We start from the raw sequence: 57,671 nt of genomic DNA, 5'->3' as shown, positions 1-57,671 counted from the left end.
CGGCGCACATTCCTCGGCACCCTGCAGGCGACGTCGACCCGGCGTGCGCTGCTGCTGACGGCGCTCGGAGGCCTGCTGATCGCCGGTGTGATCACCGCGTTGCCGGTCAGCATGAGCAACCGCCTGACCGGCTACGCCGGCGGCGATCCGTTCGTCGGCTCCAAGGGCACCGCCGCTTTCGCCAACGCCAAGGCCGGCAGCTGCCTGACCTGGCCGGACAAGAATCCCGACGCCGCGACCATCGTCGACTGCAAGGACGACCACCGCTTCGAGGTGGCCGAGTCCGTCGACATGCGGACCTTCCCCGGCTCCGAGTACGGCCCCGATGCCGCACCACCGTCCCCGGCCCGCATCCAGCAGATCAGCCTGGAACAGTGCCAGCCGGCAGTCGAGCGCTACATGGGCGCCAAGTACGACCCCAACAGCCGGTTCACCATCAGCATGCTGTGGTCCGGTGACAAGGCCTGGAAGCAGAGCGGGGAGCGCCGCATGCTGTGCGGTCTGCAGCTGCCCGGCGCCGACAACCAGCAGATCGCGTTCAAGGGCAAGGTCGCCGACCTCGACCAGTCCAAGGTCTGGCCCGCGGGCACCTGCCTGGGCATCGACCCGTCGACCAACCAGCCCACCGACATCCCGGTGGACTGCGGCGCCCCGCACGCGATGGAAGTGACCGGCTCGGTGAACCTGGCCGAGAAGTTCCCCGGCGGCCTGCCGTCCGACACCGACCAGGACGCGTTCATCAAGGACGCCTGCACCCGCATGACGGACGCCTACCTGGCCCCGCTGCAGCTGCGCACCACGACGCTGACCCTGATCTACAGCACCATCTCGCTGCCGAGCTGGAGTGCGGGCAGCCATCAGGTGTCGTGCAGCATCGGTGCCACGCTCGGTAACGGCGGCTGGGCCACCCTGATCAACCCGGCCAAGGGTCCACTGCTGATCAACGGAATGCCGCCGGTGCCGCCGCCGGACATCCCGGAGGAGCGGCTCAACATGCCGCCGATCCCGCTGGTGCCCGAGACGCCGTCGACCACCTACTCGCCGTCGTACACCGACAACTCGCAGTCCAGCAGCAGCAGCAGTCAGCAACAGCAGCAGCAGCAGCCGACCCAGCACCTGCCGCAGCAGTCGACCGCGCCGACCACCCAGGCGCCGGCGCCGACGTCGACCGCCGCCCCCAGCTCACCTGCTGCTCCCCCGCCGGCCGGCAACGTCATCAACGGCGAACCGGCACCGCCGGTGGCACCGCCGAACGAGGCACCGCCCATGGAGGGCGACGCACCCGCGCCACCGCCTGCGGGAGCCCCACCGGGCCAGGCTGAGCCCGTCGTCGTACCACCGGCGGCTTAGTGCCGGTCCAGATGAGCCCGCAGCGGTTCGAGGAACTGGTTTCCGACGCGCTGGATCTGATCCCGCCCGAGCTCGCCGCCGCCATCGACAACGTGGTGGTGCTCGTCGAGGCCCGCCATCCCGAGGAACCCGAACTACTCGGGCTCTACGAGGGCATCGCGCTGACCGAGCGTGACTCGACCTACGCCGGCGCACTGCCCGACACCATCACGATCTACCGCGACAGCCTGCTGGAGATCTGTGACACCGACGAGGACGTGGTGGAGGAGGTGGCGATCACGGTGATCCACGAGATCGCCCACCACTTCGGCATCGATGACGACCGGCTGCACGAACTGGGCTGGGCCTGAACGATTTTCCCCGTCGGATCAGCGGGGTGGGTCACCTTTCCAGGTGAAGCTGTTTACGTACTTGCCCATGTCCTGGGCGATCTGGAGGTTGACCCCTGACGGCAGACCGGGCCCGAAGTCCGGCCCGAAGGCGTGGTACGGGCCGACCGCACCGGCCACCAGCGCCAGATCGTTCTTCACCGCCACCAGAAGCACGGTGCGAATCCTGATGTAGCTGTTGGACGTTCCCTGCGGCCAGCTGTCGGCGACCTCGCCGTAGCCGGGCTGATAGCCGACCATCGCGTTGGGAATCTCGTAGGCGATCTTGGCGTCCGGGAACTTCTGCTTCAACAGGTCCAGGGCGATCTGACGGGGTTCGCGGCCGCGGGCCGGCTCGGAGAACAGTTGCAGCACACCGGTATCGCCGGCGGTGAACTTGGCGGTGATGCCGCGCTGGTCCTGCGACACCTCGTAGGCCGCTTCCGGTGCGGGGTACGACACCGAGAACGAGCCGTCCGGGGCGGTGTAGCGGGGCAGTGCGGCCACCGGGGTGCCGGTGGGTGGCCGGCCGCAATCCGGTGGGCACATGAACCGCGGGGCCTTCTTGGTGACCATCAGCGACACCCCGACCAACGCCGCGGCCACCACCACGATCCCGGCCGTCCACACGCCGACGGTGCGACTGACCTTGGTGCGCTTGATCTCCGGGGCCACATAGGTGCCGGCGGGCACCGCATAGCCCTGGAAGCTGTCCTCTTTGGTGGCCGTCGCGCCCTTGTCTGTCACGCGCCCTCCGCCGCGACCTGCCGCACCGGCCGCGCCTCCCGACGGTCGTGCCGCGACGACCGCGACGACGCCCGGGTGGCCACCCCGCAGGCGGGGCAGAACGCCATATCAGGAACGACGTGCTCGCAGTACACGCACAGCAGCGGTTCGTCCTCCTGGATCGGATCCTTGGCTTCGCGTAACAGCGCCATCTGCAACGCGATTCGCAGCAGGACCAGAACGGCGATGGTCATGACGATGTGGATCACCAGCATCTGCAACTGCGGCATTCCGATGATGTCGGTGATGGCCACACCGGTGTGGATGAGCACCACCAGGATCGCCAGCAGCCACAGCGCCGCGCGGGTGCGCGCGGGGTGCTCGTGCGGGTTCTCGGTCTGACCGCGGAACCATAGCGCGATACCCACCATGCCGCCGGCGACCGCGGCGGTCAGCGGGATCGTCACCCCGCAGATGCCGGCCTCGACCAAAAGGCTCTTGATCGGGCGCGCGTGGGCCAACAGGCCGGTGGCGAACTGCGGGGCCAGCCGGGTCAGGGTGGCACCGGCGGTGAACATCAGCGCCGCCAGCGCACCGATCACGAAGCCGTCCAACGATTCTCGTGACCGGCGGTCGATGAGCCGCACCAGCAGGGTCGGCACCAGCATCAGAACCATACCGCCGGCCGGGATCAGCACACCTTCGCGCACCAGGTGGTGGATGGCCAGACCGGCCGCCATCGGCACGCCATAGGCGCGGGCCACCATCTCACCGGTCAGCAGCACCCAGCCGACCCCCAGGGCGGCACCGAGCACACCGGCGATGGCCAGCGAGGCCACCGACAGCTCGCGGTACACCTGCGACTCACTGATGTAGAGCAGGAACAGCAGCGGAAGGCCCAGGGCCGAGACAGTGATCAGGGCGGCAGGCAGTTTGAGCACGGAGAAACCCACCAGACCGACCAGCACCAGGACCAGTCCGATCCGGAACGGAGTGCGGGACCGATTCGGCAGGTGCGGGAACAACGAGCTGGCGATCGACGGTCGCAACACACTCTCGTTGGGAGCCGCCCCGAAGGTGTCCTGCCGCAACCACTTCGGGCCGCGCCGGGGCTTCGGGGTCAGGTGCCCACCGCACAGGCCGCAGAAGGCACCGGCAGGCACGTCGACCTCACACACAGCGCATTCGACCCGGGGCACCTCGTCCGGGCCGGTGTCGGTGTCGCTACTCATGCGCAACTCCCCTTGGTCAATCGATCACCTTCTGCGCCACCAGAATGTTCTGCGCCAGGTTGTCGATATCAGGTGTACCCAGACCGGTCACCAGGTCATACCCCGGACCGGCGATCGCCACCGCGTTGCCGCCGAGGGTGATGTCCCGGAACGCGGGGAACGGCGCGCCTTCGGCGATGTGGTAGAGCAGCGGGTTCAGGTCGCCGATGAGCCGGCCGTTGCGGCTGATCAGGAATTGGTTCATCAGCGCGGTCAGCCCGGCCCAGATCGGCGCCGACAGCGACGTGCCGCCGCCGACGATCACCTGTTGGTTGAAGACGATCTTGACGCCGGTGAACGGATCGGCCACCGCGGCGATATCCGGTGTCAGGCGCCGGCCCTCGCCGGTGCCGACATCGAGGCTCTCCTGCCAGTCGGGCCGTTCGAATAACGTCGACACCCCGCCGCCGGTGCCCTGTGACAGGGGCGCATCGAACCAGGCCTGCTCGGCCAGCCAGCCGCCCTGGTCGTCGGTCGACAGGGTGGTGCCGCCCACGTCGGTCATCTCCGGCATCGAGGCCACGGCGTCCAACCCGACGTCGCTGTCACTGGGCGGTGAGGACCATTCCTGGCCGCCCTTACATTCCAGCCCGGCCAGGTCGCCGCTGGCGTTGAAGGCCGTCGTACCCGACTTGTGCGCCTTGGCCAGCGCGGCGCGCACCGGCACCAGGTCGGCCGCGGTGATCAGCTTGTCGCAACCCCAGCCGATCGAGAAGCTCCACACCGCACCGGGATACCGGCGCTCGGTGTCCTCCATCATCGTGGCGATCTTCTCGTAGGAGCCGTCGCCCTCGACGGTGTTGCGCGCGTTGACCAGAACCTTCTTGGCGTCCGGGGCGATCGCGTGGATGGCCTCGAGGTCCATGGTCGCCTCACCGCGCCGCGATTCGGGCTGCCCACCGACCACCTCCGGGGTGAACTTCGGCAGGTTGAACGTGGTGGCGAACATGTCCAGGTCAGCCTGGTCGAAACCGTCGAAGGCGAACACCACCACGGTCTGACCCTTGCCGCTGAAACCCTTGTCGCGCAACGGAGTTGCGTTGTAGGTACGGAGGATTCCGCCCGGCGTCAGGCCCTGATCGGGCACCTCGAGCGGCAGTACCGGGGTGGACTCGTGGTGCGGCGTGTAGCCCAGGATGCGGCCGAACTCGGCGACCTCCACCCGCAGCGCGGCCGGGACGGCCGGTTGCTGCGGGGAGGCGTAGAAGACCTGCCCGCGCTTGCCGCGGTAATCGTGAACATCGACATCGAAGGCTCCCGCGACCGCGGCGGGCTCGCCTTCGACGATGGCCCAGGTGTCACCCGGGCGCCAGCGCACCGAAAGGCCCTGCTGCTGCGCCCACCCGATCAGAAGATCGGGTCGGTCGCCAGCACGCAGGGCCGCGGTGATCTGGACGTGGTCAGTTCGAGCCGGACCGAGATCCGTCGAACTGGCCAACAGCGAGGCGTACGGGCCGCTGATCGCACCGGCCACGACCGGGGTCGTGGGATGGCGCAGATCAGCGACCAGTGCCGCGCCAACGGCCAGCACCGTCAGCAGTCCCACGACGGACAGCGTTCGAGAACGGTGTCTCCTGGTCACTGTCGGTCAGCGGGAGCTGCGGACGGATGCCGGCCGGTGCGGCTCAGTTGCCGCCGGTGATGACGTTGCCGGGCAGCGCGGTCGGAGCCGGCGGAGCCTTGACAGTGGGCGTGAAGGAGTTGGCGCCACCAGGCGACACGGCCTTCTCGGTGGGCGACGGCGCAGGAGCGGACGTGCTGGTGGGCGACGTGGTCTCCGGGGCCTTCTCCTTGTCCTTGGAGCAGGCGGTCAGCGAGCCCATACCGACGATCGCGACACCGCCAGCAAAGAGGGCGATCTGGCGCGTCAGACGACGTGACATCATGGTCAGTCCTTACTTTTCTAAGCCGGGTACATTACGACAGCTGGCTGGCCCGGCAGTTAACCAGCCCACCCCCGAAGGGCCGAGAGCACTAAAGATAACGTACCTGGTCAGCAATTGCATCCTGCTTTCGCCTCCGGCTTAAACCACACGTAACTACTCCCGCGCGGCAACGAGGTGTTGTCACACCGGGATGCTATGAACGAACAGTGGGGATGAACTGCCGAGATTGTGCCGCTGGGCTGGCACATTGCCACGGCACGCTGATAAGTCATTCGCGTTGTCGCGCGGAATGCACGGAAGACGGCTGCGAGAGCCCGGAGCTAATTCTGCACGGCCTGGTCATTGACTGCGAAACGGTCGGCTGCGATTGCGCCCAGCAAACCCCGGTGCGGATCGCGGGCTGACCGCCGGTCTCAACCCATCGGGTCGGCGGACTCCAGCGCGTCCTCGACGGGATGGACATCCGGTTCGGGGTAGAACGGCGGCTTCTTCGTCCCCCACTGCACGCAGCTCCAGCGGCCGTCGGTGATCGGCGCGAGCACCACCGACTCGGTGTTGGCCAGGTGGTTGTCGAGCACGAAGCTGCCCTCGACGCCCGCCAGCGTCGCCGCGGTGAGCCGGATCGCGGCGCCGTGGCTGACCACCACGATGTCCTCGTGCCAGTCATGGTCGTCGAGGTAGCGCAGCCGCAGGTCGGTGAGCACCGGCAGGTAGCGATCCAAGACGTCGCGGGCGCTTTCCCCGCCGGGCATCGCGACCTCGAGGTCGCCCTCATGCCAGCGCTGGTAGATCGCGTTGAATTCGGCGATCGCGTCCTCGTCGTTGCGGTTCTCCAGATCGCCGGCCTGGACTTCGTGGATGCCTTCGAACTCGGCCGGCTCGACCCGTAATTCGGAGCCGATCTCGGCGGCGGTCTGAGCGGCCCGGCGGGCGATCGAATGGATCAGCAGACCGGGCGCATGCTGCCGTTCCCGGGCGAACAGGCGGGCCTGCTCGCGGCCCAGATCGGTGAGATCCGCACCGGGTGGCCGGGTATCGAGGCGCCGCTCGACATTGCCGTGGGACTGGCCGTGGCGGACCAGGATCAGCCGTCCGCTCATGACGGATCACCCTCCCGCAGCCGGGCCAGCCAGCGGTCGGCCTCGTCGAGTTGGGGCGGGACCGCGCCGGTGGCCGAGCCTGTCGGCCACGAGCCGAGGAAGCGGACGTCGGCGCAGCGGCGGTGCAGCGCCTTGAGGGCTTCGGCCACCGCGTTGTCGTCGATGTGGCCGACACAATCCAGGAAGAAGATGTAGGTCCCCAATTCGGTGCGGGTGGGGCGGGATTCGATGCGAGTCAGGTCGATATCGCGGATCCCGAACTCACTCATCGCGGAAACCAGGGCACCCGGGGTGTTGTCGATCCGCAACACCACCGATGTCCGGTCCGCCCCGGTCCGCGCCGGTGGCGGGCCGGGTGCACCGACCAGGACGAAGCGGGTGCGGGCATTGGGTTCGTCGACGACGCCCTCGGCCAGCGTCGCCAACCCGTATCGGGTGGCGGCCAGCGCGGTACTCACCCCGGCGTCTGCCCGCCCGGCCGCGACATCCTGCGCGGCGGCCGCATTGGAGTTGGCCGGGACCACCTCGGCGGCGGGCAGATGCTCGGCCAGCCAGCGCCGCACCTGGGCGGCGGCCACCGGGAACGCGGCCACCGTCTTCACGGTGTCGGCGGTCAGGCCGTCGCGGGTGACGATGCTGAACGCGACGTCCAGGGTCAGCTCGGCGTAGATCTGCAGGGGCGCACCGGTGGCCAGGCTGTCGAGCGTCGGCAGCACGCTGCCCTCGATCGAGTTCTCGATCGGCACGCAGGCGAAGTCGGCGGCACCGGAGCGGACCGCGGCCAAGGCCGCCGGTGTGCTTTCCGTGGGCTGCGGTTGCACGTCTGGCCCGCCGGGGACGGCGCCCGTGGCGATCATCGTGCGCAGCGCCGCTTCGGTGAACGTGCCCTCGGGTCCGAGGTAGGCGATGCGGGCCACGCCCCAACCCTATCCGGTCACCGCACGGGTAACCCTTGCGTCGCCCACGCGTCAAAGTTAACTTAGGCTTACCTCATTAACGGAAGGTGCGTGATGACCTCAGCGACGCTCTCGACGCCGACCACCGCCGAACGGGTGCGCAGTGCCTGCGTGCGCGCCGGCGGAGCGATCCTGGCCGCCGACTCGGTGCCACCGGCCCCCGCGCCGATCCATCACCTCATGCCTGACGGGTCCTTCGCCCTCACCGTGCCCAGCGACTCGGCCATGGCCCGCACGGCGGCGGACGCGGGGACCGAGGGGGTGGCCGCCGTCCTGGAGCTCACCGACTACGCGCCCCTGCCGCTGCGGGAGCCGGTCCGCTCCCTGGTGTGGGTGCGCGGTCAGGTGCACCCGGTGCCGGCCCACGCGATCCGGGAGATGGTCGATCTGATCGCCGCCGACCATCCCGACCCGGCGCTACTGGACATCGGGGCCGGGCAGAGCCTGCTGCTGCTCGGGGCGGATTCGGTGGTGGTCGCCGACGCCACCGGCGCCGAACCGGTCGCGGTGTCCGACCTGCTGGCCGCTCACCCGGACCCGTTCTGCGAGTTCGAGGCGGCCTGGTTGCAGCACCTCGACAGTGACCATCCCGAAGTGGTGGCCCGGCTGGCCGGCAAGCTGCCCGCCCCGCTGCGGCACGGCCACGTCCGTCCCCTGGGGCTGGACCGCTACGGGGTGCGGCTGCGGGTGGAGAGCCCGGACGGTGACCACGACGTCCGGCTGCCCTTCCGCACCCCGGTCGCCGACGTCGGTGCGCTGGGCCGCGCGATCCGCGTACTGATGGGCTGCCCGTTCGTCAACGGGCTGAGGGCACGCCGGATCTGAGGCCGCTACCGTGACGGGGTGAGCGCGCCCCACGACCCGTCGGACGACACGCGGCGGGGCCTGCGCATCGAGGTCGGCGTCATGCTGGCGGTCAGCTTCGGGGTGAGCGCGGCCATCGCCATCCTTCAGCTCATCGACGCCGTCCTGTCCGGGCTGGCTGGTCGCCGGGTGCGCCTCAACGAGAACCTGTCCCGCTACGACCTGATCAACCTGGGACTCAACCTCGCCACGATCGCCCAACTCGTCGCCTGGGGAGCGCTGGCGCTGTACCTGCTGTGGCGCGGGGGGATCAGCCCCGCCCGGCTCGGGCTGGGCCGGGTCCGCTGGCGCGCCGACGTCCTGGGCGGGATCGGGCTCGCCGCTCTCATCGGGATTCCGGGGCTGCTGTTCTATCTGGCGGCCCGCTGGCTGGGCATGAACGCCGAGGTGGAGCCGTCGGCGCTGCACAACAGCTGGTGGCGCATCCCGGTCCTGATCCTGGCCGCTTTCGCCAACGGGTTCGCCGAGGAAGTCGTGGTCGTCGGCTATCTGATCACCCGCCTCAAGCAGCTGGGCCTGAGCCAGAACCGGGCCATCCTGGCCTCCAGCGTGCTGCGCGGGACCTACCACCTCTATCAGGGCTTCGGGGCCGGGGTCGGCAACCTCGTGATGGGCCTGGTGTTCGGCTACGCCTGGACCCGCACCGGCCGGCTGTGGCCACTGGTGATCGCACACGGCCTGATCGACACCGTCGCGTTCGTCGGTTACGCGCTGCTGGCCGGCCATCTTGGCTGGTTGAAATGGCCCGGACACGTAAATTGAACCGGTGAGCGACGACTGGCCGAACCGGCGCGTGCCGGATCAGCCCACCACTCCGATCGCCCGGCCGGCACCCCCGCCGCCGCCGTCGCTCGAACCGCGTCGCGAGCCCCCGCAGGTGATCCGGCGCGATCCGGCCTACCGGGGACCCCGCCACCGGTGACCCGCCGGCCGCCACCACCGATGGCACCACCCGCGCCGCCGGCACCACCGAAACCCGCCCGGCCGAAGAAGAAAAAGCATTGGGGGCGAAGGATTTTCGCCACCCTGTTCGCGCTCGTCCTGATCGCGGTCATCGCGCTCGTCGGTGGGGCGGTGTGGTTCGACTCGACCCTGCGACGCATCCCGGTGTTCGCTGCTGCCACCGACCGGCCGGCCCCGGGAGCCGGCACCACCTGGCTACTCGTCGGCTCCGACAGCCGCTCGGATCTGACCCCCGAGCAGCAGGCCGAGTTGACCACCGGTGGCGATCTGGGCAACGGCCGCACCGACACGATCCTGGTGGTGCACATCCCAGGATGGGGCTCCAGCGCGCCCACGACGATGGTGTCCATCCCGCGCGACTCCTACGTGGAGATCCCCGGCTACGGCCAGGACAAGATCAACGCGGCCTTCGCCCAGGGCGGCGCGCCCCTGCTGGCCCAGACCGTCGAGCAGGCCACCGGGCTGCACCTTGACCACTACGCCGAGGTGGGCTTCGGCGGGTTCGCCGGCCTGGTCGACGCACTCGGCGGCGTCGAGGTGTGCCCCGCCGACCCGATCAACGATCCGCTCGCGGGTATCGACCTGCCCGCGGGTTGCCAGACCCTCGACGGCCGCAACGCGCTGGGTTACGTCCGCAGCCGGGCGACGCCGCGCGCCGATCTGGACCGGATGATCCACCAGCGCGAGTTCATGTCGGCGCTGCTGCACAAGGCCAGCAGTCCGGCGGTCTGGCTCAACCCCTGGCGGTGGTACGCGGTGCCGCACGCGGCGGCGGCCTCACTGACCGTCGACGACGGTGACCACGTGTGGGATCTGGCCCGGCTGGGGTGGGCCCTGCACGGGTCCACCACCGCGATCACCGTGCCGATCGGCGAGTTCACCGGCAACGACTCCGGGTCGGTGGTGGTGTGGGATTCCGATGCCGCCGCGCAGTTGTTCGAGGCACTGCGCACCGACGCACCGATCCCGCAGCAAGTCCTCGACGCCCAGCCCTAGTCGGGGCCGGTGACGGTCAACCCGTTCTGCAGCCAGGCCTTGGTGCGGCCGGGATGGTTGGTCGCGATCCAGCCCACACCCAGGTCGCGGCAGTAGCCGACATCCTCGTAGTGGTCGACGGTCCAGCAGTACATCGCCCGGCCCTGCGCGGCGGCGCGGTCGACGAGTTCGGGGTGCTCGCGCAGGGTGGCGATCGACGGGCCGACTGCGGTGGCACCGACGGTGGTCGCGGCACTGCCGCCGAGATAGCGGGAAGTCTCGCCGAGCAGCACGGTCGGCAACAGCGGAGCGGCCCGGCGGATCCGCCAGACCGCGGCGGCCGAGAACGACATCACCACGGCCCGGGACAGATCGGCCGACGGCGGGGCGGCGATGCCGTAGCGATGCAGCAGGGCCAGCACCTTGCTCTCGACCAGCGCGCCGTAGCGCACTGGATGCTTGGTCTCGATGAACAGCTTGACCGGGCGATTCCAGTCGAGCACCAGCCGCACCAGGTCATCCAGGGTCAGCAGGCCGGTGTCCCCGAGCGTGCCGTCAGCCCGCCAACTGCTGTGCCAGGCACCCCAATCCAGCCGTTTGAGCTCGGCCAGCGTCATCTCGCTGACCAGACCACTGCCGGTCGAGGTGCGGTCGATCCGACGGTCGTGCACACACACCAGATGGCCGTCGCGGGTCAGCCGGACATCGCACTCAACGCCGTCGGCGCCCTCCTGCAGGGCCAGCTCGTAGGCGGCCAGGGTGTGCTCGGGGCGGTCGGCCGACGCGCCACGGTGGGCCACCACAAAGGGGTGCCCGCCGAACGCTCCGTCGGCCGTCGTCATAGGCCTATGCTGCCGGTTCCTGTCGCTCCGCCTCAACCGCTGGAGGAGATTCGGGCTCAGCGGCCGCCGGCTCGTCCTCGGCGACGATCACCCAGCGGTGCAGCGGCCGCTCCACCGGCTTGCGGACGAAACCGTCGAACGGCTCGTCCTCGGCGACGATCACCCAGCGGTGCAGCGGCCGCTCCACCGGCTTGCGGACGAAACCGTCGAACACCCGCCATAACAGCAGGATCGTGGCCAGCCCGACCAGGTAGGCGATGATCACCGTGACGGTGTTGTCGGCGATCCCCTGTGGCTCGGTGGTGAAGCTGGTCGCGATGCCGAAGATCGAGATGCCGGTGGAGAACACCCAGGCGATCCACCAGGCCGTGATCGGAGGCCGCAACCGGGCTTGCGAGTCCTCCGCGTGGGCCAGTTCGATGACGTACACCGGCGCCCAGACGAGGTTGACCACCGGCACCAGGCAACCGGCCCACAAGGTCCAGGCCGGCCGCGGGTCCTCCTGTCCGCGGAACTGGTACACCGCCGCCCGGCGGGCGATCAGCCATGACGTGATCACGATCGCCGCCAGGATCACCGCCACGATCGCGGCCAGGCTGACCAGCACACCGAGCCACAGCGCCGCACCGGCGACCAGCGGCGGCAGCAGCGTGGTGCGGTTGATGAGCAACAGCACGTACCGAACGATGTGGATGACCGCAGCGAGACCGAAGATGGTGGCCGCCGACAACAGCGCCGCCCGCACCGTCGTCGGGTCGGGACCCCTCTTGACGGTGGTCTGCTCCGCGGCGGGCAGCGGAGCCGGGTGATCGACGAGGCCCCAGCGCGGAATGGTGAAGTAGCGCGGCGTCGGGCCCAGGGGCCGACGACGACGGCGCGGGGGCGGCGGAGGGCCGGGCCGCACGGCGATCCAGCGGAATCCGGACGGCAGCCGAGGCGCGTTGGCCGGAGGCGCCGGCGGGTGCGTCGGCGGATGCATCGGGGGGTGTGTCGTCGCGCGTGGGCTCCACTGCGGGTCGGGCGGATTGACCGGTGCCATCAGCGCGCCGTTGCAGCGCGGGCACCAGGCGCGCTGTCGATCGCGCACGTTCCACCGCGTCCCGCACTGGGAACACACCTGAATCACCGCACCAGCCTAGCGAGCACCGCCGGATTGGGTGACTACGAATTCCGCAGGTGCGTGGGGGCGGATTCTGGCACGCAGTGCCTCTTAGACCGTGGCGTCGCCCCAGCAATGTCCTGGCTATCCACAGTTTCCACAGCCTTATCCACAAGCCTTCCCAGGGGTAAAGGGCCACTTAGCGCACTATGCGCGCGTGTCACGGCCATCGACTTGTGGATAACCGGGGGCCATCTGGGCAGACCGATCAACAGGTTGATCATGGTCGAGCGAAATTCGTAGGCGCCCTCACCGCCGGAGCCCCGGCCACGACGCGCCGCGCGACACGCCGAGCACCCCGAGGGTCTCGGCCACGTTCGGGGGTACCCCACTGATCGGCAGCTCAATCACAGAAGTTTTCGGCCACCGAATCGGCAGCGGCGCTGCGTTCAGGCGGAAGATTTTCCTCCCGCTACAAGAGGGGTTATGATCGCGCTCACACGTGATGCTGTGACACATTTCACGGGGTGCGGTAGTTGAACACACAGGTCAGGACGGTTTGATGGCGTCGCAATCATTCGGACACAAGTCCGCGTCGCAGTCCTCGCAGTGGTACGTGCCCTCGTCGACATGCAACCGCTCCTACCTAATGGCCGCGATGCGCGCCGGCGTCATCGCACTGGTTCTGCTCGGCATCCTCGCGCTGATCGTTCTGTTCTGACACCGGCCGTTCGTCGGCCGTTAGCACTCGTGTCCTCTTGCGTGCCAACCGCACGGTGCCTCATCCTGATCCGAACCGACCCGCTGTCGTGTCGCACGAAGACGAACTGAGTGTCGCGGAGGCGAGATGGAGAACGGACCCGGGCGCGCGGTTGAAGTCGCCCCCTTTCATTCTCGTGGCGCCCTGAAGGGCTTCGTTGTTTCGGGCCGATGGCCCAACTCCACCAAGGAATGGGCGCAATTGTTGATGGTCGCGGTCCGGGTGGCGTCGCTTCCCGGATTGCTCTCCACGACAACCATTTTCGGTGTCCGCGAGGAACTGCCCGACAAGCCGCAACCGGGAACGGTCGGACTGGTGCTCGCCGAAGGCACGGTGGTCGGCGAATCCGCCGTCCCGCCTGGACATTTCGCCGACCGTCAGCCGCCCGCGCTGCTGATGCTGCACCCGCCGTCGGAGACCATGCCGTCGCTGCCGGAATGCTCGGGGGCCGCCTCGGGATGCGTGTTGCTGCCCGGACTCCCGCACCTGGGCCTCGAACACCGGGCCGCCTGGGTCGAGGCCGAATCGGACGGGACGATCACCAGCATGGTCAGCCGGGTGGGCGTCGATCCGATCAGTCACCCCGATACCGCAATCCTCGCGATGTTGCTTGCGGCATAGCGGGATTCGACCACGCTGAGTTCGGCGGCCAGTGACGACGAATTACGGGTAGCCGAACTTCGCTCTCCGGCTGGCGATCCCGTGGCACGGCCATTAGCGTTGGTCGCGTCAGCGAAGGGGAGTAGCCCCCAATCGTCGTGTCGACATACTGGCGAAAGCCCGGCCGGCGAACCGGACCACTGGTTCGGTGGGTGAGACCTTCGACCGATGTCCGGCACCCGCGTACGCGGGCGCGGGGCGACGTGTCGAAAGGTCGGTAGAGATGCTCACCGCGATCCTGGTCAGCCTCGGCGTGGTGTTCCTCGCCGAACTCGGCGATAAGTCCCAGCTGATCACCATGACCTACGCGCTGCGCCACCGCTGGTGGGTGGTGCTCACCGGGGTGGGAATCGCCGCGTTCCTGGTGCATGGGTTGTCGGTGACGATCGGGCACTTCCTCGGGCTGACCCTGCCCGAGCGCCCGATCGCCTTCGCCGCCGCGATCGCCTTCCTGGCCTTCGCGGTGTGGACCTGGCGGGAGAAGTCCGACGACGAGGATCCCGACGTCGCACAACCGCCCGCCGAGCCCCGTTTCGTGGTGTTCGCGGTCGTCTCATCGTTCGTCCTGGCCGAGCTCGGTGACAAGACGATGCTGGCCACCGTGGCGCTGGCCAGCGACTACAACTGGGCCGGGGTCTGGATCGGGGCCACCGCGGGCATGGTGCTGGCCGACGGTGTAGCCATCGCGGCGGGCCGGCTGCTGCACCGCCGGCTGCCCGAGCGTTTCCTGCACGTCATGGCCAGCCTGCTGTTCCTTCTGTTCGGGCTGTGGATTTTGTTCGACGCCGGCCTGGGCTGGCGGACCGTGGCGATCGTCGTGACCGGCGCCGTGGCGCTGGCCGCCACGCTGGCAGGGGTGCTGCGGTACTGGCGTGGTCGGCGATCATCGGCCCGCCCGGCGCCGTCACCGCGCCTCGACAGCTGACGGGGACAGCTGTGCAGCAAAGCGAATCTCGGCAGACTCAGATTCGGGCGATAGTTGCCCGGCGGTACCGGCGGTATCTTGTGCTGGCGCACAGCCCGGAATGCTGGGCCGCACCGCCCGCGACCACCGCATTCTTTGCCTAGAAGCACTCCGGCCGCCGTCAGGAGAGGTCTCAGCCGACTCTCAGATTTGTTTGCCAGATAGCAAAAATGACCGCAGGCGTCAATTATGCGATAGTTTGCACTTGGTTGTCGGGGCATGTGTCGCTACGATGATCAGCAAATAAGCCTACGGAAACGACCGCTCTTCCAGCATGTGGAGGTCAATAGAATGAGCACGACGTTCGCCGCGCGACTAAATCGCCTGTTCGACACGGTGTATCCGCCCGGCCGCGGCCCTCATACCTCCGCCGAAGTGATCGCTGCACTGAAGGCTGAAGGCGTCACGATGTCGGCTCCGTACTTGTCTCAGCTGCGCTCAGGCAACCGGACCAACCCGTCGTCGACCACCATGACGGCACTTGCCAACTTCTTCCGGATCAAGCCGGCGTACTTCACCGACGATGAGTACTACGAGAAGCTCGACAAGGAGCTGACGTGGCTCGCCAACATGCGTGACGAGGGTGTGCGGCGGATTGCCGCACGCACGGTCGGACTGTCCCCCGAGGCCCAGCAGGACATCGTGTCCAAGGTTGACGAGCTGCGCCGCCGGGAACAGCTCGACGATTAGCCCACGCCCGGGCTCTCGAGCGTCACGGCAACATCGAACCGCTGTTCAGGCTGGCTTCTTCGTCGCCAGTGCCTGGTATTGGCGGGCGATCTCCAGAATCCATTCCCGATCGGAGTAGGCCTCCGGCTGCCGTAGCCACTCCAGCCCGGGGAAATCGCCCTGTGCCGCCGGCGTGGCCACCCGCGGCATGTTGCGTCCGGCGTTGATCCACGCCGCAATCGCGGCCGCCTGTTCGGTGGGGCTGACGGCGGGCCGATGGTCGTCGGTCAACAGATCCAGCGTGCTTTCGGTACGGCCGGCGTGAACGTGATGGGCTGCGGTGGCCTCCAGATAGAGCGCATCGGAGATCAGTGACAGCCGTTCGGCAACCCGGAACACCAGCGGCCCGCGGGGCCGCTCCCCGATCCCGACGTCGGGCTGTCGGCGTTCCAGTTCCTGCAGCAGGGGATCGATCAGCTTGAGCTCGCGCCGCCCCCCGAACCAGTCCTCGATGGCGGGCAGCAGTGAGCCCGCCGCGACGATCGCCATGGCCGCACCCAGCAGCGTGGCCGCGGTCCCCACGCCGACCAGGTGAGTGCTGCCCGCGGCGCGGATCAGGAAGAACGCGCTGGCGGCCACGATCAGTGCGATGCCGAGGGTGAAGACGAACAGCGCGCGGCCGCGCCGGGTCCGATTGGAGTGCCGCATGCCCGCCCACAGCACCAGCGTCAGCGCGAGCAGCACGTAGAGCAGCGGCAGCAGCCACGGCAGCGAGGTGTTCGACGAGCCGAGGTTGCGCTGCAGGTACTCCTGCGGTGCCATTTCCGGCTGCTGCCCGCCGGCGAAGAACAGTACGAGGGTGATGACCGCGATCACCCCGGCGACGACGTACTGGAAGACCGCGACGCGACGCGTGGCCGCAGGGCTACGGTTCGAGGCGACGGTGGTGATCATGACGCAGCTGCCGGCCGCACAGCTGATCAGCGCCACCTGGCTCAGGCCGATGGAGACGTTGGGCCAGCGCAGCGTGGTGTCGATCAGCAGCGTCAACGGCGGCCAGTTCAGGGCGGCCACCAGTGCCAGGCTGCCGAGCGCCACGATCATCGCGGTGCTGACCACCGACTGCTTGTTCACCAGGGCCCAGCCGATACGCAGGCCGGTGGCCAGCCCCAGAAGACCGGCGATCACCCAGACGATCAACCAAACGCCTCTCCGAGGCGGACTTGGACGATCGAGGAGCGGTCCGATGGGAGCCTGCCCAGCCGGTAGAGCAGCAGCGCGGCGAAGTCCTCGGCCTCCTGCTCGGCGTCCTCGCCACTGGGACCCATGCACCCCGTGCGCTGGTTGAGCATGTAGCCGATGAGGTCGTCGCTGGCGACTTCGGCGACATCACGGGCGGCCTCGGTGACCGGGATGCCGTAATGACCGAGAACCAGGTGGCCGAGTTCGTGCGCCAAGGTGCGGTCCCAGGTCGGCAGACCGTGCTGGATCAGGAAGACGTCGTGGTCGGCGTACTGACGCCACTGACCGCAGACCCCTGGCGGCAGGTCGGCCATCGTGATCTCGATCGGTCTGCCCTGGTGTTCGCTCACGGCCGCGACCAGCCTTGTCAACGACACTTCACCCCGCCGGGGAGCCAGGTCCAGGACATCGTTGACCGCTTTGGTCACCTGGCGGCTGGCCGGCATCTCAACCCCTTCCCCGGTTGGCTGTGTGGTCCGGTAGGGCTTGCCACGGTCACCGCAGGAACCGTGCGGTCCCTGCAGCCCGCACTCCGTGGCCGGCCCTTGCTTGGCGATACCCGACGACACCACCGAGCGCCGTGAGAGCGAGGAGACCGGCGAATCCGGGCAGGGCCAGCGCAGCGATCTCACCAACTTTGGCGTCCCGGAGGTACTCGGGATAGCCCACCCTAAACGACGGCGGGGGTTCTGTACCGGTGCCGGCGCTGGCGGGTATCCGCTCGGCTTTGGAGTTCGGTTCCCGGGCCGGATTCCCGCGGGCACCGAGTCCGGATTCGGCAGGTCCGGCCCCGCTCGGCGTCCCGACCGGGCGCAGCGGCGCCTCGAACACCGGGGGCAGGCCGATCACCGGCGGCATCTCGAGGGTGGCCGGCTCACCGGTGGCTGCCGGCGGCGCGGCGCCGCCCTCGACGCTGACCGGAGTCGGCTCGCTCGGCACACCGGGTACCGACGGGACGGTGACGGGCGGGAAACCGATCCCGCCGCCGCTGCCACCGCCGGAACTTTCCGGCGGCCGGACGCCTCCGACACCGGGGGCCGGCGATCCGACGCTGCCACCGCCGTCGCCCGGGTCCTCGTCGCACGGCGGCCAGGGCCAGGGCCAGTTCTCGGGCCAGTCCCCCGGCTCGTGGCCAGGCCAGTTACCCGGCCAATCGTGGGGCCAGTGTCCCGGCCAGCTCGGAAACTCGGGGTCGCCGGGACTCTCCGGGTAGCCCGGCGTCTCGTCACCCGGTTCGGTCGGGTGTTCGGTGTCGCCGTCACCCGGTTCGTCATCGCCGGGTGCACTCGGCGGACCCGGGTAGTGCGCGGCCCGGGGCAGCCGGTGGCTACCCGGGCGGCCCGTGCCCGGGGCTGCGGTGGTGTCGTCACCGGGGCGGCTGCCCTGTCCACGTTGCCGGTGACCACCGGTCCGCGGGGTGTTGCTGGGTGCGTCCCCTGCGGTGTCCGCGCCGTCCGGCCCGTTATGAACCGTGTCGGGCGCCGCAGCCGCCGGCGCCGCCGCGAGCGTGCCCGCACCGCCGTAGAACAAGCCGCACGCAACGATCCAGCTAATCGCAGCGGCCCGCACAGACGACCGGTTCACAGGGTTCCTCGAGTTAGCGGCGCTGACGGCGCGCCGGGTCAGAAGCTCTCCGAGCATTGTCGCATATGCGCAGGTCGTGATCTGCCGCCTTGGCTCGGGCGATAGGGTGGGCACACCTGGTCGCGAGCCCACCTCGCCGATCGCCGACGACCTACCCGGGAGGCAGCAGGGATGGGCCTGTTCACCAAGCGCAAAAGCCGTGCGACGCGTCGGGCGGAGGCCCGCGCGATCAAGGCCCGCGCCAAGCTGGAGGCCCGGTTGGCGGCCAAGAACGAGGCCAAGCGGATCAAGGCCACCGAGCGTGCCGAGAACAAGGCGATCAAGGCCCAACTCAGGGCCGCCCGCGATGCCGATCGGGCGGCGGTGAAAGTTGCCGAGGCCGAGCTGAAGGCGGTGCGGGAGGGCAAACTCCTGTCCCCCACCCGGATCCGCCGGGCGCTGACGGTCTCCCGGCTGCTCGCCCCCGTCGTCGTGCCGATCGCCTACCGTGCCGCAATCGCCGCCCGCGGTGTGATCGACGAACGCCGGGCCGACCGGCTCGGCGTTCCGCTGAGCCAGCTCGGCCAGTTCTCCGGCCAGGGTGGGCAGCTGTCCGCGCGGATCGCCGGTGCCGAGACCTCGCTGCGTGCGGTCGCCGAGAAGAAGCCGAAGGACGCCGAAACCAAGCAGTTCGTCGCCGCGATGACCGAGCGGCTGTCCTCGCTGTCGGCGGCGGTGACAGCCGCCGAGAACATGCCCGGCCCGCGGCGCCGGGCCGCCCATACCGCGATCGCCGAACAGCTCGACGGGATCGACGCAGACCTGATGGCCCGGCTCGGCGTGCTCTGACCAGATGCTGATCCGCTCCCGGTCGCGGCTGCTGACGCTGTCCGCGGTGCTGTCCACGCTCGTGCTGGGATCCTGGGTCGGTATGGCCACCGCGGCCGCGCACATCCACGTCTCCTCGGATCATGCGGTGCGCGGCGATGACGCACTGGTGACGTTCCAGGTCCCGAACGAATCCGAAAAGGGTTCGCCGACAACGCAAGTCATGATCACGCTGCCGAATGTCGCCTCGGCAAGCACCGATGTACTGGCAGGCTGGACGGCCACCCTGGACCGCAATGCCGACGGTGCGTACCGCGCGGTCACGTTCACCGCGACACCCAACGCCGGGATCGGCGCCCAGCAGTTCGAGCTGTTTCCCATCTCGATTGCGCTGCCGGACGCCGACTCGGTGACGTTCCCGGTGGTCCAGACCTACGCCGACGGCACCACCGTGCACTGGGATCAGCCGCTGCTGGCCAATGGCGAGGAGCCGGAGTTCCCGGCGCCGACCCTGAAGCTGACCGCCGGCCCGCACGAGGCCGAAGAGCATCACACGAGCCCGACCACGCCGCCGGCGCCGTCGGTGGCGGCTGCGCCCACCAGCGCAGCGCAGCCCGAGGAATCCCCGGACAACACCGCGCGCGCCCTGGCCGGCGGAGCGCTACTCGTCGGCGCCATCGGCGTCGGCGTCGCACTGACCAGGAGGCGGACATGAAACGACTCGTTGCGGTGATCCTGGCGATCGCCGCCCTGATGACCGGCAGCACCGCAGTGGCCTGGGCGCATGCGTTCCTGGTCTCCGCCGATCCCGCCCAGGACTCGACGGTGGCAGCCATCCCGGCCCGGGTGACCGCCACCTTCAACGAACAGATGCAGTCCGAGTTCGCGGCCATGACGGTCGTAGGCCCCGAAGGCGCCCTGTGGTCGGACGGCGCACCGCAGGTGCAGGGAGTCGCCGTCAGCGTCGGGGTGCGCTCTTCGGGCCCGGCCGGCCGCTACACGGTGAACTACCGGGTGACCTCAGCCGACGGCCACGTCGTGACCGGGTCATGGGCCTTCACGCTGGCCACCGCCGGCACCACCGCACCAGCTCCGTCGACCACCCCCGCCGCCGCCCCGGCGGCGGCACCGGCCAGCACCCCCGAGAAGGCACTGCCGGTATGGCCCTTCGTCGTGGCGGCGGTTCTGCTGATCGCAGCGGGCGCGGCCCTGGCGCTGCGCCGCCGGTCCTGACCGAGGTCAGCTCGCCGGTACCGGCACCCCCGCTGGCATGATGGGTACCGCCGGCGTAGGTGAGAAGACACTGCAAAGGAGCAGCCCGATGGCAGAAGCGCAGGACCAGCCCGAGCAGGGTGGTGCCACGCCGCCGGAGCCGCAACCGCCCCAGAAGGCCGCTGCGAAGAAGGTCCCGGCCAAGAAAGCCCCGGTGAAGAAGGCGCCCGCCAAGAAGGCACCCGCCAAGAAAGCACCGGCCAAGGCCGCCGATGCCGTGAAGAAGGCACCGGTGAAGAAGGCCCCGGCCAAGAAGGTGCCACCGCCCGCGCTCGAGGCCGCAGTGGCGCCGCCCGCACTCGAGCCGCCGGCCCCGCACGCCGCGCTGGTGGCCGGAAACGGCACCCCGCCGCTGGCCGAGGCCGCCCGGGAAGCCGCGGCCAACGCGAAGTCCTCCGTCGAGCAGGCGGCCAGCCCGTTGTCCACACCGGCCGTGCCCGCCCCGGTCGAGGACAGCCGCTCTCCGCTGCCCTTCGCGGTGGGTTTCGCCGTCGCTGTCCTGATCGCACTGCTTATCCGGCGGCGTCGCCACCGCGAGGAGGACTGAGCCGGGTGAGCGTCACCTTCCGCCCGACCGCCGACCTCGTCGACGACATCGGGCCCGAGGTCCGCAGCTGCGATGTGCAGTTCCGCCAGTTCGGCGGCCGCACCGAATTCGCCGGACCGATCAGCACCGTGCGCTGTTTCCAGGACAACGCCCTGCTGAAGTCGGTGCTGTCCGAACCGGGCGACGGCCGGGTGCTGGTCATCGACGGCGACGCCTCGGTTCATGCCGCCCTCGTCGGTGACGTCATCGCCGAGCTGGCCCGTTCCAACGGCTGGGCCGGCCTGATCGTGCACGGCGCGGTGCGCGACGCCGCGACGCTGCGCACCCTCGACATCGGCATCAAGGCGCTTGGCACCAACCCGCGCAAGAGCACCAAGACCGGTGCCGGCGAACGCGATGTGCCGGTCAGTTTCGGTGGGGTCACCTTCGCCCCCGGCGAGGTGGCCTACAGCGACGACGACGGAATCGTCGTCACCCCGAGCTAAACCCCCACTGCTACACGGCGTTTGGAGAAGTCCAGCGCGTCGTCGTCGACCTTGCCGTGCCGGATCAGCCGCAGGTCCAGCAGATAGTTCTGCTTGAGCTTCCATGGCGCCACCGAGCCCGCCTTAGGCAGCCGGTCCAGTGCCCGCAACACATAGCCGGGGGTGAAGTCCAGCAGTGGGCGCTCTTCGACACCGGACTCCGGGCTGGCGGGTTCGACGTGATCGAAACCCGCCTCATCCATGTAATTGAGGACGCGGCAGACGAATTCGGACACCAGGTCGGCTTTCAGCGTCCAGGAGGCGTTGGTGTAGCCGATGGTGAAGGCCATGTTCGGCACACCGGAGAGCATCATCCCCTTGTAGGCCATGGTGGTGGTCAGATCCAGCGGTGCGCCGTCTTTGCGGATGTCGGCACCGCCGAAGAGTTGCAGGTTCAAACCTGTTGCGGTGACGATGATGTCGGCCGGCAGCTCGCGGCCTGAGGCGAGCATGATCCCCGTCGCGGTGAACCGCTCGATGGTGTCGGTGACCACCTCTGCCCGGCCCTTCTTGATGGTCCGGAACAGATCACCGTTGGGCGCCAGGCAGAGTCGCTCGTCCCACACGTTGTAGTGCGGACCGAAGTGCTTCTCGACGTCATAACCCTCGGGCAGCCGGCGCTTGGCCATCGTCATCAGCTGCTTGCGCATGAAGGCCGGGAAGCGCCGGGCAATCCGGTACTGGGCGGACTGGAACAGGATGCTCTTCCACCGGTTGACCACGTAGGCCGGCTTGTCGGGCAGAAGCTTGTTGACCCGGGTCGCAAACGGGTCGACGTCGGGCAGCGCACCGATGTAGGTGGGTGACCGCTGCAGCATGGTCACATGGTCGGCACCCGAATTGGCCAGTGCCGGAATGAGAGTCACGGCGGTGGCTCCACTGCCGATCACGACGATGCGCTTGCCGGTGTAGTCGAGATCCTCGGGCCAGTGCTGCGGGTGCACGATGGTGCCGGCGAAGTCCTGCGCGCCGGGGAACTCCGGGGAGTAGCCCTCGTCGTAGTTGTAGTAGCCACTGCAGGCAAACAGGAACGAACAGGTGATGTCGCGCTGCTCGCCGTCTGATTCCACCCGAACGGTCCACTGGTTGTCCGCACTCGACCACTCGGCGGCGACCACCCGCTGGCCATAGCGGATGTGCCGGTCCAGTCCGGACTCGCGCACGGTCTCCTGCAGGTAGCTCATGATCGAGGGACCATCGGCGATCGACTTGGTGTCGGTCCACGGCTTGAACCGGAAGCCGAGGGTGAACATGTCCGAGTCCGACCGGATGCCGGGGTACTTGAACAGGTCCCAAGTGCCACCGAGGTTGGCGCGGCGCTCGAGCACCACGAAGGACTTCGACGGGCACCGGTTCTGCAGATGCCAGGCGGCGCTGATCCCGGAAATGCCTGCACCAACGATCACAACATCGACGTGTTCGGTCATGGCGCCACGCTATCAACGCCGCGTTGAATAGGTCAACACTGTGTCGAATTATTCAACGCGCTGTAAAGTATTGGGCATGCCGACCGTCAGCCCGACCCGATCCCGGGGCCGCCGCGCCACCCGTCCGTCCGGTGACGAACGCGAATCGGCGATCCTGAACACGCTGGAGCGCATGCTCGACGAGCGGACATTCGGCGAGATCTCGGTCGATGACCTCGCGAAAGGCGCGGGCTTGTCCCGGCCGACCTTCTACTTCTACTTCCCGTCCAAGGACGCGGTCCTGGTGCGCTTGTTCGCGCGCATGATCGCGGCCACCAACCCGGCGGCGGTCCAGAGCCCGCAACCGGCGACGGCTGCCGACCCGATCCAGGTCTGCCGGACTGGCATCTTCGCGTTCTTCGAGGCCCTGCGCCCGCATCGCGGAGTGGCGGTGGCCGGGTTGACCGCCATGGGCGCCAATGCCGAACTACGCGACCTGTGGTCGCAGTTCATGACGGCCTGGGTCGACCGCACCGCCGAACTCATCGAAGCCGAACGGGCTCGCGGCGCGGCGCCGGCCACCATCCCGGCCCGCGACCTGGCGACCGCGCTGAACCTGATGAACGAGCGGGTGGTCTTCGCCGCCCAGGGCGATCAGCAGCCGAAGCTGCCCGAGGACGCCGCCCTGGAAGCCGTCGCCCACGTCTGGGTGATGAGCATCTACGGCACCTGCGCAGCCGGCTGATCACGGCACGCCGCCAGGAGTTCTATTTACCCAGGCGTAAATAGGTCGGATCACCCTCCGTGACCCCCTAATCTGGCGGGTATGTCGGACGAGCAACCGCAGCAGCCGACCAGGGGGGCCACCATCGCACGGCTGGCGTTGTACTGCGTCCTGGCCGGGGTATTGGTTGCTGCACTGTTGTTCCCGGTCGCCGGCGGCGCGGGCCTGGTGATCAACCACGCCTCCGACGTCGCTGTGCAGGACTCGGCTCAGCTGATGGAGGGCACCGTCCCCACCGTCTCGACCATGGTCGACGCCGCCGGCAATCCGATCGCCTGGATCTACACCCAGCGCCGGTGGCCGGTGCCTACCGATCGGATCGCCGACACGATGAAGTTGGCCATCGTCTCGATCGAGGACAAACGCTTCGCCGATCACAACGGGGTGGACATCCAGGGCACGCTGACCGGTCTGGCCGGCTACCTCCAGGGCGACGTCGACACCCGCGGCGGGTCGACCATCGAGCAGCAGTACGTCAAGAACTACAACCTTCTGGTCAACGCCCAAACCGATGCCGAGCGGCGCGCGGCGGTCGAGACCACACCGGCGCGCAAGCTGCGCGAGATCCGGATGGCGCTGGCGCTGGACAAGGTGCTCTCCAAACCAGAGATCCTGACCCGCTACCTGAACCTGGTGTCGTTCGGCAACGGCGCGTACGGCGTGCAGGACGCCGCCAAGACCTACTTCGGCATCAATGCCGCCGACCTGAACTGGCAACAGGCCGCGCTGCTGGCCGGGATGGTGCAATCCACCAGTTCACTGAACCCGTACACCAACCCCGATGCCGCGCTGGCCCGCCGCAACCTGGTGCTGGACACCATGATCGAGAACCTGCCCGACAAGGCCGACGAACTGCGGGCCGCCCGCGAGCAGCCGCTGGGCATCCTGCCGCAGCCGGCGACCCTGCCGGAGGGCTGCATCGCGGCCGGCGACCGCGGCTTCTTCTGCGACTACGTCCTGCAATACCTGGCCCGGGCCGGGATCAGCAAGGACGACATCGCCCGCAACGGCTACCTGATCAAGACCACGCTGGACCCCAACGTGCAGAACAGCGTCAAGAAGGCCATCGACTCCGTCGCCAGCCCGACGCTCGACGGCGTGGCCAGCGTCATGACCGTGATCCGGCCCGGCCGCGACTCCCACAAGGTGCTCGCGATGGGCGACAACCGGAACTACGGTCTGCGCCTGGACGCGGGTGAAACGGTTCAGCCACAACCCTTTTCGTTGGTGGGTGACGGCGCGGGCTCGATCTTCAAGATCTTCACGACGGCCGCGGCACTCGAGATGGGGATGGGTATCAACGCCCAACTCGACGTCCCCCCGACGTTCCAGGGCAAGGGCCTGGGCACCAGCGGAACCCCCGGCTGCCCACCGGACACCTGGTGTGTGAAGAACGCCGGCGGCTACCGCAGCCCGATGAGCGTCACCGACGCGCTGGCCCAGTCCCCCAACACCGCGTTCGCCCGGCTGATCCAGCAGGTCGGGGTGTCGCGTGCGGTGGACATGGCGGTCAAGCTCGGCCTGCGGTCCTACGCCGAGCCGGGTACCGCCAGGGCGTATGACCCGGAGAAGAACGAGAGCCTGGCCGACTTCATCAAGCGCCAGAACCTGGGCTCATTCACACTGGGGCCGTTCCAGCTCAACGCGCTCGAACTGTCGAATGTCGCCGCCACCCTGGCCTCCGGCGGCATGTGGTGTCCACCGAGTCCGATCGCGGAGATCTTCGACCGCAGCGGCAAGCCGGTGGCGGTCGAGACCGCCAAGTGCGAGCAGGTGGTGTCCCCGGGGCTGGCCAACACCCTGGCCAACGCGTTGAGCAAGGACTCCACCGGTGGCACGGCCGCCAGTTCGGCCGGCTCGGTGGGATGGAGCCTGCCGATGGCCGGCAAGACCGGGACGACGGAATCGCACCGCTCCTCGGGGTTCCTGGGTTTCACCAACCAGTACGCAGCGGCCAACTACATCTTCGACGACTCCCCCAAGCCGGGCGGGCTATGTTCGTGGCCGCTGCGTAAGTGCGGCTACGGCAATCTTTACGGCGGTAATGAACCGGCCCGGACGTGGTTCACGGCGATGAAGCCCATCGCCGAGGATTTCGGTCCGATTGCGCTGCCGCCCACCGATCCACGCTATGTGGACGGCGGACCGGGCAGCCAGGTCCCCAGCATCACCGGACTGAGTCTGGATGCTGCCCGAAAGCGGTTGCGTGAAGCGGGTTTCCAGGTCTCCGACCAACCCACACCGGTCAACAGCTATCTGTCGAAGGGCACCATCGTCGGCACCACGCCCAAGGGCAAGACCATCCCGGGCTCGATCATCACGATCAACACCAGCTGCGGCGACCATCCTGCACGCTGACCTCGACTCGTTCTACGCCTCGGTCGAGCAGCGTGATGACCCGTCGCTGCGCGGCAGGCCGGTGATCGTCGGCGGCGGGGTGGTGCTCGCCGCCAGCTATGAGGCCAAGGCCTATGGCGTGCGCACCGCCATGGGCGGGCACCAGGCCCGCCGGCTGTGCCCGGCCGCCATTGTGGTGCCGCCGCGGATGTCGGCGTACAGCCGCGCCAGCGAGGCGGTGTTCGAGGTGTTCCGCGACATCTCGCCGATCGTCGAACCGCTGTCGGTGGACGAGGCGTTCATCGATGTGTCGGGGCTGCGGCGGGTGTCCGGCGAGCCGGTGCAGATCGCGGCCCGGCTGCGTCAGGAGGTTCGCGACCGGGTGGGACTGCCGATCACGGTTGGCGTCGCGCGCACCAAGTTCCTGGCGAAAGTCGCCAGCCAGCAGGCCAAGCCGGACGGGCTCCTGCTGGTGCCACCGGATGCGGAATTGGAGTTCCTGCATCCCCTTCCGGTGCGCCGGCTGTGGGGGGTGGGCGCCAAGACCGCGGAGAAGCTTCAGAGCCACGGCATCGACACCGTGGCCCAGGTGGCCGAACTCAGTGAGGCGATGCTCGCCTCGATGGTCGGCGGGGCGATGGGCCGGCAACTGTTCGCGCTGTCCCGCAACATCGATCGCCGCCGGGTCCAGACCACCCGGCACCGCCGCTCGGTCGGCGCCCAGCGGGCGCTGGGCCGCCAGCGCAGGACACCCGCCGAACTGGACGCGGTAGTGGTCGGCCTGGTCGACCGGATCACCCGGCGGATGCGCGCGGCCCAACGCACCGGCCGCACGGTGGTGCTGCGCCTGCGCTTCGACGACTTCACGCGGGTGACCCGGTCCCACACCATGCCACGGGCCACCTCGTCCACCGATGCCATCCTGGCCGCCGCGCGCGAACTGGTCTGTGCCGCAGAGCCTCTCATCGCCGAACGCGGGATCACCCTGATCGGGTTCGCGGTCTCCAACATCGACCCCGGCGGGGCGCAACAGCTGGAACTGCCACTCGGTGGGCACACCCCGGATGCCATCGACCTCGACGCCGCCGTGGACCAGGTTCGCCGCCGCTACGGCAACAGCGCCCTGACCCGCGGCGTGCTGATCGGCCGTGACCAGGGTCTGGAAATGCCTCAGCTGCCGGACTGAGCCCAGCCGACCAGCTTGTCCGCCGACCAGGTGTTGATGATCCGGTCGACGGGAACCTCGGCGTCCAGTGCACGCTGCGCGCCGTAGCCGAGGAAGTCGAGCTGGCCGGGTGCGTGGGCGTCGGTGTCAATGGAGAAGTCGCAACCGATCTGCAGTGCCAGGTTCAGCAGCCGGGTCGGCGGATCGCGGCGCTCCGGACGGGAGTTGATCTCCACAGCGGTGCGGTGCTCGCGACAGGCCTCGAACACCTTCTCGGCGTCGAAGCTGGACTCGGGCCGCAGCCCCCGCGCGCCGGCAACCAGCCGTCCCGTGCAGTGGCCGAGCACGTTGACCCGCGCGTTCGAGACAGCGCGGACCATGCGGCGGGTCATCGACGGGGCGTCCATGGCCAGTTTGGAGTGCACGCTGGCCACGACGACGTCCAGGCGGTCCAGCAGCTCGGGGTCCTGGTCCAGGGTGCCGTCCTCGAGGATGTCCACCTCGATCCCGGTCAGGATCCGGAACGGCGCCACCTCGTCGCGCAGCTCGTCGATGATGTCGAGCTGGCGGCGCAGCCGGTCCGCCGACAGGCCGTTGGCGATCTTCAGCCGTGGCGAGTGGTCGGTCAGTGCGCAGTACTCGTGGCCGAGGGCGGCGGCGGTGGTCATCATCTCCCGGATCGGGGCGGATCCGTCCGACCAGTCCGAATGACAGTGCAGATCACCCCGAATGGCCTCCCTGATGTGGCCGCCGCCGAGATCCTCTGCTGCTGAGCGCAATTCGACGAGAACGTCGGGCACCTGGCCCGCGACGGCCTGGGCAATCACCGTCGCGGTCTTCGGCCCGATCCCGGGCAGCGACTGCCACGTGTTCGCCGTGGCGTGCCGTTGGCGCGTGGTCTCGTCGAGTGCTTCGACGACGTCGGCCGCCTTGCGGTAGGCCATCACGCGGCGGGTGTCTTCCCGCGCACGGTCCTTGTAGTAGGCGATCTCGCGGAGCGCGGCCACCGGGTCCATGTCTCCAGTGTGCTCCGGCTGGGGCGGCGCCCGGCCACCGCGCTACAGTGGATTGAGGATTTGTTCAATCCATCAAGTGATTATGAAGCGAGGTGGCCAGTGCCCAGCACCTTCCCCGGTGGCACCGAACGGCCGCTCTACGAGATCAAGGCCAACCTGTTCAAGGCGCTGGCCCACCCCGCCCGGATCCGTGTCCTGGAGATTCTGTCGGCCAACGCCCGGCCCACCACGGTCAGCGAGATTCTGGCGGATACCGAGATCGAGCCGACCCTGCTCTCCCAGCACCTCGCCGTGCTCAAGCGCCATCAGGTGGTGGGAGCCCAGCGCGTCGGCAACGCCGTCTATTACGAGCTCGCGCACCCGTCGATCTCGGACCTTCTCGTCATCGCCCGCACCTTCCTGGCCGACACCCTCAAGGCTCAGCAGCAACAACTCGAAGCGTTCGACGCCCTGCCCCCGGTCGGGGGACCACGGTGATCGCCAAGGCAGCGGGGGCGGTGTCCCGGCTGCTGCCCCACCGCAGCGATTACGCGGAGTTGCCGCGGTCGTGGCGCCGCGACATCCTGGCCGGGATCACCGTCGGCGTGGTGGCATTGCCGCTGGCATTGGCCTTCGGTATCAGCTCCGGCGTGGGGGCGGCGGCCGGCCTGATCACCGCGGTCATCGCCGGTCTGGTCGCCGCGGTGTTCGGCGGATCGCACGTGCAGGTGTCGGGGCCGACGGGCGCGATGGCGGTGGTGCTGGCGCCGATCGTCGCCCAGCACGGTCTCGGCAGCGTGGCGCTGGTGACGGTGCTGGCCGGGGTGCTCGTGCTGGCAGCCGGCGTCTCGGGCCTCGGCCGCGCGGTGACGTTCATTCCGTGGCCGGTGATCGAGGGCTTCACCCTCGGTATCGCGGCCATCATCTTTCTGCAGCAGGTTCCGGCCGCCTTCGGCGTCGCCGCGCCGGCCGGGCAGCGCACACTTCCGGCCGCGTGGTCGGTCATCACCCATGCCGACTGGTCGTCGGCATGGCGCACGCTGGCGATCGTCGGGCTCGTCGCGGCGCTCATGCTCGGGCTGCCGCGCCTGCATCGCAGCATTCCGGAATCCCTGACGGCCGTGGTGGTGTCGACCCTGGTCGTCGTCGCCGTGCATCTTCCGGTGGCCCGGATCGGCGCCCTGCCCTCGCACCTGCCCGCCCCGGTGATGCCGCACGCCGACCTCGGAGCGCTGCGCACTCTGCTGGGGGCGGCGCTGGCCATCGCCGCGTTGGCGGCGATCGAATCGCTGCTGTCGGCCCGGGTGGCGGCCACCATGTCCCCGACCGGTCCCTACGATCCCGATCGCGAACTCGTCGGTCAGGGCTTGGCCTCGGTGGCCTCCGGGCTGTTCGGCGGGATGCCGGCCACCGGGGCGATCGCCCGCACCGCGGTCAATGTCCGCTCGGGTGCGCGCACCCGGGTGTCGGCGATCGTGCACTCTCTGCTGCTGCTGGGTGTCGTCTATCTGGCGACCGGGCCGGTGTCGGCAATTCCGTTGTCCGCCTTGGCCGGTGTGCTGATGGTGACGTCATTCCGGATGATCTCGGCCGGTACCGTCGGCAAGATCCTGCGCTCGACACGCTCGGACGCGGCCACGTTCGTGCTCACCGCGGTGGTGACGATTTGCTTCGACCTCATCGAGGCGGTCGAGATCGGTCTGGTGGTGGCGGCCTTCTTCGCGCTGCGGACGGTGGCGCGACGCAGCAGCGTGGTGCGTGAGGAGCTACCCGGACCGCGTCAGCCCGGTGACGAGCGGATCGCGCTACTCCGCCTGGACGGGGCGATGTTCTTCGGCGCGGCAGAACGCATTTCGAGTGCTATCACCGACGCGGATCACCCTGAGGTGTCCGTGGTCATCATCCGGATGTCGCAGCTGGGCATGCTCGATGCCACCGGCGCGCACACACTGGCCGAGATCTGCGAGGAGCTGGAGTCCCGCGGTATCACCGTCATCATCAAGGGCGTTCAGCCCGAACACATGGCGCTGCTGTCCACCATCGGCATCGTCGATGCGCTCCGCCACGAGAACCATCTCATCGACACCCTCGACGAGGCGATTGCCCACGCCCGCTCCCACGTGACGCCGGCCGCTCAGCCCAGCTGAGCCGGTGCCCAGTACGGGTTACGGCCGCTCAACGCGATGATCCGGTCCAGGACCGGTGCGTCGGCGTCGATTGGCACCGCCGCCGCGAACAGACCCTCGACGGGGCCTTCGGCCGCGATGGCCGACACGTGCGGCAGGACCACGTCGAGGGTCGCGGGATCGCAGTCATAGCCCTGCCCGGTCGAGCGGGCCAGATCCCAGCCGTGGATGACCACCTCGGTCAATGCGATCACGCCCGCCGTCTCCCCTGGCAGGTCCATCCCGGCCACCCTCGTCATCCCCTGCCACGCCTCAGGCCGGGCCCACGCGTCCGCCAGCGCACCCAGTGCTGCGGGATAGGCTGTGCGCCAATCACTGTCGAGAACCGGCTCCTCGAACGGCGGGGTGTCGGTGAGCGCACCGAACTCCTTGCGGGCGGATGCGGCGAACGCCTGCGCGAGGCCGCCGACGTGGACCACCAGCTCAGCGGTGTTCAGCCCGGCACACGGAGTGGGTGTGGTGAGATCCTCGTCGCGCAACGAGGTCAGGACATCTGCGGTGCGGCGGCAGGCCGCGGTCATATCGATCATGTCGGTATTGACCTGCCGCCCGGCCGAAACTCACCGGGCTGAGTAGGGTTGATTCAGTGCGATTCGCCTTCAAAACCTCACCGCAGAACACCACCTGGGCCGACATGCTCGCGGTCTGGCAGGCCGCCGACGATATCGATGTCTACGAGTCGGGCTGGACCTTCGACCACTTCTATCCGATCTTCTCCGATCCCACCGGCCCGTGCCTGGAGGGCTGGACCACACTGACCGCGCTGGCCCAGGCCACCACCCGGCTACGAGTGGGCACGCTGGTCACCGGCATCCACTATCGGCACCCGGCGGTGCTGGCCAATATGGCCGCGGCGCTGGACATCATCTCCGGCGGCCGCCTGGAGCTCGGCATCGGCGCGGGCTGGAACGAGGAGGAGTCCGGCGCCTACGGCATCGAACTGGGCACCATCAAGGAGCGTTTCGACCGCTTCGAGGAGGCCTGCCAGGTGCTCATCGGGTTGTTGAGCCAGGACACCACTGACTTTGACGGCCAGTACTACCAGCTCACGGCTGCGCGCAATGAGCCAAAGGGACCGCAGCGCCCGCACCCGCCGATCTGCATCGGCGGCAGCGGCGAGAAGCGCACCCTGCGGATCACCGCCAAGTACGCTGACCACTGGAATTTCGTCGGCGGCCCACCGGAGGAGTTCGCCCGCAAGCGTGACGTACTCAAGGCGCACTGCGCCGACGTCGGCCGCAACCCGAAGGACATCATGCTGTCCGCGCACGTCCGGCTTGATCCGGACCGCGGCCACCGCGGTGTCATCGAAGATGCGATCGCCCTCGGGGCCGAAGGATTGGACCTGGCGATCATCTACCTGCCCACCCCGCACGATCCCGCGGTGCTGGAGCCGCTCGCCGAAGCGATCCGGGATTCCGGGCTATGGACGCCCGCTGACGGGCAATGACCGAGCCAGATAACGGCTCAATAACGCCCGGCAAAATAACGGCAGCGTCAACTGCCGTGTCAAACCGTTGCTAGAAGCCGAAGCGGACGAGCTCGTCGGCGGTGACCAGGCGCTCGTGTTTCTCCGAGAACGCCCGGCTCTTCACCGGGTGCCGGAACAACGACCAGGCTATACGCGCGACCCGCGAGCGAGATATCGGGTTGAGGTACACAAGGATCACTCCTGTGGTCGACTTCTGTTGACCGGAGCACTACTTTACCGCAGCGACCGGTCCAGCAATTAGACATAGATCACACTGCAAACTGCCGCAGGCGCGCCGAACTAAAGTCAGATGATTCTGGTGTGACAGGTGAGGTTCAAGTGGCTCACCCCGGCGCCGAGATTGAACCCACGCACAGCGCTACTCGCACATCCTCTGCGGGAGTTCAGTCTCGACGAGCGACGCCTAGCGCTGCGGTGCAGCGGTCGGCCTGATCGGCGCCGGCAGCGCCGAGTGACCCATCAGGTAGCGGTCCACCGCGGCGGCGGCAGCGCGTCCCTCAGCGATGGCCCACACGATCAGCGACTGGCCGCGGCCCATGTCACCGGCGACGTAGACGCCCTTGACCGAGGTCTCGAAGTTCTTGCCGCGCGCCACATTGCCGCGCGGATCGAGCTCGACCCCGAGGTCGGTGAGCAGGCCCGGACGCTCCGGTCCGACGAAGCCCATCGCCAGCAGCACCAGATCGGCCTCCAGCTCGAAGTCGGTCCCGTCGACCTTCTCGAACTTGCCGTCCCTCATGACCACTTCGTGGGCGCGCAGGCCGGTGACCTTGCCTTCGTTGCCGAGGAACTTCTCGGTGTTGACCGAGAACACCCGCTCGCCACCCTCCTCGTGGGCCGAGGACACCCGGAACATCAGCGGGTAGGTCGGCCACGGGGTGGAGTCCGCGCGGGTCTCCGGCGGGCGCGGCATGATCTCGAACTGGTGGATGCTGGTTGCACCCTGCCGGTGGGCGGTGCCCAGGCAGTCCGCACCGGTGTCGCCACCGCCGATGATGATGACCTTCTTGCCCTTGGCCGTGATCGGCGGCTGACCGTCCTCGTCGAGCACCGGGTCGCCGTGCTGAACCTTGTTGGCCCAGGGCAGGTACTCCATCGCCTGGTAGATGCCCTCGAACTGGCGGCCCGGGATCGGCAGGTCCCGCCAGGCGGTGGCCCCGCCGGCCAGGACGACGGCGTCGTACTCGGCCTGCAGCTGCTCGACGGTGATCTCGACGCCGACGTTGACGCCGGCCCGGAAGGTGGTGCCTTCGGCCTCCATCTGCGCCAGCCGGCGGTCGATGTGGCGCTTCTCCATCTTGAACTCGGGGATGCCGTAACGCAGCAGTCCACCGATGCGGTCGGCCCGTTCGAAGACGGTGACATCGTGGCCGGCGCGGGTCAGCTGCTGGGCGGCGGCCAGGCCGGCCGGTCCGGAGCCGACGACGGCGACCTTCTTGCCGGTGATGACATGCGGGGGCATCGGGACGACCCAGCCCTCGTCGAAGGCGTTGTCGATGATCTCGACCTCGACCTGCTTGATGGTCACCGGATCCTGATTGATACCCAGAACGCAGGAGGCTTCACACGGTGCGGGGCAGAGCCGGCCGGTGAACTCCGGGAAGTTGTTGGTGGCGTGCAGCCGCTCGATCGCGTCGCGCCACCGGTCCCGGTACACCAGGTCGTTCCACTCCGGGATCAGGTTGCCCAGCGGACACCCGTTGTGGCAGAACGGGATCCCGCAGTCCATGCAACGGGATGCCTGATGCTCCAGGGTGTCGTGGGAGAAGTCCTCGTAGACCTCTTTCCAGTCCTTGAGGCGCAGGTCCACCGGCCGCCGGGTCGGCAGTTCGCGATGGGTGTACTTCAGGAAGCCACTCGGATCAGCCATGAGCCGCCGCCATGATCGCCTTGTCGACATCCTCGCCGGCAGCCTCGGCCGCCGCGATCGCCTGCAGCACGGCCTTGTAATCCCGTGGCATCACTTTCACGAAGTTCCCTACCTGTCCGGACCAGTCCGCCAAGATGCGCTGGCCCACAGCCGAATCGGTGGCCTCGGTATGCGCGGCGATGATGTCGCGCAGCCACTCGATGTCGGAGTCGTCGAAGTCGTCGAGGTCCACCATCTCGGTGTTGAGGTTGGCGGGCAGCTTGCCATCCGGGTCGTAGACGTAGGCCACGCCGCCGGACATACCCGCGGCGAAGTTGCGTCCCGTCTCGCCGAGGATGACCACCCGGCCACCGGTCATGTATTCGCAGCCGTGGTCACCCACGCCCTCCACCACCGCGTGGGCACCGGAATTACGCACCGCGAACCGCTCGCCCACGGTGCCGCGGATGAAGGCGGTACCGCTGGTGGCGCCGAACAGAATGACGTTGCCGCCGATGATGTTGTCCTCGGCCACATAGCCGTCGGGCGCACCCTCGGACGGCCGCAACACGATGCGCCCACCCGAGAGGCCCTTGCCGACGTAGTCGTTGGCGTCGCCGTAGACCCGCAGCGTGATGCCCTTGGGCACGAAGGCACCGAAGCTGTTACCGGCCGAACCGGTGAACGTGATGTCGATGGTGCCGTCCGGAAGACCGTTGGCGCCATAGGCTTTGGTGAGCTCGTGGCCCAGCATGGTTCCGACGGTGCGGTTGGTGTTGGCGATCGTGGTCGAGAACGCCACCGGTGTGCCCGAGTCCAGTGCCTCGCGGCTCATCACGATCAGCTGCTGATCCAGCGCCTTGTCCAGACCGTGGTCCTGACGCGAGCTGCAGTACAGGTCCTGGTTCATGAAGGCCGAATCCGGCTCGTGCAGAACCGGTGTCAGGTCCAGCTTGCGAGCCCTCCAGTGCTCGACGGCCTGGCTGGTGTCCAGTGCGCTGACCTGACCGACCATCTCGTTGACGGTGCGGAAGCCCAGCTGGGCCATCAGCTCGCGGACCTCTTCGGCGATGAACAGGAAGAAGTTCTCCACGAACTCCGGCTTGCCGTTGAAACGCTCGCGCAGCAGCGGGTTCTGGGTGGCCACGCCCACCGGGCAGGTGTCGAGGTGGCAGACCCGCATCATGATGCAGCCCGACACCACCAGCGGCGCGGTCGCGAAGCCGAACTCCTCGGCACCGAGCAGCGCGGCGATCACCACGTCGCGGCCGGTCTTGAGCTGGCCGTCGACCTGCACCACGATCCGATCGCGAAGACCGTTGAGCAGCAACGTCTGCTGGGTCTCGGCCAGACCGAGCTCCCACGGAGCGCCGGCGTGCTTCATCGACGTCAGCGGGGTGGCACCGGTACCGCCGTCGTGACCGGAGATCAGCACCACGTCGGCGTGTGCCTTGGACACACCGGCCGCCACGGTGCCGACGCCGTTCTCGGAGACCAGCTTCACGTGCACGCGGGCCTGCGGGTTGGCGTTCTTCAGGTCGTGGATCAGCTGCGCCAGATCCTCGATCGAGTAGATGTCATGGTGCGGCGGCGGGGAGATCAGGCCCACGCCGGGCGTGGAGTGCCGGACCTCGGCCACCCACGGGTACACCTTGTGCCCCGGAAGCTGGCCGCCCTCACCGGGTTTGGCGCCCTGGGCCATCTTGATCTGGATGTCGGAGCAGTTGCTCAGGTAGTGCGAGGTGACACCGAAGCGGCCGGAGGCCACCTGCTTGATCGCACTGCGCCGCCAGTCGCCGTTCGGGTCGCGCTCGAACCGGCTGGTGGCCTCGCCACCCTCACCGGAGTTCGAGCGGGCGCCCAGGCGGTTCATCGCGATCGCCAGCGTCTCGTGGGCTTCGGCCGAGATCGAGCCGTAGCTCATCGCACCGGTGGAGAAGCGCTTGACGATCTCGCTGGCCGGTTCCACCTCGTCGATGGAAATCGGCTGGCGCACGCCGTCTTTGAACTTCAGCAAGCCCCGCAGCGAGGCCATCCGCTCGCTCTGGTCGTCGACCAGCTTGGTGTACTCCTTGAAGACCGAGTACTGTCCGGTCCGGGTGGAGTGCTGCAGCTTGAACACCGTGTCCGGGTTGAACAGGTGGTACTCACCCTCACGGCGCCACTGGTATTCGCCGCCGACCTCGAGCTCGCGGTGCGCGCGCTCGTCGGGGCGGTCCAGGTAGGCCAGCTGGTGGCGGGTGGCCACGTCGGCGGCGATGTCGTCGAGGTCAATCCCGCCGACCGGGCAGCTCAGCCCGGCGAAGTACTCGTCGAGCACGGCCTGCGAGATACCGATGGCCTGGAACAGCTGGGAGCCGGTGTAGGAGGCCAGGGTGGAGATGCCCATCTTGGACATCACCTTCAGCACACCCTTGCCAGCGGCCTTGATGTAGTTCTGCAGCGCCTTCTCGCGGTCGATGCCCTGGATCACGCCGCGATCGATCATGTCGGCGATGGACTCGAAGGCCATGTAGGGGTTGATCGCGGCGGCACCGAAGCTGACCAGCGCGGCCATGTGGTGCACCTCGCGAGCGTCACCGGCTTCCACCACCAGTCCGACCTGGGTGCGGGTCTTGGTGCGGACCAAGTGGTGGTGGATGGCCGAGACCGCGAGCAGCGACGGGATCGGCGCCAGGTTCTCGTTGGACTCCCGGTCGGAGATGATCAGGATCCGCGCACCCTCGGCGATCGCCTTCGACGCGGCGTCGCGGATGTCGTCGAGCGCGCGGCGCAGGCCCTCACCGCCCTTGGCGACGGGGTACAGACATCGGATGACGGCGGAAGCCATGCCGTGCTTGCGGCCGCGCACCTCATCGTCGGGGTTGAGGTTGATCAGCTTGGCCAGCTCGTGGTTCCGCAGGATCGGCTGGCGCAGTGCGATCTGGTGGCAGGACTGCGGGGTCGGGTTGAGCAGGTCGCCCTCCGGCCCGACGGTGCCCTGAATGCTGGTCACCACCTCTTCGCGGATGGCGTCCAGCGGCGGGTTGGTCACCTGGGCGAACAGCTGCTGGAAGTAGTCGAACAGCATCCGCGGCCGCGCCGAGAGCACCGCGATGGGGGTGTCGGTACCCATCGAGCCGATCGGCTCGGCCCCGGTGCGCGCCATCGGCGCGACCAGCAGGTTGAGCTCCTCATAGGTGTAGCCGAAAGCCTGCTGGCGCAACACCACCCGGTGGTGCGGCATCCGCACGTACGGGCCTTGGGGCAGGTCGTCGAGGTGGAACAGCTGCTCGTCCAGCCACTGCTGATACGGCTGCGCGGCGGCCAGTTCGGCCTTGATCTCCTCGTCGGCGACGATGCGGCCCTGGGCGGTGTCGACCAGGAACATCCGGCCAGGCTGCAGGCGCATCTTCTTGACGACCGTGGCCGGGTCCAGGTCGAGCACACCGGCTTCCGACGCCATGACGACCAGGCCGTCCTCGGTGATCCAGATGCGCGACGGGCGAAGGCCGTTGCGGTCGAGCACCGCGCCCACGACGGTGCCGTCGGAGAAGCACACCGAGGCGGGGCCGTCCCAGGGCTCCATCAACGAGGAGTGGTACTGGTAGAAGGCTCGGCGCGCCGGGTCCATCGACTCGTTGCGCTCCCAGGCCTCCGGGATCATCATCAGCACCGCGTGCGCCAGGCTGCGCCCGCCGAGGTGCAGCAGTTCGAGCACCTCGTCGAAACGCGCGGTGTCCGAGGCGCCGGGGGTGCAGACCGGGAAGACCTTCTCCACGTCGGTGCCGAAGATCTCGGTCTTGATCAGTGCCTCGCGGGCACGCATCCAGTTCTCGTTGCCGGTGACGGTGTTGATCTCACCGTTGTGGGCGACGCGACGGAACGGGTGGGCCAGCGGCCACGACGGGAACGTGTTGGTGGAGAACCGCGAATGCACGATGCCCAGCGCGCTTTCCAGCCGCTCGTCCTGCAGATCCAGGTAGAACGCCTTGAGCTGCGGGGTGGTCAGCATGCCCTTGTAGACGAAGGTCTGACCGGAAAGGCTTGGGAAGTAAACGGTTTCGCGTCCCGGGCCGTCCTGGCCGGGACCCTTGGAACCCAGCTCGTGCTCGGCGCGCTTGCGAACCACGTAGGCCTTGCGCTCCAGGTCCATCCCGGAGGCCCCGCCGATGAATACCTGGCGGAAGGTCGGCATGGCGTCGCGGGACAGCGCGCCCAGCGAGGAGTCGTCGGTGGGCACGTCGCGCCAGCCCAGGACCTCCAGGCCCTCGGCTTCGACGATCTTCTCGACGGCCTCGCAAGCGGTGGCGGCGTCGCGGGCGGACTGCGGCAGGAAGGCGATGCCCGTGGCGTAGGAGCCCTCGGCGGGAAGGTCGAAGTCGACGACGGCACGCAGGAAGGAGTCCGGAACCTGCAGCAGGATGCCCGCACCGTCACCGCTGTGCGGTTCGGCGCCGGCGGCGCCGCGGTGCTCGAGATTCAGCAGGGCGGTGATCGCCTTGTCCACGATGTCGCGGCTGCGCCGGCCGTGCATGTCCACCACCATGGCGACACCGCACGCATCATGTTCAAATGCGGGGTTGTACAGCCCGACACTCCTGGGCATTCGCACCTGACCCTTCACAAGCTTTATTTGCGCGACAAAAACGTCAACGTCGCCGCGCCCCGTCAGGGGGTCCTCCGTGCGTCGGTGAACGGCGGCCCTACTGTGGTGTCAACAAGTCGTAAAACGATATGACAAACACGGCCTGACATGCCAACTTAGTGCAGGCTAACTTGTCTCTCACCGCCGTCTTGGCCGGCTCTCAGCGATCTGGCGCCCGCAGCTACGGATTCCGTCGTCTACGTCGCGTTTTGGTGACCGGTTGTCGCCCGATTGCCGGTGCGCCCTGTCGAGGTCGTCCATCACCGGTTCGGCGGGCTGTTTGCTGTGAGCGCAGCGCCGTGGTGCCTGTGGTGCCAAACGCCACACGTCGCCACCCATTGGTGCTGGTCATGACGTGCGACGACCTCGATCCGGGATTTTGCGCAAAGTCTGAGTGGATTCTTAGGAACAGCTGGGCGCCGACCTGGGGAATTGCGCGGGTAGTGATACTGAAGCGGAACCCGCGCACACGAGAGAGACCATGACCGACCGCGACGATTTCGACCGCGACCGCTTCCCGCAGGCGCCCCCGCCCGCCGGGCGGGGGCCGGCCCGACCGCGCCGCAGCCGCCGTATCCGCCGCTGCCCGCCCCGCCGGTGCGTCAGGCCGCCAAGCCGAAGCCGACCCGGGGCTGGCGGTGGGCGCTGAATACGGCCACCTTCGGTCTGGTCAATCCCGGTCCGTCGCGCAGCGAGCGCCGCCAGGCGGCGATGGAGGCCATGGTGGCCGCGCCGCTGAGGGGTCACTACAAAATCGGGGTGCTGGGCAAGGGTGGGGTCGGTAAGACGACGGTGGCCGCCAGCGTCGGGTCCGTGCTGGCCGAACTGCGCCGGGGTGACCGGGTTGTCGCCGTCGACGCCGACACCGCGTTCGGCCGCCTCGGCAGCCGCATCGACCCGCGCGCCGACGGGTCCTATCTGGAGCTGGCCCGCAACAAGAACCTGCAATCCTTCGCCGAGGTGCTGACCCGGATGGGCAGCAACTCCGCCGGCCTGTTCGTGCTGGCCGGTGAAAGTGGCAGTCGCCGAGGCATTCTCGATCCGGCGATCTACCGTGAGGCCACCATGCGGCTGGATCGGCACTTCACCATCTCCATCGTGGACTGCGGGTCGACGATGGACGCGCCGGTCACCCAGGAGGCGCTGCGCGACATGGATGCGCTGATCGTGGTGTCCTCGCCGTGGCCCGATGGTGCGTCGGCAGCCGCCCAGACCATGGAATGGCTTGCCCACCATGGCAAGACCGGGTTGATGCAGCGCTCGGTGGTGGTGCTCAACGACTCCGACGGGCATTCCGACAAACGCACCCGCGGCACCCTGGCCCAGCAGTTCCGGTCCCGCGGTCAGGCGGTGGTGGAGGTTCCGTTCGACCCGGGTCTGCGCCCGGGTGGGGTGATCAACAGCACCACCGAGATGTCGACACCCACCCGGGAGGCCTTCGTCGAGGTGGCCGCGGTGCTCTCCCAGTTCTTCGCCACCCTCCCCCAGCATCGTGGACCGGACAGCCGCTAGCCTCGTCGGCCCGGGCACCCGCGTCGACGGCTACGTGATCGAAGGGATCATCGGCTCGGCCGGGATGGGCACGGTGTGCGTTGCCCGCCAATGGGATTCCCGGCAACGGGTCGCGCTCAAGGTGCTCAACGCCGCGGTGTCCGCTGATCCGGCGTATCGGCGGCGCTTCACCGAGGAGGCCCGCTGGGCCGAGTCACTGCACCACCCCAACATCGTCGCGGTGTACGGCCATGGCGAGACGGCCGAGGGCATCCTGTGGATGGCGATGCACTACGTCCCCGGCACGGACGCCGACCGGGAGTTGCGGGCCGGGCGCATGCCACCGCAGCGGGCGGTGCACATCATCGGCGAGGCGGCCACTGCGCTGGACTACGCCCACGCCCACGGCGTGGTGCACGGTGACGTCAAGCCGCCCAATTTCCTTCTGGCCCAGGGCGAACGGGTGCTGCTCGCCGACTTCGGGCTGGCGCGCAGCACCGATGACCGCACCCCGTCCGGCCGGCACGGGACCGTCCTGGCCAGCGCCGCCTACGCATCCCCGGAGATGCTGCGCGGGCTGCCCGTCGACCGCCTGTCCGATGTGTACTCGCTGGGCGCGGCACTGTTCCGGCTGTTGACCGGCAAGCCGCCGTTCTTCGATGCCGGGTCCAAAGACGCTGTGGTGCAGGCACATCTACATCGGGAGGTTCCGCCCGTGACGCGGTATGCACCGTGGCTGCCGGCGGCGGCCGACGAGGTGATCGCCACCGCGATGGCCAAGGACCCCGCCGCGCGCTACCACAGCGCCAGTGAGCTGGCTTTCGCCGCGCTCAGTCTGCGCTGACTGCTCTCACAGTTCCACCGGCACATGCTTTTCGGCGCAGGCCGCGATGACGGCGTCGACGACGTCCTGGGTGCGCAGCGTCTCCAGATCTTCCACCGTCACCGAGCCGCGGTTGGTCCGGTTCTGGGCGGCCACCCGGGAATCACGCAGCCGCTCGGCGCGCTCGACGACGTTGCGGGCGAACCGGCCGTTCTGCATGACGTCGATGCCGTGGGTGCCGTCAGGCGCCAGGTAGGCCCGCAGATTCCGGCACGCGGCGTTGAGTGCATCACGGGCGGCCGGGTCGATGACGGTGGCGCGGGGTTGGCCGTAGCGGACGGCGATTTCGACGATCTCGTCCGGGCTATAGGACTCGAACCGCAGCTTGCGGTTGAACCGTCCGGCCAAACCCGGGTTCACGGTGAGGAACTCGTCGACTTCCTTCTCGTAGCCCGCACCGATGAAGCAGAAGTCGAAGCGGTGCACTTCGAGTGCCACCAGCAACTGGTTGACAGCTTCCATACCGATCATGTCGGGCCGACCGTCGTGGTGACGCTCGACAAGGCTGTAGAACTCGTCCATGAACAGGATTCGGCCCAGCGAGCGGTTGATCAGCTCGTTGGTCTTGGGACCTGACGATCCGATGTGCTCGCCGCAGAAGTCGGCGCGCTTGACCTCGATGATCTCGGGATGCCGCACGATGCCCAGCCCGGCATAGATCTTGCCCAATGCCTCAGCGGTGGTGGTCTTTCCGGTACCGGGCGGGCCGACCAGCAGCATGTGGTTGGTCTGGTTGGTCACCGGCAGGCCGTGGGCAAGCCGGAGTGCCCGCACCTCGATCTGGTCCTCCAGTTCGGCGACCGCACGCTTGACCTCGGACAGGCCTACCTGGTTGTTGAGCAGTGCGCGACCCTCGGCCAGCAGTTCGGCGCGGCGTTCGGCGTTCTCCTCTTCGGCGCGCTCCTGCTCGGACTGTTCGGTGCTGACGTCCCACTTGTTGGTCCGGCTATTGATGGTGTCCTCGTCGGTGACCACCAGCTGCAACCGCGGATCGGACAACGCCTGCTTGGCCGGTTCGATCAGCACGCCGTTGATGGTGGCCTTGGACAGCCAGATCTGCGCCTTGTCCTCTTCGCCGAGCTGGCGATGCGCCATTCCCCGTGCGTAGGCGAGATCAGCGGCGATCAAGGGGAATTCGAGCGGATCGATGGCGGTGACTGCGGTATCGAGGAGACTGTGCCTGCGGGCTTCGCCCGTACCCGCCCGACCGGCGCGCAGTTCCACCCGGTCAGCCCAGTCCAGGGCGACTCGGGCCTGGCCGAGGTGGGCGGCGGCGTGGGCGGCCAGCGCGTTGGTGCCCGCGGTGACTGCGGACATGATGATCGCCTGCGGAGGAAGGACTTTGGCGGCCTCGGCGATCACGTCAGGCCAACGCTGGGTGGCGAACATCAGATAGGCGCGGATGTACTGCTGCCACTGATGATTCTCCCAGCTGTCCAACAGCGCCGCGTCGTCGAGCACGGCCTCGGCCTTCTCGAACTGCTTGTCGTCGATGAGCGCGCTGGCCAGTGCGAGTCCGGCGTGGGAGGCCTCGGTGACGGTGATCGACAGGTAGGGGCCTGCTTTGATCGGCGCGGCCAACCGGACGCCGAGGCGGTTGCATTCGCGATGCAGCCGGGCACCGTAGGCGTACAGCTGCTGCAGGGTGTCCAGGGCGTCATCGCCGGCGGCGATCCGGCCCAGCCAGGCGTCGGCCATCGAGGGATCGGTGGCGGTGGCCTCGCGGAAGGACCTCAGGGCGGTGCCGAGGTCGGTGTCCAGGGCCGCCATCGCCTGGTCGAACTGACGGCGGGCGGCGGCGGTCGAGGTGCTGCTGGTCATCAGCTAGTCCGCCAGTTCCAGTTCCGAGGGCCGCAGACTCATCGGTTCGTTTGACACGTAACGGTTCTCAGCGCGGAAGAGTTCGACCTCGACGTCGTACACCTGGCCCGCGGCGCTGACCTCCACCATGGCCGGGCCCGTCTGGGCGATGACGACGTCGGCCATACCGCGGGGGGCCTCTCCCGGGCGGCCAACCGAGATCACGGTGTTGGGCCGGGGAGCCGGCGACACCGTGCCGTCCACCACGCTGACCGTGGTGCCGGACGCCGGGCGGGGCAGATCGCTGACTGCGATATGCGGCATCCGCACGCTGTCCCAGCGGGTCAGATCCCGGGTGTGCACAGTGATCCGGTCGCCCGCACCGGCGGTGCGCACGATGATCCGTTTGGCGATGGCGTCTTCGGCGGCGATGTGGATGCGGCTGAACTCGCCGGGATCGCCCATCGGCAGGAGCATCCGGTCGCCGGCGGCGACCTTGCCCAGCAGCACGCCCGAGGGTCCAACGGGCAGCAGCAGGGTCGCGGGGAGTCGGCCGCGCGTAAGGCCTCGGACCCGGGGCCGCGGGCCGCACAGGTTGGCCGCGACGGCGGCGGCCTGTTCGCCGGGCAGCGTCTTGAGGGTGACACTCGGCGGTGCGGTGGGCGGTTGCGCACTGCGCACTGTGATGGTGGCGGTGGCCGTGCCGTCCGGAAACAGGGTGATGTTCTGGATGATCCCGTCCGCGCGCAACGCCCAGGCCTGCGCCAGCACCTCGGCGCTGATGTCGCGCGGTTGGTAGGCGTACGTGGTCAGCCAGCCGCCATCGCTGCGGACCGAATGCCAGCGCTGATTGTGCGGTTCGAGAGCGCTTCGGCCCAGCCGCCGCTCCAATTCCACCATGTCGGTGGCGGTGGCGACCTTGGCCCGAATCCCGTTGCAGCGCAATCCTGCAGCGATGCGCTGCGCGGCTGCCAGGGCGGCGGTGCCGACGGTCGTCCGCCACTGCAGGGCGTCGGCGTTGGCCAGGGCACCGAGCCGGATCACCAGCCAGGTCTCCCGCTGGCCCGCATACGGCGGGGTTCCGATGAGGGTGTCGTACACCCGCGGATAGTCCCCCGTGCTGCGCCTCCGCGACCCGGCACTGACCACGCTCAGCGATTCGATGGTCAGCCCGAGGCTCTGGTGCATCGCTGGCAGCAGCTCGGTCACGTCGACGGTATTGCGTGTTTCGGTCGAGGTGGAGCCGGTGAAAATCGTTGGTGTGTGGGCCTTCCCGAGCAGTTGGACCGCGACGATGGCCACCCCGTCCTGAAAGCGCACCCCGCCGCCGGAACGGTCGTTGGCCACGGTCACCGGCTCAGCCAGTCCGATCGCCCGGTTGCGCCGCAGGTACAGCGACGCCCAGGACCACAGCGGCTGACGCCGCCACGGGATGGCGAACAGGATCAGCCCGAGCGCCAACCCGATACCGGCGCCGATGAACTCACCGACAACCCAGCCGACGAAGCCGAGCAGAAGCACTGCGACGATCACCGCGAGCTGAACAGTCTGACGCCTCATCGGGCCCGCCTCGCCCGGCCGATGATGGCGGCCAGCAGCACCGCGCCCAGGACCGCACCGGCAAAGCCGAGCGCGACATTGCGGGCCCGGTGGTCCGGAGCGGCCGGCGGTGCCGGCGGCGGCACGACGCGGGTCTTCGATCCCGGCGCCAGAGCGTCACCTGGTGGAACGTTGAAGGTCAGCGCCGCAACAGGATCCACCACTCCATAGCCCACCTGATTGTCGACGCCGCGAGGCGGGTTGTGCGCGGTCTGCAGAATCCGGTGGATCACCTGGTTGGCAGTGAGATTCGGGTACTTCGCCCGCACCAGCGCGGCGACGCCACTGACGTAGGCGGCCGAGAAGCTGGTGCCCCAGAACGGCATGTTCTTTTCCCCCGGCCGCACCGGCGGATATGCGTTGACCGGGCCGCCGGTCTGCGGCGACAGACCCATGATGCCGACACCGGGCGCCGCGGCGGCCACCCACGGGCCGGCCAGGCTCTTGCTGATCGGCGCGCCGGTGTTGTCGACGGCTCCGACCGAGAGCACATAGTCGGAGAACCAAGACGGCGAGGACACCGTCTTGACCTGATGCCAGTCACGGGGGTCATTGGTGTTCAGCGGATCGAACGAGGGATTCTGCGCGCACCCGTCCTCACCCTCATTGCCCGCGGCGGCGACGATCACGGCGTCCTTGACGGTTGCGGCGTACCAGACGGCGGCGCCGATGGCCCGCTGATCGAGTGGGTCGGCTGCCGAAACGCACGCCGTGACGCTGATGTTGATGACCTTCGCGCCCATGTTGGCGGCGTGCACGATGGCGCTGGCCAAGGTGGCCACCGTGCCGGCCTTCTTGCGCGCTTCGTTGTCGCCGGGTGACGGGTTCTCCGGTTCGTAGGCGCGCGAGGACTGCCGGATCGAGATGATCGTCGAGTGCGGTGCCACCCCGGCCACGCCGTCGGGGGCACCCGGCGCCGGCGGTGGAACCTCGGGATCCTCCGGGCCGCCGGGGTCGGGATCGCCGGGTCCGTTGGACGGTTGGTCCGGCGGCGGCGGTGGTTCGGCGGGCGGCGGTGGCGTTGACGGGGGGCGGCCCGGCCGGCGCTGGGAATGCGGGAGCGGCTGGCATCGGCGCGGGCATCGGGCTGCCCTGCGGTGCGGCGGCGATCAGTGACGCGACGATGGTGCCATGCGAATCGCAGTCCATCAGGCCATCGCCGCCCATGATGTAGTCGCCGCCGGGGACGACCGGAAGCCGTGGGCTGGGGTTGACGCCGGTGTCGATCACCGCGACCGTGACGCCGTTGCCGGTCGAGTACTTCCACGCCTTGCTGATGTTGAGCATGGTGAAGCCGGGCGCCGGTAGCGACACGTTCGGATCGGCGACGGTGATGGTCCTGGCGCAGATGTTGCTCTGCCGCATCGGCTGATCGGGACGCGGCGGACCGTCGGGCGGCACCAGGGAAGGATCCACCGATGGTGGCGGAATAGCTTGCGCAGCCGGAATATTGGCAATCATTCCGGTGAGCATGATGACCATCGCCGTGGCAGCGATGCGTTGGCCCCGAGGCGCGCTCATCGCATTCGGACCCAGGTGAACAGTCCACCGATCCAGGCCGCCAACGGGAAGGCGGCCACGATCGCGACCAACTCCAGCCATTCGGCGACCATCCGGACCAGCGGGGTGAACCGGGTGACCGGTACCAACAGGGCGGCAGCGAGCCCGGCTCCGGCGAAGGCGATCAGAACGAGGCTGCCCCACAGCAGAGCTACACTCGAATCAGCCGGTGCGGCAAGGACATAGCGGATCACTCCCGCGCAGAACGCGGCCGCTGCACCGCAGACCAGGGCAACCGCCTGCCGCTTGTCGGCGAAGGCGCGGCCACGGCTCATGAAGATCAGCACGAACAGTCCGGCCAGCACGGCGGCGGCGGTACCCTTCGGACGTCCCGGCATGACGGTGGCCCACACCGCGGCGGGCAGCGTAGCCGCAGCCGCCACGCAGATGCCGGTCAGCACACTGTTGGCGCGGAGGGCGGCAGCGGTGATGACCTCGCCGCGTGGCGTGGTGTCCGGGTTGGGTTCGTCGTCGGCGTCCTCGTCCACGGGTGTCACCGTGTCTACCGGCAGACCGTCACTGCGTCGGAAGAGGTCCCGACCGGTGATGGAGCCGAAGTGGGGCGGCCGGATTCGGGCTGCCCAGAGGGCGAATGTCGGTCCCAGCGTGAGCAACAGCAGCAGGCCGATGAGCGTCAGCATGCCCAGCCACTGGGCTGGCACCGGACGCCACATCCGGGTGGCGGCCACCAGCCCGCCGATCGCACAGAGCGTGACGACGGTGGCCGCGATCGTAACGTGGCGTTGAGTCATCGCGACGACGGCGCACGTCAGCACGGCGACCGCCAGGCCCGCGATGAACACGTGGGCCGCCCCGACGCCGCCGGGAGCGGCCGAGGCGAATCCGACGGCGAGCAACGGGACCGCGAGCCAACCGAATCCACCGAGCAGGTCGGTGCGGCCCGGCCACCAGCGCCACACCGACACCGCACCCACCGCGAACAGCAGACCGATCACACCGGTGACAACAGCGGGGATGAACGACTGGCTGTGCAGCCTCGTATGGACCGCGAGGCCGAGCACGCTCAGCGCGATCATCGCCACCACAGCCAACGCCGTGTGCGCGGCGGTCTCCGCGGTCACCGGCGCGAACAACCGCTTACCGACCCGCGCCAATCCGGTGGACAGCGACTCGTATTGCGGCTCGAAGGAATCGCCCTCCTGAGCCGGCACCAGCACCAGCGTCGCACCGTCCTCGACACCGAGTTCGTCCAGTGTCTTGGTGACGTCGAGTCGGGTGCCGTTGGCCCGGTGTAGCTCGTAGGCGACGCCGGGATCCAGCGCCGTCACACCGCGCCGCTTCAGTTCCTCATTGAGCAGCTCGACGACGTTGTCGATGAACACCTCAACAGGAACCGATGCCGGATACACCTGCGAGACAAGGTTTTCCCCGCAAATGACGGCGATAGCGCAGCGGGCCGGAAACGAGACCTTCGCCATCAGCGTGGCCTGTCGGCGTCCGGAATGTACTTGTCGGCCAGTGCCGCGGTGATCTCGAACAGGCGAAGCCGGGTCTTCTTCTGCAGTTCGTGCTGGGCGTCGATGATGCCACCCTTGGCCAGATGCGGGTCATAGGGCATGAACTCGACGGTGGCCCCGGATTGCCCGAACCGCTCAGTGAGGTACGCCCGGGCATCCTTGTCGTAGTTGTTGCGGCTGTCGTTGAGGATGACCATGCTGCGCGAGACCAGTTCGTGGTAGCCCATCGACCGCAGCAGGTCGATCGCGCGGGTCACCGGCAGCGAGGTGTCGGCGGTGAGTCCGGAAACGAATACCAGGGTGTCGCAGGCGTCGAAGACCGCCTTCATCACCGGGTGTTCAAGGTCGTCGGAGGTGTCCACCAGGATGACATTGTGGGTCCTGCGCAGGCGCGAGAGGACGCCGGTGAACATCGCGGGCACCAGCGGACGCGGCTGGTCCGACACCCGGTTGCCGGCCAGGACATCCAGGCCGATCTGGTTCTGCCCCAGGTGTTCTCGGATGTCGGCATAGCCCTGAACATCGGTGTCGTTGAGTACCGCGGAGTAGTCACCGGGGGGCGCCTCGTCGATCCGGCCGGCCAGGGTGCCGAAGCCGGGTGCGGCATCGATGGCGACCACGTTCTCGGGTCGGCACTCGCGGAAGATCGCGCCGACGCTGGCGGTCATCGTGGTCTTGCCGACGCCGCCCTTACCCGAAACGAAGCCGATCACGTACTGCTTGCGGATATGCCTGCGGATACGTTCCCGGAGTTCCCGGTAGTGCCGTTCGGCCGGTGACTCCCCGAGGTTGATCGTCTTGAACGAGATCGTGTAGAGGAACTTGCGCCAGCCCGATCCGGGCGGGATCTTGCGCGGAGCCACCATGTCGGAGATCCGCAATGTCCCCGAGACGGAATCCTGCTGACGGTGGTGGGCGCCGAAGGGATCCCGGCGCAGCGGTTCGCGGGGGTCAGCGGAATGCCCCGGCTCATTCCAGGGATTCGTCACTAGACAACCTTTCTGTGGGAGTACCACTCGTCCTCGGCCGGCAGCCGGCGGACCATGTTCTGCACCGCCGAGGCGATGTTGCCCGGCGATCCGGGGCTGACGATCATCCACGACCTGCCGCCGCGGCTGACATGCTCGGACACCAGCCGACCCTGAGGGGTGTCGATGATGGTGACGGCACCCTGCTCGATGTGGGAGCGAGCCGGACCGTTAGCGGCACCGGCTTGGATGGCGACGACTGAAGCCTGCGCTGAGCGCTCGGTGTCGGCGGCCAGCGTCAGGGTCGAGATCTGATCGCTGTCCAAGCGCTTGTCCACCAGGTAGGCGCGCAAGCTTGCCCGATCATGCACGGCGGCAAGCAGTTCGGCGGTGTCGAGGGTGACCGGGCGAAGCGATGCGGGCTTGAGCTCGCCGCACAACCGGTCGATCTGGGAGTTGATCAGCACTCCGGCCGACTCTTCGGTGGTCGCAGTGCCCGCACTGCTGAGGCGCACCATGATGCCGGAGCGCTCCAGCGCGACCCACCACTGGGCGAAGCGGGCCAGCAGGACTCGCTCCGGCTCCGTTTCGTGGGCGGGTGTTTGGGCGTAGACGAGCAGTGCGACATCGCGGCGCGACAGCACGGTCAGCCATTCGAGAACCGCGTCGTCGACGCCGCCGGCCTCGGTGATCACACCGGCGGCTCGTAGTTCGTCGGCGACCGGGTGGGCCAGCGCCATCTCATGGGTCTCGACACTGGGCAGATGCGGCCGCAGGCCGAGTTCTGGTGCCAGCACTTCGATACCGGACAGCACCTGCAACACCCACAGGCCGTCCACTGTCGTCGTCAACATAGCTTTCCCAACGCAGACAGCAGGGGCGCACCGACCGTGCGCCCCCACCGGCTGACGGTTGTCCGGTTAGAAGAGGTTGCCCATCATGACGTCGGTCTGATGGGCGCTGTCGTTGACGCTGCTGATGGTCGATCCGTGCTGGTTCATGGTCTCGATGAGGCCCTGCAGGCCCTGCAGCATCTGCATCTGCGCCTCGTGGAACGACGTGGCCGCGGTGCCCTGGAAGAAATCGGCGATCGCGTTGGTGCGCTGCTGGATGTCGTCGTGGATCTCCATCAGCTGAGCCGAGCGGGAGCCGACCTCAGAGGCGAAATCAGCGACCCCGCCGTGGTTGTAAGTGATGTTGTCCGACATGAGAGATGTCCTTCCGTACGAGGTCTGGGGATTAGGCGTTGGGGGCGAAGCTGGTGAGGCTGTGGGCGGCGTCGGCCTCGTGCTGCTCCATCATCGAGGCGGCCTGGCTCAGGCCGTGGGCGAGCCGGGTACCACCGGTGATGGTCTGCTGCAGGTCGTGGTTGATCTGGGCGGCGGTGTTGACCGACGCCAGCTGGGCCTGGCCACCCCACACCGCCGAGCCGATGCCCTCATGGCTGGCGAGGTAGCCGTTGGCGATCGCGGTGGCGTGCTCGAGCGCGGACTCGATGGCCTGCTGGGTGCTGCGCAGCACCTCGGGTGTGACGACGAGTGTCATGTTCTACTTCCCTTTCGGTGACGTTTTGCTGATGATCGGTCCCCTGGCCGGGGATGTGGACGAGTATCGGGTGCGGACAAACCGCTGTCACTTCACCCTCTGGCAAACGATGACGGTCGCACCCCCTTGACCAGATTCATTAGCTGATCCTCGGATCACGGTGGTCGTCGCGATCCAGCACGATGCGAGCCCGGCCAACATCCTCTTTGCTGTCCTCACCCTTGCCGTTGGCGAGCATGCCGGCGTGGGCGGGCGACATCGGCATCGCCGTTCCGCCCATCCCGGCCGACGTCGGTCCCCGCAGCTCGGCGGCACTGAGCAGGCCGGTCTTGAGCGATGTCGGCCTGCCGGCGTTCTCCGGAGCAAAGCTGCTGGTGGGCCGGGTGTAGCTCGGCGGCGGGCATCGCCGCGTCACCGGCCTTCATGCCGTTGAACATGCCGCCCAGGGACCCCATCATCGACTGAGGGAGGCTCGACAGGCCCTGGAAGGCCTGCATCGGGGCTTGAAACATGCCCATCAACGGCTGCATGGCACCCATCGCGGCCTGCATCGGCTGCATCATCATCGAGCTCATCTGGCCCATTTCGCCGGCCGCCGTGGCCGGCGCGGCGGCCGTCTGGCCGGCCATCTGGGTGACCTGGCCGGACCCCTCGACCGCCTGGCTCATCGCGGTCGTTCCCGCGGTCTGGGCCACCGCCGCTGCAGCGGTAGCAGGGGCGGCCGGTGATGCCCCCAGCGGCGCGAACGGCGGCGGGATGGCCAGTGCGGCTACGAGTGCAGCCAGCGCCGCGCCATAGGCCGCGCCCGCACCGGCGTTGTGCGGCCAGTGTTCGCCGAAATATTCAGTGTCCAGAGCCACGATCGCCGGGGTCAGCGCGCCGAGTACCGCGGGGTTGATCGCGACGTCGGCGGCCTGCTCGGTGCGATTGGCGATCGACACCTCGGCCGGGATCATCGAGGACACCGCGGTCTCGTAGGCCGCGACGGCGCTGGCCGCGATCGGCGGCTTTTCCTGCACCCACCCGGCCAAGAGCTGCAACGCGGTATTCAGACCCGTAACCGCTGTCGTCGAGCTCAGGCCGCCGACCCCCTCGAAGTTCAGCGCGGTCACCGCGGTATTCAGCTGGGACAGCGAGAAGGCCAGTTCATGACTACCCATCAGGGCCTGCCACGCCGCGCCGTTGGCCATGGTCGTCGACGTGCCAGCCGCCCCCGGCCCGACGAGCCGGAGGTAGTTGGTTTCAGGCGACGAGCACGGCCACGCGGGATCTGGCATGACTCAGAAGAACTTGCCGTCGTTGAGGACGTCGGTCGCGGTGTAGGTGGCGGCGGCCAGGTTCTGCGCGCCGGAGAACAAGCCGCGGTTGGCCAGGTGCTCGGAGGCAGTCCCGATGTAGGACGCACCCGCGGCATTGAGGGCCGCAGCGAACTGGACAGAGTCAAGGTCGGCACCCATTGGCATCACACCGACCAGCGCTTCCGAGGCGGCTGCGGTGGCGGCGCCCATTTCGGCGCTGATACCGGCCTCAGTAGCCGCAGAAGTACCGACCGCGGCGGAGTTGACGTTCATGACCATGTTGCTCTCCTCGTGGTGATCGCAGGGCAGACCTGCAATATCGTCGTATTGTAGAGTGTGCTGGCGACCTATGTCGACTTATGTTCGGCGGACTGCCAGCTAACACCGGAACGGCACTCAGTCCGGTGTTCCGACCAGCACTCCTTCCATCACTCCGTCCGTGGTCACCAGCAGGCCACGACCCGGTGGAAGTTGCTGTGCGCTGGTGCGGCCGAAGACCTTGACCGCCTGCGGGTCGTTGTCCATGAACAGCGTCGGTGCCCGCGAGCCGGTCAGCTTCTGCAGGAACGGGCTCATCGCCGAGACGCCCGCCCAGTTGCCGGGCAGCCGGGCGGCGATCACATGCAGGCCGATCTCCCGGCTACGTTCGATCAACGGCCACAGCGGCGCGGTGGCCGCAGGCTTGCCGACGGCCGCGGTCGTGCGCAGCTCCTGCTCGTCGTCGATGAGGACGTAGTGCTGCGGGCCGGTCCAGGTGGACCGGGTCAGCAGTTCCTCCTGGCTCAACCCGGACGGTGGCAGCCGGTCGCGCATCATCTCCGCAAGCTCGGCCAGCACCGCGTCGATATCGTCCGGGGTGTAGGCGTAGGCGCGAACGTGCGGGCCCTGGATCTTGCCGATCAGGCTCGTCTTGGGGTCGATGATGGTGATCTGCGCCTGCTCCGGCGAGAGTCGTGCGGCGATCGACTGCCCGAAAGCCGCCAGCGTGCTGGTCTTTCCGCAGCCCTGCCGTCCGACGACCAGCAGATTGGGGGCAAGCCTGCTGGGCAGCGCCACCGACTGCAGTGCGCTCTCCCCCATGGCGAACGGGATGTCCAGGGCGTCGCTGTCGGCAGTCTGGGCGTAGGCGGCCACGATCTCGCGCAGCGCAATGCGCTCGGGCAGGCGAGCCAGCGTTTCGACCTTGCCCACACCGGTTTGGGCGGCGATCACCGGGCCGATCTGACGAGTGGTCACCCGCTCGCCGTTAGGACCGACGATCTCGGGCACACCGACCAACAATTCCTGGCCCAAGCGGGTTACCCCGAATCCGGGCCGATCGAGGTTCTGGCGGGCAGCACGCCGATGCTCCATCCCGGTGCCCATCTGGGTCTCGTCCGGATTGCTCAGGCGCAGTTGGATTCTCGCGTTGGCCACATTGAGCAGAGCCTGCTTCTGCCCGACCAGCCAGCCGCTAGCACTGGTGGCCACATGGACGCCGTACGACAGGCCCTGCCGGGCGATCGCGATGGCGCGATCGCCCATCGCATTGTCCTTGTCGTACAGGTCACCGAAGTTGTCGATGACCAGGAACACGTCGCCGAACTTGTCCTCCGGATCGGTGCCACCGCCACCGCCGGCGCCGAACCGGCGTTCACGGAACTCCGAGATGTCGATCTGGTAGCGCTTGAAGGAGGCTTCGCGAGCGCGGATGAGTCCCTCGATCGTGGCCAGAGTGCGGGACACACCCTCGGTGTCGGTGAGGCTGACCACGCCGGCCACATGGGGCAGCTCCTCGACTGAGTACAGCGACGCGCCCATGCAGAAGAACGTCACCCGATCCGGCCGGTACATCAGGGCGGCCGACGTCATCAACGTCATCAACGTCGTGGACTTACCGCGTTGCGCGGTGGCCACCACCATGATGTTGTCCATCTCGGCGTCGATCACGTGCACCCGCTGCGCGTGATCCTCTGGGAAATCCTCGATCCCGACCGGGAACACCAGTCCGGGGTTCTGGCCGTAGTCCGACCACCACGGCTTACCCCGCCACCGCTGCACCAGCGCGTCCGCGGTCTCGCTGACCTCCAGCGGCGGCAGCCAGATCTGGTGCGGAGCGCGGGCCGGATGTGACACCAACGATTCGCGGATCACATCGAGCAGCTTCTTCTTCTTGAATCCGTCGGCGTGATAGACGAATTCGTCGGGCTCGTCCGGCTCATCCGCCGACGCCAGCGCGGCGCTATCCTCGACCGACAGCGGCTGGTACTCCCACGTCAGTGGCCGTGGTTGGGTGAAGCTGACGTCGACCGTCGTGTCAGTGGCCGCCTGTTTCTTGGGTACCACGAACGGCGCCGACACATAGAAGCAGCGGAACTGTTCGAGGTCGCGGGGGCCGACCTTGAGTAGGGCGTAGCCGTTCTCCTTCGACGGCAGGTGCAACGCGGCGTCGCTGCCGATGACGTCGCGGGAGTCCTCAGCGGTCTCAGCACGCAGTGCCACCCGGAAGGCGATGTTGCTCTTGGCCTTGCTTAACGAGGACAGGTCCAGGCGCTGCCCGCCGAGGGTGAAGAAGACGTTGCAGCCGCGGCCCTCCTGGCCGATGTGGATCACCAGGTCGATCCACTCCGGGTGGTTGTGGAACAGCTCCAGGTATTCGTCGATGATGACGAGCAGGATCGGTACGGGCTCCAGGTCCCGGCCCGCGAGCCGCATCTCCTCGTACTCGTTGGCGTCACGGGCGCCGGCGTCTTTGAAAAGCCGGTAGCGACGGGCGATTTCCCCGTCGATGGCCTTGCGCATCCGTTCAGCCAGGTGGCGGTCATCCTTGCCCAGGTTGGACAGTGAACCCACAACGTGGGGGAGGCCTTCGAGATCCTGGGCGGCCGACTCGAACTTCATGTCGACGAAGATGACGTTGAAGGTCTCCGGCGAATGGGTCAGCGCGATGCCGTTGCACAGGGACAGGAAGTACTCGGACTTTCCGGACCCCGAGGTGCCTATCACCACCGAGTGGAAGCCGAAGCCGCCAAAGTCCTTGGCGCGCAGGATGACGTTCTGCAGCTCGCCGCCGGGCTTGACACCGACCGGGATCATCGCCCAGCGTGGGTCGCCACGGCCGCGGCTCTCCGCCCAGAGCCGGTCGACGTCGAGCTTGCGCGGGTCGGTGATACCCAACGCGCGCAACAGCTCTCCGCCCTGACTGTCGGTCTCCGACAGTTCACCGGCGGTCATCGGCGACCAACGGGCCAACGCCCGGGCATAACGGTCGGCTGTGCTCTCGGCGAGCATGTCGGCGACGGCGTAGAAGGCCTTGCGGTGGTTGAGCCGGCCCTCGCGTAGTTCGAACCCCTCATCGTCGTCGGAGAATCCGACTCCGATGCCGGGCCGGGTTGCCAAGCGCAGCACCGTGATACCGGCCATCCCCTTCTGGCCAGTGACACCCTCCCACTGCTCCGGCGTGCCGACGTTGTCGTCGACGATCACCCAGTGCGGGCCCAGCGCGGAACCGGCAGCGGCGGCCTCCATCGGCGAGAGCATGGTGGTCGGGCTCGAGCCGCTGGGCGGCGTCCATGGCCCGCGGCCCTTGCGGTGCAACTCTGAGTCGAGCGCGTCTTCGAGCTCGGTGGGCGAGGTGAACACCAGTCGGCGCATCCCGCATGCGTCGAACATCTCGTCATGCTGGTTGTGCGGTAACCACACCAGCCACGACCACAATTCAGGGTGGCGGGTGACCACCATCAGCTTGATGTCACTGGGGCTGTGATAGACCGCCAAGGAGCACAGCACGGCGCGCATGAAGGCGTGCAGTTCAGCGGGATCCTCGCCAACGAAGCTGAAACCCGGCTTGGAGCGCAGGCTAAGCACCTTGCCGATGCCGCGAATCTTGCTCTGCTCCAGGATGAAATCGCGCAGTGCACGGCCGGTCACCGGTTCGAGCTCCTCGCCGACCGGCACTTCGGGCCACTGCAGCGACACGGCGGAGTCGGCGGTGGACTGCACGCCGATACCGAGGCGGACGTCGAGGAAGTCGGAGTCGGACGGGCGACGCTCCCACATCCGCGGCCCACCGATGATCGTGTCGAGGTCCTGGGGATCGCCGTGCACAAACAACTGGCTGCGGCGCTGTTCCTGGGCGGCGCGCTGCACCTCGTCGCGGTCGTCATCGAGTTGGCGCAGATACATCCGGCGCTGCTTTTCCTGCTCGCCCCAGCTGATCCGGCGGCCGCGGCCGAACCGGCCGCTGAACATCAGGGCACCGAAGCCCACCAGTCCGATCAGCGGGAAGAACCCGGACTGCAGCGAACGGACACCGGAGGTGTACATCACCACGAGAGTGCCGATGATGCCGACCAGCAGGGCGGGCAGCGCGATCATCAGCAGGATATTGCGGGGTTCCCGCTCAGGCAGAGCCAACGGCGGTGCGACGACCACTCGGGCCGGTGGCACGCTCGGCGCGGCCGCGCGTGCACTGCGGACGAATCCCCTCTTCGACACCGCTACCCTCCCGCGTTCTGTTGCTCGGCAGCGATTGGAGCCACGGCCCCGCCCGCGTCGATGGTGTCGCGGGCCAGCAGCGCGTTGGCCCGGTTGATCGCCGGCCCGGGCGCGAAGGTCCGCAGGATCGGCCAGGGTGCCTGCACGGCGCGGCCGGGATCAAGACCCAGGGCCTGCAGCGTGCCCTGGTCCCATTCGATGCCGTAGCGAACGCCCTGCGGGGACACCCAGAACAAGCTCTCGCGGGTGTCGGAGGTGATGACACCGGAGGTGGAGGCGACGAAGTTCGCCGCCCCCGGCAGCATCAGCGTCTGGTTGGCCTCGAAGGACTCGGGGTCGTTGGCGTCACGGACCAGTCGCACGATGTGCGAATCCAGTGACTGCGGAGTGGGCAGCCCGCGTCCGCTGAAGAAGGTCACCGTCGCCTGCCGGTCGGTGGTCTGCTTCTTCCAACCGACGCAGGTCACCGGATTGGCCTCGGTGTCAACGAAATTCAGCTTCCCGGTGGGATAGAAGTCGACGTTGAGGACGCTGACTTCCGGAATGTCGACGAGCTTGTCCGGCGATACCAGCTGCGGGGTGGTCGTCCCCTGACTATCGGCGGTGCGCAGCAGGTCTGCGACGAAGCCGGTGATCTTCTGGACACCGTTGGGCAGTAACACATAGAAACCGCTGACCGCACCGTTGGCATCCTTGGTCTCCAGAACCCGCCCGACAACCGAATCCGGCAGCCAGCGCGACGGTGTGCCCGCCTCCGGGATGGCCGGCACGACCAGCGGCTCGGTGGCCGGCATCGCGTCGAAGAGGGCGTTCGAGACCTGGATGGGGCGAGTGGTGCCCGGATCGAGTCCCAGGTTGAACGTCACCGACCGGTCAGCCGGATCGATCTGGGTGCGTTGCCCGTTCCAGATCAGGTAGGTGTTGTCGTCGTGGGTCGCCAGGATCGCCTGGTTGGTCTTCATCGCATCAGCGCGGTCGCCAGGCGAGAGTTCTCCGGCGATGGCGGTGACCACTGGGGGCTGCCCACTGCCGCGGGTGGGTGCGGTGTCGCAGAGGGACCACGCCGACACCGAGTTGGCCGCGATGCTGAGATCATCGGGAATGCCGGGAATTCCGATCATCGGCCCGGTCGGGTACTTGGCGATCTCCTTGGCGTTGACCCAGGTCGGCGACGCCGAGTTGCCCGTCGCCAGCCGGGCCGAGGTCAGATTCTGTGCCGGGTAGAGCCGGCCGTCGAGCTTGGCGTACAACGCGCCGGTGTCGCGGTTGCCGATGATCGAGGACTGCCCCACCAAGCCGGCGGGCTTCATGAAGTGCAGCAGTGCCATCCAGCCGCAGCCGATCAGAACGAAGACCACCGACAGCACCACAGCGGCCTGCTGCTTGCGGTCGTCGTGCTTCATCCGCACCGAGAACCGCGTGATGGCGGCCCGCAATCTGCGGTTGTAGAACAAATGCCCGGAGTTCTGATCCCGGTTCGACAAATTCAGCGGCACGGGCGGGATCCTCTCGCCAGCAACTCGGGAGCGGCGGCGGTGGGCGGGCGTCGATCAGTCATCGCAGGCCGCCCCCGTACCTGATCTGGTTGTCTGCTTGGGCCTCTTCACGCAGCGCAGCGAACGCCATGTTCAGCCGCTCGGTCAGCTCGCCATGGGTGTAATCGGTGGTGACCGCGGGGTGCAGAGTGAGCTCCAGGAGTTTGCCGTCGGCGTTGACCACCGCCTGGACATCGCCGAGGTCGACGCTGAAGGTGACAGCCTCGGCCTGGGCCACGAGGGCCTCCCATCGGTCGGCCGCTTCGCTCAGTTCACGAAGAACTGCCTCGACGAGATCCGTCTCGCTAAGGTCGTCACCACTACCACCCCGGGGCACGTGCCTAGTATGTCCGGTGTCACTACCTGCGTCAATTCACCTTCACAGCACTCTGGATGTGGACTACGGATTTCGTCCCAGCAACCTCAGTGCGTCCCATCTGTCACGTCTGGTCGCTCCACTGACTCGTCGGCGGCGCGTTGAGCGCCTCGAACCAGGCGAAGTGATAGTTGGCTGAGACCTCGTCGCCGACGGCGATTGCCTCGGTAGCGGCCAGCAGTAAGCAGTTGCTCAGCAACGCCGCGTCGATGTCGGGATACTGGGCCAGCAGCTGGTAGCGGGCCGTGTCGGAATGCACTCTCAGCACATCCACCTCGGCGTCCACCACCCCGGTGCGGGCGGCCCCGGCCTTGGCGAGGGTATGCACGATTCGTGGCAAACCATCACGCCAGTGTGTGGCCTCACCCAGCTTCCAGCCGAGGTCGTCCACC

General features: G+C 68.1%; 50 protein-coding genes and 2 pseudogenes (2 of these 52 running past the window's edge). 22 read left to right on the top strand and 30 right to left on the bottom strand.

Annotation, left to right across the window (positions count from 1 at the left end; translation table 11 throughout):
• Together BN3385_RS02975 and BN3385_RS02970 are read left to right on the top strand one after the other, a co-directional pair.
• Positions 1-1,350 carry the 3' portion of a septum formation family protein gene (locus BN3385_RS02975; protein WP_059014887.1) on the top strand. The gene continues 69 nt to the left of window position 1, outside the view, so only the last 1,350 of its 1,419 coding nucleotides appear in the window; the start codon falls outside the window, past its left edge; it ends in the stop codon at positions 1,348-1,350.
• Positions 1,350-1,700 (top strand): metallopeptidase family protein, encoded by a 351-nt coding sequence (locus tag BN3385_RS02970; RefSeq protein WP_059014885.1) that lies wholly within the window; start codon positions 1,350-1,352, stop codon positions 1,698-1,700. Before BN3385_RS02975 ends, BN3385_RS02970 begins: the two co-directional genes overlap by 1 nt.
• Positions 1,701-1,718: 18 nt before the next feature.
• Here BN3385_RS02970 and BN3385_RS02965 read toward each other — a convergent pair whose 3' ends face one another.
• From BN3385_RS02965 to pheA, 6 genes are all read right to left on the bottom strand, one after another.
• A complete protein-coding gene (locus BN3385_RS02965) occupies positions 1,719-2,465 on the bottom strand; it encodes a hypothetical protein (RefSeq protein ID WP_059014883.1) in 747 nt (248 codons plus the stop codon).
• A complete protein-coding gene (locus BN3385_RS02960) occupies positions 2,462-3,676 on the bottom strand; it encodes a hypothetical protein (protein ID WP_059014881.1) in 1,215 nt (404 codons plus the stop codon). Before BN3385_RS02960 ends, BN3385_RS02965 begins: the two co-directional genes overlap by 4 nt.
• A gap of 16 nt (positions 3,677-3,692) precedes the next feature.
• Positions 3,693-5,261, bottom strand: a complete 1,569-nt coding sequence (locus BN3385_RS02955) for a S53 family peptidase (RefSeq protein WP_231748621.1) — start codon at positions 5,259-5,261, stop codon at positions 3,693-3,695.
• 79 nt (positions 5,262-5,340) lie between these two features.
• Positions 5,341-5,601, bottom strand: coding sequence for a hypothetical protein (locus BN3385_RS02950; RefSeq protein ID WP_059014878.1), 261 nt, complete (start codon positions 5,599-5,601; stop codon positions 5,341-5,343).
• 413 nt (positions 5,602-6,014) lie between these two features.
• Entirely contained in the window at positions 6,015-6,701 is a 687-nt protein-coding gene (locus BN3385_RS02945) for a histidine phosphatase family protein (protein ID WP_059014876.1), read from the bottom strand.
• A complete protein-coding gene (gene pheA / locus BN3385_RS02940) occupies positions 6,698-7,618 on the bottom strand; it encodes a prephenate dehydratase (protein ID WP_059014874.1) in 921 nt (306 codons plus the stop codon). The genes BN3385_RS02945 and pheA overlap by 4 nt, the downstream gene beginning before the upstream one ends.
• 93 nt (positions 7,619-7,711) lie before the next feature.
• On the opposite strand from pheA, the gene BN3385_RS02935 reads away from it, so the two are divergent.
• The 3 genes and pseudogenes from BN3385_RS02935 (at position 7,712) to BN3385_RS02925 (ending at position 10,480) form a co-directional block, all read left to right on the top strand.
• On the top strand, positions 7,712-8,482 hold the full coding sequence (locus tag BN3385_RS02935; RefSeq protein ID WP_059014872.1) for a DUF2470 domain-containing protein: 771 nt from the start codon (positions 7,712-7,714) through the stop codon (positions 8,480-8,482).
• An 81-nt stretch (positions 8,483-8,563) separates the two neighbouring features.
• Entirely contained in the window at positions 8,564-9,283 is a 720-nt protein-coding gene (locus tag BN3385_RS02930; RefSeq protein ID WP_082690369.1) for a type II CAAX endopeptidase family protein, read from the top strand.
• Between the two features lie 31 nt (positions 9,284-9,314).
• Positions 9,315-10,480 (top strand): annotated as a pseudogene (locus BN3385_RS02925) (LCP family protein).
• Here the strand turns inward: BN3385_RS02925 and BN3385_RS02920 are convergent.
• Both BN3385_RS02920 and BN3385_RS02915 read right to left on the bottom strand, forming a co-directional pair.
• Complete coding sequence (locus BN3385_RS02920) at positions 10,477-11,301, bottom strand: glycerophosphodiester phosphodiesterase (protein ID WP_059014867.1); 825 nt, start codon at positions 11,299-11,301, stop codon at positions 10,477-10,479. The pseudogene BN3385_RS02925 and the gene BN3385_RS02920 overlap by 4 nt on opposite strands.
• Positions 11,302-11,305: 4 nt before the next feature.
• Entirely contained in the window at positions 11,306-12,427 is a 1,122-nt protein-coding gene (locus BN3385_RS02915) for a DUF4328 domain-containing protein (protein WP_082690252.1), read from the bottom strand.
• Positions 12,428-12,962: 535 nt separating this feature from the next.
• On the opposite strand from BN3385_RS02915, the gene BN3385_RS28500 reads away from it, so the two are divergent.
• From BN3385_RS28500 to BN3385_RS02900, 4 genes are all read left to right on the top strand, one after another.
• Complete coding sequence (locus tag BN3385_RS28500; RefSeq protein ID WP_197415110.1) at positions 12,963-13,121, top strand: hypothetical protein; 159 nt, start codon at positions 12,963-12,965, stop codon at positions 13,119-13,121.
• Between the two features lie 126 nt (positions 13,122-13,247).
• Positions 13,248-13,781, top strand: a complete 534-nt coding sequence (locus BN3385_RS02910) for a hypothetical protein (RefSeq protein WP_059014865.1) — start codon at positions 13,248-13,250, stop codon at positions 13,779-13,781.
• 262 nt (positions 13,782-14,043) lie between these two features.
• A complete protein-coding gene (locus tag BN3385_RS02905) occupies positions 14,044-14,745 on the top strand; it encodes a TMEM165/GDT1 family protein (RefSeq protein WP_059014863.1) in 702 nt (233 codons plus the stop codon).
• 330 nt (positions 14,746-15,075) lie between these two features.
• Complete coding sequence (locus BN3385_RS02900; protein ID WP_059014861.1) at positions 15,076-15,474, top strand: secretion protein EspR; 399 nt, start codon at positions 15,076-15,078, stop codon at positions 15,472-15,474.
• 45 nt (positions 15,475-15,519) lie between these two features.
• On the opposite strand, the gene BN3385_RS02895 is transcribed toward BN3385_RS02900, so the two are convergent.
• The 3 genes from BN3385_RS02895 to BN3385_RS02885 are packed head-to-tail and all read right to left on the bottom strand — an operon-like array spanning position 15,520 to position 18,279.
• Positions 15,520-16,653: a hypothetical protein gene (locus BN3385_RS02895; RefSeq protein ID WP_059014859.1), complete on the bottom strand. Its 1,134-nt coding sequence runs from the start codon at positions 16,651-16,653 to the stop codon at positions 15,520-15,522.
• Positions 16,650-17,141 (bottom strand): ImmA/IrrE family metallo-endopeptidase, encoded by a 492-nt coding sequence (locus BN3385_RS02890; protein WP_059014858.1) that lies wholly within the window; start codon positions 17,139-17,141, stop codon positions 16,650-16,652. The genes BN3385_RS02895 and BN3385_RS02890 overlap by 4 nt, the downstream gene beginning before the upstream one ends.
• A 49-nt stretch (positions 17,142-17,190) precedes the next feature.
• Positions 17,191-18,279 carry a hypothetical protein gene (locus BN3385_RS02885; protein ID WP_156432529.1) on the bottom strand — a complete coding sequence of 363 codons (1,089 nt, stop codon included), beginning with the start codon at positions 18,277-18,279 and terminating at the stop codon, positions 17,191-17,193.
• Positions 18,280-18,450: 171 nt separating this feature from the next.
• On the opposite strand from BN3385_RS02885, the gene BN3385_RS02880 reads away from it, so the two are divergent.
• From BN3385_RS02880 to rraA, 5 genes are all read left to right on the top strand, one after another.
• Complete coding sequence (locus tag BN3385_RS02880; protein ID WP_059014854.1) at positions 18,451-19,107, top strand: DUF6474 family protein; 657 nt, start codon at positions 18,451-18,453, stop codon at positions 19,105-19,107.
• A gap of 4 nt (positions 19,108-19,111) precedes the next feature.
• Positions 19,112-19,801 (top strand): YcnI family copper-binding membrane protein, encoded by a 690-nt coding sequence (locus BN3385_RS02875; protein WP_059014852.1) that lies wholly within the window; start codon positions 19,112-19,114, stop codon positions 19,799-19,801.
• Positions 19,798-20,319 carry a copper resistance CopC family protein gene (locus tag BN3385_RS02870; protein ID WP_059014850.1) on the top strand — a complete coding sequence of 174 codons (522 nt, stop codon included), beginning with the start codon at positions 19,798-19,800 and terminating at the stop codon, positions 20,317-20,319. The genes BN3385_RS02875 and BN3385_RS02870 overlap by 4 nt, the downstream gene beginning before the upstream one ends.
• Positions 20,320-20,407: 88 nt before the next feature.
• Positions 20,408-20,905 (top strand): hypothetical protein, encoded by a 498-nt coding sequence (locus BN3385_RS02865; RefSeq protein ID WP_059014848.1) that lies wholly within the window; start codon positions 20,408-20,410, stop codon positions 20,903-20,905.
• 5 nt (positions 20,906-20,910) lie between these two features.
• Positions 20,911-21,390, top strand: coding sequence for a ribonuclease E activity regulator RraA (gene rraA, locus BN3385_RS02860; protein ID WP_059014847.1), 480 nt, complete (start codon positions 20,911-20,913; stop codon positions 21,388-21,390).
• Here rraA and BN3385_RS02855 read toward each other — a convergent pair.
• A complete protein-coding gene (locus BN3385_RS02855; RefSeq protein WP_059014845.1) occupies positions 21,387-22,856 on the bottom strand; it encodes a flavin-containing monooxygenase in 1,470 nt (489 codons plus the stop codon). The two genes, rraA and BN3385_RS02855, sit on opposite strands and share 4 nt — an antisense overlap.
• A gap of 76 nt (positions 22,857-22,932) precedes the next feature.
• Between BN3385_RS02855 and BN3385_RS02850 the strand changes: the two genes are divergently transcribed.
• The 3 genes from BN3385_RS02850 to dinB all read left to right on the top strand — a co-directional run bounded on the left by BN3385_RS02850 (position 22,933) and on the right by dinB (position 27,142).
• The gene (locus BN3385_RS02850) at positions 22,933-23,580 is read left to right on the top strand and encodes a TetR/AcrR family transcriptional regulator (RefSeq protein WP_059014843.1); all 648 of its coding nucleotides are present in this window, start codon (positions 22,933-22,935) and stop codon (positions 23,578-23,580) included.
• Between the two features lie 81 nt (positions 23,581-23,661).
• On the top strand, positions 23,662-25,977 hold the full coding sequence (gene ponA2, locus BN3385_RS28830; protein WP_082690251.1) for a transglycosylase/D,D-transpeptidase PonA2: 2,316 nt from the start codon (positions 23,662-23,664) through the stop codon (positions 25,975-25,977).
• On the top strand, positions 25,964-27,142 hold the full coding sequence (gene dinB, locus BN3385_RS02840) for a DNA polymerase IV (RefSeq protein ID WP_059016316.1): 1,179 nt from the start codon (positions 25,964-25,966) through the stop codon (positions 27,140-27,142). The genes ponA2 and dinB overlap by 14 nt, the downstream gene beginning before the upstream one ends.
• Here dinB and BN3385_RS02835 read toward each other — a convergent pair.
• A complete protein-coding gene (locus BN3385_RS02835; RefSeq protein WP_059014841.1) occupies positions 27,127-28,137 on the bottom strand; it encodes a PHP domain-containing protein in 1,011 nt (336 codons plus the stop codon). The genes dinB and BN3385_RS02835 overlap by 16 nt on opposite strands.
• Before the next feature lie 99 nt (positions 28,138-28,236).
• Between BN3385_RS02835 and BN3385_RS02830 the strand changes: the two genes are divergently transcribed.
• Both BN3385_RS02830 and BN3385_RS02825 read left to right on the top strand, forming a co-directional pair.
• Positions 28,237-28,614: an ArsR/SmtB family transcription factor gene (locus tag BN3385_RS02830; RefSeq protein WP_059014839.1), complete on the top strand. Its 378-nt coding sequence runs from the start codon at positions 28,237-28,239 to the stop codon at positions 28,612-28,614.
• Positions 28,611-30,263 (top strand): SulP family inorganic anion transporter, encoded by a 1,653-nt coding sequence (locus tag BN3385_RS02825; protein ID WP_059014837.1) that lies wholly within the window; start codon positions 28,611-28,613, stop codon positions 30,261-30,263. Before BN3385_RS02830 ends, BN3385_RS02825 begins: the two co-directional genes overlap by 4 nt.
• On the opposite strand, the gene BN3385_RS02820 is transcribed toward BN3385_RS02825, so the two are convergent.
• Entirely contained in the window at positions 30,251-30,832 is a 582-nt protein-coding gene (locus tag BN3385_RS02820) for a TIGR03086 family metal-binding protein (protein ID WP_059014835.1), read from the bottom strand. The two genes, BN3385_RS02825 and BN3385_RS02820, sit on opposite strands and share 13 nt — an antisense overlap.
• A 56-nt stretch (positions 30,833-30,888) precedes the next feature.
• On the opposite strand from BN3385_RS02820, the gene BN3385_RS02815 reads away from it, so the two are divergent.
• On the top strand, positions 30,889-31,752 hold the full coding sequence (locus tag BN3385_RS02815; RefSeq protein WP_059014833.1) for an LLM class F420-dependent oxidoreductase: 864 nt from the start codon (positions 30,889-30,891) through the stop codon (positions 31,750-31,752).
• A 445-nt stretch (positions 31,753-32,197) separates the two neighbouring features.
• On the opposite strand, the gene BN3385_RS02810 is transcribed toward BN3385_RS02815, so the two are convergent.
• Positions 32,198-33,664, bottom strand: coding sequence for a glutamate synthase subunit beta (locus BN3385_RS02810; protein ID WP_059014832.1), 1,467 nt, complete (start codon positions 33,662-33,664; stop codon positions 32,198-32,200).
• Entirely contained in the window at positions 33,657-38,231 is a 4,575-nt protein-coding gene (gene gltB, locus BN3385_RS02805) for a glutamate synthase large subunit (RefSeq protein WP_059016314.1), read from the bottom strand. Before gltB ends, BN3385_RS02810 begins: the two co-directional genes overlap by 8 nt.
• A 636-nt stretch (positions 38,232-38,867) precedes the next feature.
• On the opposite strand from gltB, the gene BN3385_RS02800 reads away from it, so the two are divergent.
• Together BN3385_RS02800 and BN3385_RS02795 are read left to right on the top strand one after the other, a co-directional pair.
• On the top strand, positions 38,868-39,782 hold the full coding sequence (locus tag BN3385_RS02800; RefSeq protein ID WP_231748620.1) for a MinD/ParA family ATP-binding protein: 915 nt from the start codon (positions 38,868-38,870) through the stop codon (positions 39,780-39,782).
• Entirely contained in the window at positions 39,763-40,605 is an 843-nt protein-coding gene (locus BN3385_RS02795; protein ID WP_059014830.1) for a serine/threonine-protein kinase, read from the top strand. The genes BN3385_RS02800 and BN3385_RS02795 overlap by 20 nt, the downstream gene beginning before the upstream one ends.
• A gap of 6 nt (positions 40,606-40,611) precedes the next feature.
• On the opposite strand, the gene eccA is transcribed toward BN3385_RS02795, so the two are convergent.
• The 14 genes and pseudogenes from eccA to BN3385_RS02725 all read right to left on the bottom strand — a co-directional run.
• On the bottom strand, positions 40,612-42,465 hold the full coding sequence (gene eccA, locus BN3385_RS02790) for a type VII secretion AAA-ATPase EccA (protein ID WP_059014828.1): 1,854 nt from the start codon (positions 42,463-42,465) through the stop codon (positions 40,612-40,614).
• 3 nt (positions 42,466-42,468) lie between these two features.
• Positions 42,469-44,004 carry a type VII secretion protein EccE gene (gene eccE / locus BN3385_RS02785; protein ID WP_059014826.1) on the bottom strand — a complete coding sequence of 512 codons (1,536 nt, stop codon included), beginning with the start codon at positions 44,002-44,004 and terminating at the stop codon, positions 42,469-42,471.
• Positions 44,001-45,564: pseudogene (gene mycP, locus BN3385_RS02780) on the bottom strand (type VII secretion-associated serine protease mycosin). Before mycP ends, eccE begins: the two are co-directional and overlap by 4 nt.
• Positions 45,561-47,042: a type VII secretion integral membrane protein EccD gene (gene eccD / locus BN3385_RS02775; protein WP_082690248.1), complete on the bottom strand. Its 1,482-nt coding sequence runs from the start codon at positions 47,040-47,042 to the stop codon at positions 45,561-45,563. The pseudogene mycP and the gene eccD overlap by 4 nt, the downstream one beginning before the upstream one ends.
• On the bottom strand, positions 47,042-48,070 hold the full coding sequence (locus tag BN3385_RS02770; protein WP_059014824.1) for a MinD/ParA family ATP-binding protein: 1,029 nt from the start codon (positions 48,068-48,070) through the stop codon (positions 47,042-47,044). Before BN3385_RS02770 ends, eccD begins: the two co-directional genes overlap by 1 nt.
• The gene (locus BN3385_RS02765) at positions 48,070-48,903 is read right to left on the bottom strand and encodes an ESX secretion-associated protein EspG (RefSeq protein WP_059014822.1); all 834 of its coding nucleotides are present in this window, start codon (positions 48,901-48,903) and stop codon (positions 48,070-48,072) included. Before BN3385_RS02765 ends, BN3385_RS02770 begins: the two co-directional genes overlap by 1 nt.
• 66 nt (positions 48,904-48,969) lie before the next feature.
• Entirely contained in the window at positions 48,970-49,257 is a 288-nt protein-coding gene (locus BN3385_RS02760) for a WXG100 family type VII secretion target (RefSeq protein ID WP_059014821.1), read from the bottom strand.
• Between the two features lie 31 nt (positions 49,258-49,288).
• The gene (locus BN3385_RS02755) at positions 49,289-49,594 is read right to left on the bottom strand and encodes a WXG100 family type VII secretion target (RefSeq protein WP_059014817.1); all 306 of its coding nucleotides are present in this window, start codon (positions 49,592-49,594) and stop codon (positions 49,289-49,291) included.
• A gap of 215 nt (positions 49,595-49,809) precedes the next feature.
• On the bottom strand, positions 49,810-50,871 hold the full coding sequence (locus BN3385_RS02750; protein WP_082690247.1) for a PPE domain-containing protein: 1,062 nt from the start codon (positions 50,869-50,871) through the stop codon (positions 49,810-49,812).
• A 3-nt stretch (positions 50,872-50,874) separates the two neighbouring features.
• The gene (locus tag BN3385_RS02745; protein ID WP_059014813.1) at positions 50,875-51,171 is read right to left on the bottom strand and encodes a PE domain-containing protein; all 297 of its coding nucleotides are present in this window, start codon (positions 51,169-51,171) and stop codon (positions 50,875-50,877) included.
• Between the two features lie 117 nt (positions 51,172-51,288).
• Positions 51,289-55,368 (bottom strand): type VII secretion protein EccCa, encoded by a 4,080-nt coding sequence (eccCa, locus tag BN3385_RS02740; protein ID WP_059014811.1) that lies wholly within the window; start codon positions 55,366-55,368, stop codon positions 51,289-51,291.
• A 2-nt stretch (positions 55,369-55,370) separates the two neighbouring features.
• Complete coding sequence (gene eccB, locus BN3385_RS02735) at positions 55,371-56,864, bottom strand: type VII secretion protein EccB (RefSeq protein WP_059014809.1); 1,494 nt, start codon at positions 56,862-56,864, stop codon at positions 55,371-55,373.
• Positions 56,865-56,922: 58 nt separating this feature from the next.
• Positions 56,923-57,240 (bottom strand): DUF2710 family protein, encoded by a 318-nt coding sequence (locus BN3385_RS02730; RefSeq protein ID WP_059014807.1) that lies wholly within the window; start codon positions 57,238-57,240, stop codon positions 56,923-56,925.
• A gap of 103 nt (positions 57,241-57,343) precedes the next feature.
• Positions 57,344-57,671 carry the 3' portion of a DUF5631 domain-containing protein gene (locus BN3385_RS02725; protein WP_059014805.1) on the bottom strand. It continues 872 nt past the right edge of the window, so the window shows 328 of its 1,200 coding nt (coding positions 873-1,200); its start codon lies off the right edge, out of view; it ends in the stop codon at positions 57,344-57,346.

This window comes from Mycobacterium sp. M26 (genome assembly GCF_001494595.1).
Classification (GTDB): Bacteria; Actinomycetota; Actinomycetes; order Mycobacteriales; family Mycobacteriaceae; genus Mycobacterium.
Note: the sequence above shows the minus strand (reverse complement) of the source record. Positions and strands in the feature narration are given on the sequence as shown.

Coding starts and splice junctions, on each gene's coding strand:
- BN3385_RS02960 (WP_059014881.1), bottom strand. CDS start 3,676: ATGAGTAGCGACACCGACACCGGCCCGGACGAGGTGCCCCGGGTCGAA.
- BN3385_RS02950 (WP_059014878.1), bottom strand. CDS start 5,601: ATGATGTCACGTCGTCTGACGCGCCAGATCGCCCTCTTTGCTGGCGGT.
- BN3385_RS02945 (WP_059014876.1), bottom strand. CDS start 6,701: ATGAGCGGACGGCTGATCCTGGTCCGCCACGGCCAGTCCCACGGCAAT.
- BN3385_RS02935 (WP_059014872.1), top strand. CDS start 7,712: ATGACCTCAGCGACGCTCTCGACGCCGACCACCGCCGAACGGGTGCGC.
- BN3385_RS02930 (WP_082690369.1), top strand. CDS start 8,564: ATGCTGGCGGTCAGCTTCGGGGTGAGCGCGGCCATCGCCATCCTTCAG.
- BN3385_RS02920 (WP_059014867.1), bottom strand. CDS start 11,301: ATGACGACGGCCGACGGAGCGTTCGGCGGGCACCCCTTTGTGGTGGCC.
- BN3385_RS28500 (WP_197415110.1), top strand. CDS start 12,963: ATGGCGTCGCAATCATTCGGACACAAGTCCGCGTCGCAGTCCTCGCAG.
- BN3385_RS02910 (WP_059014865.1), top strand. CDS start 13,248: ATGGAGAACGGACCCGGGCGCGCGGTTGAAGTCGCCCCCTTTCATTCT.
- BN3385_RS02905 (WP_059014863.1), top strand. CDS start 14,044: ATGCTCACCGCGATCCTGGTCAGCCTCGGCGTGGTGTTCCTCGCCGAA.
- BN3385_RS02900 (WP_059014861.1), top strand. CDS start 15,076: ATGAGCACGACGTTCGCCGCGCGACTAAATCGCCTGTTCGACACGGTG.
- BN3385_RS02890 (WP_059014858.1), bottom strand. CDS start 17,141: ATGCCGGCCAGCCGCCAGGTGACCAAAGCGGTCAACGATGTCCTGGAC.
- BN3385_RS02880 (WP_059014854.1), top strand. CDS start 18,451: ATGGGCCTGTTCACCAAGCGCAAAAGCCGTGCGACGCGTCGGGCGGAG.
- BN3385_RS02875 (WP_059014852.1), top strand. CDS start 19,112: ATGCTGATCCGCTCCCGGTCGCGGCTGCTGACGCTGTCCGCGGTGCTG.
- BN3385_RS02870 (WP_059014850.1), top strand. CDS start 19,798: ATGAAACGACTCGTTGCGGTGATCCTGGCGATCGCCGCCCTGATGACC.
- BN3385_RS02865 (WP_059014848.1), top strand. CDS start 20,408: ATGGCAGAAGCGCAGGACCAGCCCGAGCAGGGTGGTGCCACGCCGCCG.
- BN3385_RS02855 (WP_059014845.1), bottom strand. CDS start 22,856: ATGACCGAACACGTCGATGTTGTGATCGTTGGTGCAGGCATTTCCGGG.
- BN3385_RS02850 (WP_059014843.1), top strand. CDS start 22,933: ATGCCGACCGTCAGCCCGACCCGATCCCGGGGCCGCCGCGCCACCCGT.
- ponA2 (WP_082690251.1), top strand. CDS start 23,662: ATGTCGGACGAGCAACCGCAGCAGCCGACCAGGGGGGCCACCATCGCA.
- BN3385_RS02835 (WP_059014841.1), bottom strand. CDS start 28,137: ATGGACCCGGTGGCCGCGCTCCGCGAGATCGCCTACTACAAGGACCGT.
- BN3385_RS02820 (WP_059014835.1), bottom strand. CDS start 30,832: ATGATCGATATGACCGCGGCCTGCCGCCGCACCGCAGATGTCCTGACC.
- BN3385_RS02810 (WP_059014832.1), bottom strand. CDS start 33,664: ATGGCTGATCCGAGTGGCTTCCTGAAGTACACCCATCGCGAACTGCCG.
- gltB (WP_059016314.1), bottom strand. CDS start 38,231: ATGCCCAGGAGTGTCGGGCTGTACAACCCCGCATTTGAACATGATGCG.
- eccA (WP_059014828.1), bottom strand. CDS start 42,465: ATGACCAGCAGCACCTCGACCGCCGCCGCCCGCCGTCAGTTCGACCAG.
- eccE (WP_059014826.1), bottom strand. CDS start 44,004: ATGAGGCGTCAGACTGTTCAGCTCGCGGTGATCGTCGCAGTGCTTCTG.
- eccD (WP_082690248.1), bottom strand. CDS start 47,042: ATGGCGAAGGTCTCGTTTCCGGCCCGCTGCGCTATCGCCGTCATTTGC.
- BN3385_RS02765 (WP_059014822.1), bottom strand. CDS start 48,903: ATGTTGACGACGACAGTGGACGGCCTGTGGGTGTTGCAGGTGCTGTCC.
- BN3385_RS02760 (WP_059014821.1), bottom strand. CDS start 49,257: ATGTCGGACAACATCACTTACAACCACGGCGGGGTCGCTGATTTCGCC.
- BN3385_RS02755 (WP_059014817.1), bottom strand. CDS start 49,594: ATGACACTCGTCGTCACACCCGAGGTGCTGCGCAGCACCCAGCAGGCC.
- BN3385_RS02750 (WP_082690247.1), bottom strand. CDS start 50,871: ATGCCAGATCCCGCGTGGCCGTGCTCGTCGCCTGAAACCAACTACCTC.
- BN3385_RS02745 (WP_059014813.1), bottom strand. CDS start 51,171: ATGGTCATGAACGTCAACTCCGCCGCGGTCGGTACTTCTGCGGCTACT.